Consider the following 57671-nt stretch of genomic DNA (forward strand, 5'->3'; position numbering starts at 1 on the left):
AGAGCAGCCGAAGCTTTCTCGCTCGTCGTAACGTCCAGCGCATACTCGACATTTTTGTTGTCGGAGCCGCTGTTTACATTGGCAATAGCCGTGTAGGAAGCAACGGAGCCGTTGTTCGCTTTAACCGTACCGACCGAGCCATCGCCGCTTACGCCCAGTGCGGACGAGCGCATGTCGCCTACAGTGATCGTCATGCTTTGACCGCTATTAGCGCCGATTTGGAACGTAGCTTGGAAGTCGCCAAGCGGCGAGTTTTTCGTCGACACTTCGGGCGCTTTGTCGGAAGCGAAGTCTTCCGTTTGCGTCAGCTTCAACGAACCGTCCGCTTCCACGGAAGCGGTATATTTGTCCTTCAGCTTGGCGTTGCTGTTGATGGCATCAGCCAAAGCTTTGGATTGATCGGCAATTGTTGCCGCTTCTTTGATAGCCGTCCCGTTGTCGTAGCCGACATGTTGATTTTTGTTGCTGATCGAGATTTCTTGACCGTCTACGATAAACTTCGAGCCGTTAACGAGCAGGTCTTTCTGAGCGATCGTATACTCGCCCTTCGTTCCCGTTGCACGAACATCGAGGTCGGTTGCTTTCAGATCGGTGCCGGAAGCAACTTTCTCCGTGATCGTAATTTCGTTGCCGCTGATCGAAGCGCTGTAGTTGTCTTTCAGCGAAGACAGGTTGATAGCCGCCATCAAGCTTGCCGCTTGATTGTTCAGGTTGCCGCCGCTTACCGAAAACTGACCTTTCGCGCCGGACGCTACGCCGTCAACCGCCGTGAATACGGAGCCGTTGATCTCCACTTTGTCGCCGGCTGCAAAAGCCTTGTCGACACTGAAGGAGTAGGTGCCCTGAACAGCCTCTGTACCGCCGACAAGCGTGTTGGACGCAGTAGCAATCGAGTTGCCCAGCGTCTTCGTATCCCAGTCGCCTTGAGCTTTGAACTCGTATTGGCTGAAGTCGATGGAATCCCATTCGCCGTCCTCGTTGAAGAACTTGAATTCTCCAAGCTCTTGAACCGCTTTTTGGATTTTCTCGGCCGTGTTTTCTCGTGCGTTTTCTGCGGAAAGGTGGATCGTCAAGTTGCCTTTATCGACGGTTACGTTCAGTTGATTTTCAACAACTGCAGCTTTACCGCCGGACATGGTGGCAGCTCCGACTTCGATATCGGAAGCCAGGTTTGCGGTATCCCAAGTTCCTGCTCCGGCAGATGCGGTCCACCCCGAGAAATCGATGCCGTCAATCGTTCCAAGATTTCTAATGGCCGCTTCGACATTGGCAGCGGTATTTTTGGACGCCGTTGCACTAGCCATATTCAGAGTCAGCGTGCCATCCTTATAAGTCACGTTCAATTCGTCGGTTCCGTTCGCTTTCAATTCGATCTTGACGCCGTTGGCTCTCGGCGACTGATTGTCCGCCGTTCCCGAAGAAATCGTGAGGGTCTGGCTGTTCGATTGAACCTGGGAACTTGCAGCGGATGCCGCTTGATCAAGCGCCCTAACGATGGTAACCGTATTGAGGTTTTGTCCGCCCTTATTTGTAATCAGCAGCTTGTCGTCCGAGCCCGATCCGGATACGGACAAATCTTCCAGAACTTGACCGGTCGCTTTGTTGTTCGTTTCCGTCAAAGTTATGGTTCCGTTGGAGGCAACGCTTGCGTATTCGAATCTCGAGCCCAATGCCGAATTCGCTTCGATGGCCGCCGCGAGACTTTTCGCCTGATCCTCGATAGAACGGCTGCTGGAAACCGCATCGGCTCCTTTGTCGCTGCTGAAGTTCGCAACCCCGAACGCTGTTTGCAGACGGTTAAGATCGGCTGGCTGTCCGGCATTGATTACAAACTGCACACTTGAAGTCGGTTGGCCGCCTTGTGACTGTATGACCAACTCATTGGCCGCGTTCAAGCTTACATTTGCGTAATCGGATAGCTTATAGCCGTTTTCATCGACCGCATTTTCAACCAGAGCTTCAACATTCGCTCTCGTATAGCCGGTGTCAAGAGTTTTGAGCGCGCTGTTGCTGATTTTGAAATCTTTGCCGTCAACCGTGATCGAAATGCTGGAATCCGCATGAATTGCATCTGCTCCAACTGCACCGCCGGCAGCGCCCTGCTGTGGGCCTGAACCCACGTTAGCAAAGTTTCCAGCGTAACCTGTTTTGTTGCCAGTTGCTGCCGCAGCGGTCGAGACGCCTGCATTTTTGGCAGTGATAATAAATCCGGTGCCGCCGCCGTTCTTGGCAATGTTATAATCCGCGAGTCCGCCCGCCGTCTTAATCTGATCGAATGCTTGTTTAATCACATCGATTTGTTCTGAAACCGAATCGTGAGTGCCGCCAGCAGTAGTATCGAACGTTACGGTTGCACCTGTTTTGGATGCTCCTGCAACCCCGGTAGTCGCTCCATCGGTACCTCCAATAGCGATTGTGACATCGCCAAAAGTGATATCGAACGACTGACCGCTTGTCAATGCAACACTGAGCGCGCCGGTATCCCATACTGCCGCCCGACCGTTGAGATCATCGCCCAGACCAACTACGGCGCCACCCTTGATCTCCGCTACAGTGTTCATTCCGAACGTATCATTTACTTTGGCGGCTTCGTCGCCGGTAGCCGTCCATGTAATCGGTTGGGTTTGGGGATCCTTCGCCGTAATCGTGATTTTGCCATCGGACGATACCGTTACGTTCGCTACCGTGCTGAGGGCAGTCCCGCTTCCGTCTCCGGCAGTATCCGCGGCCAATATCGCATTTTTCAGAGCATTTGTTCCACCTGCGCCATTAATGGCATTTAACGCGGTATTATTGATGATATAGTTATTTCCGTTAACGTTAATTCTAACAGTTTCGTCTGTTCCCGCGATATTCGTACCGAGGTCATAGGTTCCTTTAGCCGCTTCTCCCGCCGTCAACGTAGCTTCAATATTCCCTACATTGAATTCGCCCTTGGAGGCATCGGCGCCGGACAAAACAGCCGTAAATTTCTGGCCGCCGATCGTGACCGAATCGCCCGCTTCTTTGAACGCTTCCTTCAATTGGAACTCGTATTCGCCATTTTGCTCCGTCACGCCGCCAGCCAAAGTACCCGTATCGCCTGCGACCGGTACCGTAACCGCTTGTCCCGTAATTTGCGAAGCCGGCTCGACGACGGAGATGCGGTTCGTCGAAGTGAAGCCCGTCGACGAATCGTAGTTTTTGATCGACGAGTTCATCTCGTTGTACAACTGACCCAGGTTTTTCGCGAGCGAATCGCCGGTAGAGGTTTGTCCGATCGTGAAGATGTAGTTGCCTTGTCCGTCGATTTCCAGACGGGACCCTTCGCTCTTCGTCGTTCCTTGACGCACGGTAATCGTTTTTCCGTTCAGGTCCGTGCCGTTCTCGGACGCTTGGACGCCGATGCCGACCGTCAGGTTGATCAATGCTTTCTCGCCTTTGATGCTTTGCGTGTTCTCGGTAATTTCCGATACGCTGCCGGTTGCTTTGCTCGTGGAGCCTTGGACCGAAGTCGAGGAGGATTCCACTTTCACGCTGCTCGCTACCGTTTTCAGCGCGGTTACCGTACCTTGTGCTACGCCTTTGACACCGTCCGTTACGGTGTTGACAGCCGCGGCCGATTCCACAACCGCCGCATTTTTACCTTTCAATAACGACTGCGTGTTGAACTCGGTCGTATTGCCGATCCGGTTGATCTCGGACGTCAGCTGGTTGATTTCCTTCTGGATTTCCTCGCGGTCGACGGATACGTTCGTGTCGTTCGCCGCTTGGGCCGCCAGCTCGCGCATACGCTGCAGGATGGAGTGCGTCTCGTTGAGCGCGCCTTCCGTCGTTTGGATCATCGAGATGCCGTCTTGCGAGTTGCGTTGCGCTTGGTCCAGACCGCGGATTTGCGCGCGCATTTTCTCGGAGATCGCGAGACCTGCCGCGTCGTCGCCCGCGCGGTTGATGCGGAGACCCGAGGACAGCTTCTCGATCGATTTGCCGCTTGCCGTCGAGTTCGTGCTCATTTGACGGTACGTGTTCAGTGCTGCGATGTTGTGATTAATTCTCATTGCTGGATTCCTCCTTGGAATGTTTAGGTGAACATCCTTTTTCACCTTTGGAACGATGAAGCTATATAATAAACCGCCCCGGAAAGAGCGTTTATTACCCAAAAAACGACAAAAAGGACGAGTTTATCCCGTCTGCACTCTTGGCATCCTGCCATTCGTCAGACTTCGACAAAACTCGTCCTTGAGACCTAAATATAGTTGCTGTAAAATTAATAATCAGTGATTACCGGGAGGCATAGTCGGCTTCGTATACTTCACCGCGGAGTATCGGAATTTCTTTCGGCGCATCGATGGCGAGACGGAGATCCCCATCCTTGGTTCGAACGACTTGAACCTTGACGTCATGTCCAATCATTACATATTCTCCGGGTTTTCGGCCCAATACCAACATCTGAGATCCTCCTCTATGTGCTGCGTCCTGCCGCGCAGCCGCCGGAAACAAAATAAGGATGGCTAATAAGACCGTCTCCCTTCCGCGTCCTGCGGAGAAGAGACGAACCTTACTAAGCCATCCTTGACTTGTCGTAATTATTCGATTTACGGGACTATATGCCCAAATTTTCGTGCCTACTACCAATATCGGCGGTCCATATCCAAAAGTTTATAGTCGATTTCAAATTTTTATAAAAATAAAAATGCGTTACCCAGAACTTCTCGGAAGGACGAGAACCCATGACGGTCTTACATAGAGGAAGCAGTACAATTTTTTACAAGCTTGAACCGGGCGATGCGGAGCCGGATGCGGAGCAGCTTGTCTTTGTGCATGGAAATAGGACGACCCATACTTGTTTCGACTTGCTCGTCCCTTTCTTGAACGACCGATTTCCGCTTATCCGCTACGACCTCCGGGGATTCGGCCGGAGCGATCTGGGCGATGCGCCGCTCAGCTTGGAAGCGTATTGCGACGATCTGCTGCATCTGGTCCGGACCTTGGGGATACGTCCGTTTCATCTAATCGGATACGGCTTCGGAGCGATTGTTGCCGCCCGGTTCGCCGTGCTGTATCCCGAGTCGGTCAAAAGCATGGTGCTCATCTCTCTTCCGTTCAGTCCAGATCCTTCGGCGGTCAACAATCCCGATTGCTTGGAAACGCCATCATCCAAAGGAACTGCAGGTTCGGTCGATAGGCTCGCCGATTTGATGGCCAGTCTTCCGTCGGACCACCCGATACACGGGAAAATCGATTTCGCCGCACTCCCCTCCACTTGCCATTGGATTACCGAATTAAGCATGCGGTATCAACCTATAGACGATTTGGAGCGCTTGTCCGTCCCGACGCTGCTATTATGCGGGGAAGAGGAAAATTCGTCCCCCGTCTACTTGTCCTTGATGGCAGCCTTCTACTTATCCGAGTACAAGCTCTATACGGTGCCGGATTCCGCTTATATGGTCTTGCTGGACCAGCCCGCTCTTACGGCAACCTGGATTGCGAACTTTATTGGCAAGCTCGGTCGGAAGCCGATCGCAGAAGAAGCCAAGCCGAAGTCCCGCGATATGCAGCAATATATGAAGCAATTGATAAAGATTGGGGAAGCGGCTGTCGCTTCCGGTGACGAACTGCGAGTAGAGCTATTGGAAGGCTTTCACGTGTATGCAAACGGAATGGAGATCAAGGGCGGCTGGAACCAGCGGTTTGCCAAAAATATTTTTCTATACTTGCTCCTCCACCGATCCGTAAGCCGCGATCAGCTGTGCGAGACGTTATGGCCGAATCTTCCGCTCGGCAAAGCCCGCAGCTACTTGAGAGTATATTTATCCCATCTCAAAAAACTGCTGGAGCCGTCGAACCGCGCGCCCGCTTTTCTTATCATGGAACGCGAGGATGTCAGCTTATATGGAAGAATAGTTTGCGACGCGCTCGATTTCGTGCAGGATATAACGATAGCCTCCCAAGAGGAGGATGACCGGAAGAAGCTGGCGCAATGCCGCAAAATATTTCAAACCTTGCCGGTCACGTTCTTTCAGAGCCTGTACGACGACTGGTTCCTCATGATGCGCGAGGAATGGGAGCATAATCTGGAAAGCCTCGCGGTCTGGATGGCCGATTATTTTATCCAGCAAGGCAACCCGCAGGAGGCCTCGGTTCATCTGAAGCATATGCTCCGCATACTGCCGAAAAACGAAACGCTGGTCGACAAGCTTATTGTCTGCTACGAGCGAAGCAAGGATGTGCCCAGCAAGGAATACTGGAAAAAGCAAAAGGATTTGTTTGACGCTTCTTAACTTTTTAACGAGACAAGACGTGCGAAAGGGGAGCTCCGTCCCTTCTCCTCCAAGCAAACTCGTTAAACCGTCCCGGTTGTGCTACAATTTTGGAAAACCGTATCGCGGAGGAGCTTATGTCCGGCAAAGACGAATTGGTCCGATTCGGCGTCTCGATGCCGTCAGATCTGATCCAGCAGTTCGATCAATACATTAACGTGCAAGGCTATACGAATCGTTCCGAGGCGATTCGGGACTTGGTCCGCAAGGCGATGCTTCAGCCGGGCCGCATCCCCCCCGAACAGCTGGTGGCCGGAACGATCGTCATGGTGTACGATCACCATGTGAGCGAGCTTCCATTAGTACTGATGGAGCTGCAGCACCAATACCACAGTCACATTATTTCGAACATGCATGTGCATCTGAATCACGAGCAATGTCTGGAAATCATCGCGGTCCGCGGCCGCATGGACAAGCTGAGGGAGCTTCAGGAGCAAATTCAAGTGCATCGCGGAGTGCTTTATTGCGAGCTGTCGGTCACCTATGTGGACGAAGGTGGCCATGGCGATCATCATCACGATCACGGGCATGATCATGGACATGGTCACGGTCACGCGCACCCTCATCGTCACTCGCACGAATGACATTGCTATCGCTCCCCCGGCGTACCTATATCGCCTCTAGAAGGAGACCCACTTCGGCCGATGCCGGGCGGAGTCTCTTCTTTACGTTGCGCTGAATAAGGATACAACCCGGAATGGATTGAATTTTTTTCCCTAAAATGTCTTACCATCCGGATACAATCGTGCTACAATACAAACAAAACGTGTCACAAAGAAAAGGATGGGTTAACGTGTTGGGAAAAAGAACTCGATTACATGTGCTGCTCGTGTCGCTGCTCGTATGCTGCGTCCTCGCGAGCTGCTCCGCCAAAAGTACGGGCGGCGAACGCAAGGCGGACGAGCTCGTGCTCGCCGTCGGCGCCGAGCCCGAAGCCGGATTCGATCCGACGACAGGCTGGGGACGCTATGGCTCGCCGCTGTTCCAGAGCACGCTGCTGAAGCGCGACTCCCAGATGAAGATCGTCAATGACCTGGCCGCGTCCGGGTACGAAGTAACCGCCGATGGAACGGTATGGACCGTCAAGCTGCGCAAGGACGCGAAGTTTTCCGACGGCAAGCCGGTTACCGCCGCCGACGTCAAATTTACGTTCGAGACCGCCGCAGGCAACGGTTCGGTTATCGATCTCACGAACATGAAAAGCGTGGAAGCGGCCGACGAGTACACGGTCAAATTTACATTAAAGGAAGCCCAGTCTACGTTCGTAACCCAGCTCATCACGACCGGGATCGTCCCGAAGCACGCATATGGCAAAGACTACGCCGAACGACCTGTCGGATCGGGCCCGTATAAGCTCGTTCAATGGAATAAAGGCCAGCAGGTTATCGTCGAGGCCAACCCCGACTATTACGGCAAGAAGCCCTTCTTCAAGAAGCTTACGTTCCTGTTCCTCGGTGAAGATGCCGCCTATGCCGCCGCCAAAGCGAAAAAGGTCGATGTCTCTTACATCCCGGCGGCGTTCAGCAAACAGAAAATAGACGGAATGCGGCTGGAAGCCGTTCGCACGGTCGACAACCGGGGCATTTCGTTCCCTTTCGTGAAGTCCGGGGCGAAAACGAAGGACGGTTACCCGATCGGCAACGACGTTACCGCCGACACCGCCATTCGCAAAGCGATCAATACGGCGATCGATCGGAAAGCGCTCGTACAAGGCGTGCTGGAAGGCTACGGAACGCCCGCTTACACGGTAAATGACGGCCTGCCATGGTATAATCCGAGCTCGGCCATTGCCGACGCCAATGCCGCAGGCGCCAAAAAGCTGTTGGAGGAAGCCGGTTGGAAGGACGGCAACGGCGACGGCGTACTGGAAAAAGGGACATTAAAGGCGCAGTTTGCGCTCATCTACCCTTCCGGCGACGTAACAAGGCAGTCTCTCGCTTTGGCAACCGCCGATATGATCAAGCCGATCGGTATCCAAATCGACGTACAAGGCAAGAGCTGGGACGACATCGGGAAGCTGATGCACGCCAACGCCGTCCTCATGGGCTGGGGCAGCAACGATCCCTTGGAAATGTACAACGTCTACAGCAGCAAGTATGGCGGTGTCGAGTATTACAATACCGGGTTCTACAGCAATCCGACGGTGGACGATTGGATGAATAAGGCGCTTAAAGCGACACGCGACGAAGACGCCCTGGAGTATTGGAAAAAAGCCCAGTGGGACGGCAAAACCGGCGTAAGCGCCCAAGGAGACGCCCCGTGGGCGTGGCTCGTCAATATCGATCATCTGTATCTGGTCAAGGACAGCCTCGATATCGGCAAGCAGCGCATACATCCGCACGGCCACGGCTGGCCCGTGACCGATAATATCGAAGAATGGACATGGAAGCAATAACCGCCACCTTCGGAAAGCCCGTGCTGCGGCACGGGCTTCCGTCCGGTGCGCGAACGCTGCGGCCGCAAGCCGCCAAAGGAGTTTACTTGCCATGATTCAACGAGCCTTCGCGCTTGTCGGGCTGAAGCTGATTCGGCTCGCCGCGCTGCTGCTGGCGATAAGCGTCATTTCGTTCGCACTCGTCAACGCTTCCCCCATCGATCCGATTCAGGCTTATGTGGGGGCGGACATGATGCGGGTCGGACCAGAGCAGCGACAGCTCATTACCGAATATTGGGGACTTGATCAGTCTCCGCTGCAACGCTTCTTCCAATGGGGAACAGCTCTGCTTCAGGGCAATCTGGGAACCTCGATGATGTACCGGATTCCGGTGGCCGACGTGATCCGGGAACGATTCGCGAGCTCGTTGGCCCTGATGAGCTTGTCATGGCTGCTGTCCGGCTTGCTCGGCTTCACGGCCGGCGTCGTGGCCGCCATGAACAAAGGCAAATGGATGGACCGGCTCATCAAATGGTACTGCTACACGCTTGCCTCCACCCCGACATTTTGGATGGGGCTGCTTCTTCTTATGATTTTCGCCGTATGGCTCGGGTGGTTCCCGGTCGGATTGGGTACGCCCGCCGGCGTTCTGGACGAGCAGGTTACTTTGGCGGATAAGATCGGGCACTTGGTTTTGCCTTCCCTTACCTTAAGCATCGTCGGCATCGCACCGATCGCCCTGCATACGAGACAGAAGCTGATCGACGTGCTGTCGAGCGACTACGTTCTATATGCCAGAGCCAGAGGCGAGCGCGGCTTCCTGTTGTTCCGCAGGCATGGTCTGCGCAATATCGCGTTGCCGGCCGTTACGCTTCATTTCGCTTCGTTCAGCGAATTATTCGGGGGAGCGGTGTTGGCGGAGCAAGTATTCTCCTATCCCGGACTCGGCCAAGCGACGGTGGAAGCGGGCCTGCGGGGAGACGTCCCTCTGCTGCTCGGCATCGTGCTGTTCAGCGCATTATTCGTATTCATGGGCAATCTGATCGCGGACGTTCTGTATCGGCTCGTAGACCCGCGGCTTAGGGAAAGGCGGCTGCAATGAGGATGAGAAAAACGGAAGCCGCAGGCGTCTCGGCGGGCCTGTCGATATTTCGATTTCGTTTCAACCGGAAGCAGTTGGCTCTTATTGCCGCCTCTCTGGCGGTATTACTGGTCGTTTCCGTATGGGCGGCGGGGCTGCTGCTGAGCTCCGGACCGTTGTCGACCCGGCTGGAATTGCGCAACATGGCTCCTTCCGCAGCCCATCCGTTCGGCACCGATTGGCTCGGACGCGATATGTTCACGCGAACGGTCAAAGGGCTCGCCTTAAGCATCAGTGTCGGCATGGCCGCGGCGGCTTCCAGCGTCGTAGTCGCCTCTCTGATGGGCGTAGCCGCGGCGATGGGGCGAACGGCCGACCGGATCGTCAGCTGGCTGATCGACTTGTTTCTGAGCGTTCCCCATCTCGTTACGCTTATCCTGATTGCCTTCGTATTCGGAGGAGGCATGAAAGGAATTATCGTCGGAGTCGCTTTCACGCATTGGCCTAGCTTGGCCCGTGTAATCCGAGCCGAGGTCATGCAGCTGAAAACGGCGGAATATGTGCAAATTTCCCGTCGGCTGGGCAAGTCCCGCTGGTGGACGACTACCCGCCACATGCTGCCGCATTTGCTGCCGCATCTGCTCGTCGGCTTGCTGCTCTTATTCCCTCACGCCATCCTGCACGAAGCGTCGATTACGTTTATCGGGTTGGGCTTATCGCCGCATCAGCCCGCCATCGGCATCATATTGTCCGAATCGATGCGCTACTTGTCCACCGGTTTGTGGTGGCTGGCCTTCTTTCCGGGGCTGTGCCTGCTTCTCGTAGTGCGCGCCTTCGATGTGGCGGGAGAACAACTGCGCGTGCTGCTGGATCCCCGGCAAACGCACGAATAAGCATCCGCAAGGACGCAAGGAGGACGAACCGAATGCCTATTCTGGAAGTGGACGACTTGTCCGTTTCTTTCACCCAATATACCGGGCGGTTCCGCCAAACGACGCTGCGGGTACTGCAAGGGATGAGTCTCGACGTGAACGCGGGGGAAATCGTCGCCGTCATCGGCTCGAGCGGCTCCGGCAAAAGCCTGCTCGCCCATGCGATATTGGGCATTCTGCCCGGAAATGCAGCGGTGGAGGGCACCATCCGTTTTGACGGGGAGACGCTTACTCCTCGCAGACAGGAAGCGCTGCGGGGAAAAGAGATCGCGCTTGTGCCCCAGTCGGTCAACTATTTGGATCCGCTTATGCGGGTAGGCGCTCAAGTAAGGAGCGCGGTTCGAACCGGAGATCCGGCGACCGAGCAGCGAAAAGCGTTCGATCGATACAGGCTCGGCCCCGATGCGGCCAACCGCTATCCCCACCAGCTGTCCGGCGGCATGGCCAGACGGGTGCTCGTCTCCGCGGCAACCGTAAGCGGGGCGAAGCTGCTTATCGCGGACGAGCCTACGCCGGGACTCGATCCCGCCATCGTGCGCGAGACGGTGCTGCAAATGCGGGAGCTGGCCGACCAAGGCGCGGGGGTGCTGCTCATCTCCCACGACCTGGAATCGGCGCTGCATGTGGCCGACCGGGTCGCCGTCTTCTATGCGGGGACATCGGTAGAGCTTGCACCCGCCTGCGACTTCGTCCAGGACGGCAGCAAGCTTCGGCATCCGTACAGCCGGGCTTTGTGGAGAGCTCTGCCGCAAAACGACTTCGTACCGATCCCCGGTCGGCAGCCCCATCCGGGTGAGCTTCCCACGGGCTGCCTGTTCGCCCCGCGCTGCGAAGCGGCTACCGCACAATGCAGTGCGGAAAGACCGGCCATGCGGGAGCTGCGCGGAGGAAAGGCAAGGTGCATACATGCCACTTGAAGGCCGCAGTCTCGCATTCCGCTACGGCAAAGATCCTTGGGTGTTCCGCGGCTTCAGCATCGAAATCGGCGAGGGAGAAATCGTCGGACTGTCCGGACCGAGCGGATGCGGCAAAACGACGATCGGACGTCTGCTGTCCGGGTACGACATCCCGCACGAGGGCGCCGTTCTCTTGGACGGCCGCCCCCTCCCCCGCAGCGGCTATCATCCGGTCCAGCACGTGTTCCAGCATCCGGAGAAAGCCGTCAATCCGCGCCTGCGCATGCAGCGCATATTGAACGAGGGCTGGCAGCCCGATGCGGCGTTCCGTGCCTCGTTCGGCATTGCCGACGAATGGCTCGGCCGGTATCCCGGCGAATTGTCCGGCGGCGAACTGCAGCGATTTTGCGTAGCGCGAGCATTGGGACCTCAAACCCGCTACTTGATCGCCGATGAAATGACGACGATGCTCGATGCCGTCACGCAGGCGCAAATCTGGCATGCCGTGCTGGACGTCGTCCGCGAGCGGCGGCTCGGCATGCTCGTCGTCAGCCATGAACGCAGGCTGTTGGAACGATTGTGCGGCAGAATCATCCGACTCGAATAGGGGGCGCATCCGCGCCCCCTTATCTTTTCGTGCCGCCAACGTTATTCCTTCCCAAGTCATGAACCCGGCTGCAGCTTCTCGAACGTATGCGCCTTCTGCCAGCTTTTTCCGCCATCGGACGTCGTGTACATGACAGCAGGCTCCGTATTGTCCGTGACGATCCACCAGCCGTGCTTGGCATCGGCAATCGCCAGCAATTGCTCCCCGTATCCGGCGAATTCCGCTTCCCCGTTCACCCAAGTTTTGCCGCCGTCGGTTGTCCAGCCGATCGTGTTCGGTTTGTCGCACGCCATGCACTGACCGCCCATGAAAGCGACGTTCGGGTCGACCACGTACAAGGCTCCCGGCTTATTGCCGCTATTTTTCGGCCCGTCCGAATGGTCGATCGGAAACCCCGGGGCCGGGCCGCCGCCGGCCGTCGAATTGGCGACTACCGTCTGCCACGTTTTTCCTCCGTCCGCCGTATGGAACAGCGCATATGACGTCTGGGTCATGCCGGATTCCCCGATCCATTCCACCCAAGCGTCATCCGCCCCGGCGGAACGGATAATCGCTCCGGTCAGCTGGGCGACCGTCTTGCGCGACATAACGTTTTGCCACGCTCCGCCGCCGTCCGTCGTCCGTTTCACATGCAGCATGTCCTTGTCCTGCGTTACCGCCCAGCCGTTCTGCCGATCATGGAAGTACGCATCTCCCACCGTCTGCTCCGGAATCGGCAAAGCCGTCCACGTCTTGCCTCCATCCGTCGTCTTCGAGTTGCCGCTATAAGCTTCGTCCGACGATACGAAATGGAGGAAACCGTTGTTCGGCATCGTCCCGACCGCCGCCCACGTTTTTCCTCCGTCCTTCGTGCCGATCAGTTGGCGCGGCTTGGTCTTGTTCCCGGCATCGCCGACAACCGCCCAAGCTTCCTGTCCGTTCAGCGCGAACAGCTGCTCGACCGTGCCCGCGGCACTGTACTGCGGGCTCCACGTTTTGCCGCCGTCCTCGGTACGGGCGATCCAGCCCTTCCCGCCGAGCCAGCCGGATTTCGGGTCGGCCAGCCGGACGGCCGTTATTTTGTCCATGCGAACTTCAGCGGGCGGTTTTGCAATCGAGCCGGATCCGTTATCCGATTTGGGCGGAGTCGTCGACGGCCCGGAGGCGCCAGGGTCCGATGTCGCCGGAGCTTGCGGATCCGACGACGAACTCCCTCCCGTTGAAGCTGGCGGAGCGCTTTCTCCGGTTCCCGCCGATTGATTCGGCTGTCCCGCCTGCTGCTTGCATCCCGCCAGCAGGGTCAAAAACAAAAGCGGCACTATGAAAAATTTGAATATTCGCGATTGCGTCATACTAGTCAGTCACTCCTTCATTGTTCTAGGGTGCTCTTACTTTGTATAACCCAATAGACGTGCCATCAACCGATAGGGTTGCCGAATACGCCGCATCTTACAGAAAATGGATCGTTCGACCTAAAACGAATCCGACAAACTTCTGGCTGAAGGAAAGCGGGCCACGTTTCGCGAATATCGTGTATAACCGTCAAATAAGACCATAAAGACGACATTCTCGCCGCTCTCCCGTAAGCGTGCGGGGCAACATGCAAATCGAGGTGTAAACTAGTGGAACAGACGGCAGCCCGGCTGCGAGAACTTGCCTTATTTGTCCGCTCGCTCGGAAACGTGGAGTTTGATCCATGGCATCGTCCGATTCGGCCCGGCAAATGGTCGGTTCATGAAATACTCGGCCACATTTGGCTGTGGGATACGTATAATCTCGAATTCATGATCCCTTTCATAAAGGAGGATGCCGAGCTCCGCTTCGCCAATCATGCGTCCATCAACGGCAATGCCGAATGGTTCGCCCGCACAATCGGGAAAGCCGACATGATCCGGAACGTAACGAAAACCCGCGAAGAGCTGGTTCAGGCCTAGCTTGGCCGCTTACGACATAGAAACGCGCTTCTATGTCGGCGAAAAGCGGCTCGGCATGGACGACTTCCTGCAAAAATATATCATTGACCATGACCGGCATCATAGGAAGCAGATCGAAGCTTATATCGGCGGCAATCAGTCAATCTAACGTCTCAACCGTTGACAATGATAATCTTTATCAATTAAAATGGAGAAAACGTTGGATGGAAGGAGGGTTTCACATTGTTGGTTCAAACGAGAACGATCCTAGTGAAGAAGGGCAACGCCGATAAAGTCGTCGAGCGCTTCAGCAAGGAAGGTCCGATTGACGGCATGCCGGGACTGCTCGACATTACCGTCATGGTCAACAAAGCGAAGAAGGAAGATACCGAAGAGGTTGTCGCGATGATCCGCTGGGAATCGGTGGATGCCTGGAAAAATTGGGAGAAAAGCGATGCCCACATTCAAGGCCACCGCGAGAGCCGCGGCCAGCCGAAGCCGGAATTCGTCATCAGCTCGAACGTTACCATGTACGAGGTGAAGACGGTCAAGGGCGGAACGTCGGCGGCTTACCGCTCTTGAATTCAATCAGGCCAAAAACCCGCGCTTCTGACCGATGCACGGGTTTTTGAGCATGAATCAGTGCGAATGCGCCGGGTAGCCTTCCGCTTCTTCGGCAGCCGGGGCCGTTGCCGGATCCAGCTTTTCTTTGCTCATGGCGATGGCGGCAATTACCGCCAGTACGGCAGGGATAAGGCCGCACGCAAACGTTACGGCGATGGAGGACGAGAGTCCCTCCGTTATTTTGTCCAATACCGGCGCGGGGATTTGGGCACGGGTGGCGGGATCGAGCAGCGCATGAGGATCGCTGAAGCTGATGCTCTGCCCCCCGGCCTGCTGCCCGCTCCCGGCGAAAGCGTCCGTAAGCTTGCGCGTCAGCGCATGGCTTTGGATGATCCCGCAGACGGTTATGCCCAGCGTCATGCCGAGCGATCGCAGAAAATTGAGCGTAGAGCTCGCCGCGCCCCGCTGTCTGGCCGGGAAAGAATGAATCGCCGCATTGCTCAGCACGGAGAAGGAAGCGCCTATTCCCAAGCCTACCATAATCATGTACAGAGTAACCTGCAGACGGGACGAATCCGTCGACAAGGTGGTCAGAAGCGCGATTCCCGCTACCAGCAGCAGCAACGTCGGAATCATGATCGAACGGTACGAGAATCTGGTGATCAGGAAGCCGCCTCCCGTCGCGGTCACGACCGAGCCCAGCATCATCGGCAGCAGCACGAGACCGGAATTCGTGGCCGACCCGCCGAGAACGCCTTGAATAAAGATCGGAATGTATACCGAGGCGATAATAAAGGCCGCTCCGCTCAGCATCGCGATCGCATTGCTCGACGCATATAGCCGGCTTCGGAACATGTTGAACGAAATAATCGGCTCCTCGGCGCGCGATTCGGCGAACAGGAAGATGACGGCCAGAACGGCGAATCCCGCGAACAAGCCCACGATTTGTACGGAGCCCCACTCATATTGCTTGCCGCCGAGCTCCATCGCGAACATGAGACAGACGATCGCGCCGACCAGCGTGACGGCTCCCCACCAGTCGATCCGCTGCTTGGAATGCTCGTGCGACTCCTTGTAATTGAAGGCAATCAGGACGAACGACAGTAATCCGAGCGGCAAATTGATATAAAAGATCCATTCCCAACGAATATAATCGGTAATGTAAGCCCCCAGCAGCGGACCGAAAATGCTCGACATGCCGAACACCGCGCCGAACAATCCGCCAAGCTTGCCCCGATTTTCCGGCGAGACGGCATCGAACATAATCGTGAATGCGACCGGAATCAAGGCTCCTCCGCCGATCCCTTGAATCGCGCGGTAAATGCTCAGCTCCACGATCGAGTTCGCGGTTCCGCATAGAATCGATCCGATAATAAATACGACAATTCCGAAAACGAAAAACCGTTTTCGCCCATACATATCGGACAGCTTGCCGAATATCGGCATCCCCGCCATTTCCGCGACCATGTAGGCGGAAGTAACCCAGACGAATTTGTCGAGTCCGCCCAGCTCGCCGACGATCGTTCCCATGGCGGTCGCCACGATCGTGTTGTCCATCGAGGCCATCAGGATCGCGAGCAGCAGCCCCGCCACGATCACCCCGGTTTTGTTTTGCCCTTTGCTCATCAAATGATTTCCACTCCTTCATTCTTGTATAGCTTCATTGTATTCGCCTCCCCTGACAGCATCGGTCAGTCAATTTTGCAAAAGTTTCCCCGCGTCTTCCAGCAAGTCCGGTATCCATTTATCGGAGCCCGGAATCGCCTCCGTTCCTCCGTATACGAGCCATCGCAGCGATTTCACGAGCCAGCATAACCCGCCTATCCGGATTTGCCAGGAAAGCTCCTCCATGGACAATCCATTGCCGACCTCCTCCCGATACGCCTGCATGACATCTTCGCCGGGCAATCGGCTCCAAGAGGCCGCCTCCATTATCAAGCAGTACAAATCGCCCAAGTGGGCATTTATATAAGCGATGGACCAATCGATCGGCAAAATGCGGTTTCCTTGAATCAATAAATTTTTGGCGTGATAGTCATGGTGGACGAGAGTAGGCGGCACCTTCCGGATTGCTTTATCCAGCTGGCGGGAAAGCATTTCTTTGATTTTCCATACAACCGCTTGGTCGGCAAGCTTCGGTGCGCGCAATAGATCGTCCGCCAGCTTCAGAAAGCGATCGGAATTTAGCGTATGCGCCGCAATCGTCGGTTTTGATAGCCTATCGAGGTTCATCGACGCCGTCGCCCTGAATCTGGCCAGTTCTCTGGCCGCTTCCAGGAAATGCGCCGGCTCGGGCCGCTGCTCCAAGTTATGCATCCCGGCGTCCTCCATGAGAATGATCCCGCTTCTATCCTTTTCATAGAAGCCGTAAACGATCGGCGCCCTGATTTGCAAAGGCTGCAGCAATGTACGGTAAATATCGGCCTCGCGGGACATCTCTTCCCCGCCCCATTTCAGGATGCGGGATTCCCCCGTCTTCAGCTTGATTCTGTATACTTCGGACAACGACCATTTTCTCAAAAGCGACCATTCCGCGACTTCCTCCACAATCGGTATAAGCCCGCGATAGGACATAAAGCGTTCCGGTATCATTCGCGCCTTCACTCCCGTACGTATGAGTTGACCTGACGGGAACTATTTTACAGATAATACCGGAAATGTATAGACTGATAATTTCCGTTCTGCTATGATGTTGAATGAGGTCTCGGAAATTTTCGGGACTCTTTTTCATTTACTGCTTGCTTAGACATCTATGTTTTTTAAGTACGACTGTACAATCCGCGAACAAGAATAATGCAAAAAAGCGCTTCTGCTCGCTTTTACTTTTAATAACACGTCTACACGTCTACACGTATAACGGAACGATTTTCCGGTATTGTCCCGATTTCCGCGACATTTCCGAAAATAGCGGAACAGCGCTCCGTTATATCCGATTGTCGGGAAAAACAGTATCTGAACCAGCGGAATAGCGGAACCTTTTTCCTTTATTGTACCGTCGAAAGCGGTATTCGAAGAAATAGCGTACGTACGTTCCGCTATTTACAGGATTTGATAAAAGCACGGCCTTATCGAACGATAGTTTCCAGCGGGGAGTTCCCTTATCCGCTATTCTTAACCCCCCCGCACGAAGAACACGCCGTCAACCGGCTTCGGCATCGGGTTTTCCAGCTTCCCTTATGTTTCTTACCGTATGCGTTTTATGTTTGTCATAGTGTTAAAGAAAGGGGCCAGTTTACTGAGAGGGCTTCTTTTTGTTATGTTTCCCCGCATTTGTTTCCCCGGCATGCTCGGAGCTATAAGAGTTGAACTAAAGGATGTAACCTTCATTCCATTCCAGAAGGGATTATCTTGCAGCTTCAGACAGGTTGTTTTGAGTTTCTCCTTGATTGTATATAAGCCTACGGCAAGGTTGAACTCAGGCTTCTCTTAGTTGGTTCTTTCATTCATATACAGCCGGATGGAGCGAATTACAAAATCCCACACGCTTCCCGTTCCTTCGACGAAACTAGCGTTGTACCATGATTGGAAAATAGTACCACGGAACCATGGAAACGCTTTCTTGCAGTTGCTATAGTAGTCAAAGGACATACAGGTATACTTCTTGTATATGAAACTGCCGTGCTCCCCTCCCGGTCTGTCCGAATCCAACCATTGGAAAGGAGCGTATTAATGAATTTACGAATGCGCAACAGAATGCTCGGCCTTCTTGTCGCCCTTTGCTTGTCGGCGACCCTGCTGCCTTTGGCCGCTTTGGCCGACCCGCAAGGCGGAGTGACGCTCGAAAGCGAAACGATCGTCAACGGAGGGTTCGAGCAGGTCGCGAACGGCAAACCGACAGGCTGGACCGGATTAGGCGCGAACGCCGTCTATGAATCGGTTTACCAGCCCGTCCATGGCGGCGGGTTCAGCGTGAAGCTGACCGACAACAGCTCTCAGGCAGGAAACGGCTTGCGCAGCGGCAACGTTCCGGTCGTGCCGGGACATATGTACAAAGTATCCGTATATGGGAGAAACGAATCCGGCACTTCGCAACTGTATCTTGAATTTTGGAATGCCGCCAATACGCGCATCGACGTAAAGATCGGGACGATACCGTCCGGGCAGCAATGGCAAGCTTTGAACGTAATCGGGGAAGCGCCCGCGGGTGCGGCCTATGCCACGCTGCTATTGTATCAGCACCAGACGAATGTGGGCGTAGCCTACTTCGACGATGCCGCTCTTACGGAAATTCCGGCGACCTATCCGTATAACGGCAACCTCGAAGAGGTGACAGGCGGCAAGCCTGTCGGTTGGAGCAGCCTCGGGGCCGCAGACGTGATCGCCTCGGTTACCTCCACGGTTTACTCCGGCTCGTACAGCGTGAGGATGGAGGATCCCAGCGCCAATGGGGGACCGGGCTTGCGCAGCGGACAAGTTCCCGTCGTGCCCGACCAATTGTATGAGGCATCCGTGATGTCTTATAACGAATCCGGCACATCCCAGCTGTATATGGAGTTCTGGAACAGCTCCAATGTCAGGATCGAGACGAAAATCGGCACAAATGCCGCCATCGGCGTGTGGAACCCGATCTCCATAGAGAGCTATGCTCCGGCGGGTGCCGCATATGCCACGCTTCTGCTGTACCAGCACAAAGCGAATATCGGGATCGCGTATTTCGACGAGGCTTCATTTCGGCTAATGCCGCCGGAGCCGGTCCGGGAATTCCCGCTCCTGACGGCGAGCCATCCGCGGCTTTATTACACGGCTGCGGACTTGCCCGCTCTGCAGTCGCGCGCCACGGATACGGTCAACGCTCCATTCGGCTCGACCGGCAAGCAGCTGTGGGACCCGATTCAAAACGCCGCCAACGGCTATTTGACCGAAACCGACTTCTCGATCACCTACTATGGAGGCAAAGTCGTCACCTTCCCGCTGCCGCCCGTGCAGCCGGGACCGATCCCGAACCCTCCCGGATTTACGTCCGCCTATCCCTATTGGACCATGATGACGAGAGCGGTGCAGGACCGTTTGGAAACGCTTAGTCTGGCTTATGCCGTAACCGGGAATACCGCCTATGCGGACAAGGCGAAGCAGTATATGCTGTCCGTGTCCGGCTGGAACGCCTGGACCGATCCGACTTACCCGTGCGGCGGCTATACGTGCCTCGATACGTCCCACCTGACGTTCGGAGTCAGCATGGCGTTCGATATTTTGTACGACCGGCTGTCCGCGCAAGAACGGACGCTCGTCATGACGGCTTTGGAGAACAAAGGACTTATCCCTCTATACAAAGATTCGAAGAGCAAGGTCGATCACAATATCCAGTCGCTGCGCGCAGCCGCGCTCGGCAGCGGCGCGGCGGTTCTGCTCGGCCACAGTCCGAACGCAAACGCCTATTTGACCCGGGCGATGAATTACTACAAGTGGTATTTGGATGAACGCATGACGTCCGGCAAACAGGAAGGCTTCCTTTATACGAGCTACGCGATGGACAACATGATCAAGGCGTTCGATCACATCAATCGCGTAACCGGCGTTAGCGAGCTGGCGGACCATCCGTTCCTGAACGATTTTCTCGTCCGCTGGATCGTATACGCTCTGGCCCCGGGAGCGTCCGGACTGGCCAACTTCTCGGATTCCGGCACCGTCAACTATTTCGGTCTTACGATGAACGTCATCAACGCTTGGCTGAACAACGGACAGGCCGGCTGGTATTTGAAAGAAACGAAGTCGGCCGCCGGTGGCGTCAACGGCTTCCTGTATTTCCGACCGAATGCGACCATAACCGCCCCGGACGCTTGGCCGGCCTCCGCCGTATTGGATGAGAACGGCTGGGCCATACTCAGAAGCGGTTGGGAAAACGACGACGTCCTGTTCTCGATGGTCAGCAACTCCTCGAATCTGGGGCATAACCACTATGACCAGAACAGCTTCCAGATCGCGACCAACCGCTCTTGGATCGCTACGGACCCGGGCTACCAGGACTACGTCGCGGGGCCGGTGAACGCGTTCACCGTTCGTATGGGCCACAGCACGATCCAAGTCGACGGCCAAGGACAAAGCGTGCTGGGCCAAGGCACGCTCACCGAAGGACTGCTCGCCCCTACGTACGACTATGTGAAAGGATCGGCGGCCGGTGCCTACGGCAATCCGAAGCTGACCAAGTTCGATCGCCATGTCGTGTACTTGAAGCCGGATACGTTCATTATGCTGGACGATCTTCAGGCTGACGCGCCTCGCGTCTACGATTGGATCCTATACAGCGGAGCGCTCAAGCAATTCGAAATCGACGGACAACCGGCTCAGGCCGGCGTGACGACTGCCGGCAACGACTTGTACTTGCTCGGCGGCGGTGCGGAACTGTCAGCCAAATTCCTTGACGATTCGCAACTGCCGATAACGGTCGCCCAATATCCCGGAGCCGAATCGTACGGCTATTATTCGAAGGTCGGAAGCGGCGGAGCACAGACCGATCATCGGTTCTTGACCGTCATGAAGACGCGTCCGTACAAGCCTGCCGGACTGCTGGAGGAGTCCGAATTGATGCCTCTGACCGCCAGCTCCGGGCAGGAGGCCAGATTGATTCAAGCTGCTGGCAGCACACTCATTTTTTACCGTTCCGTTCAAGCGGGTGACTATATGACAGTAACCGTAGACGTACCGGAAACCGGTACCTACAGCCTGAAGAGCCATCTTCTGAAATCGCCTCTTTACGGTACGGTACAGGTTTATGTGGACGGCCAGCCGGCAGGCGGCGCGTATGACGGATACGCTCCCGAAGTAACGGCCTCCGCGGCCTTCGACCACGGCACGTTCCAGCTGACGGCCGGAACCCATACGATCCGCTATGAGGTGACCGGCAAAAACGCCCTGTCCGGAAATTACTTCATCGGACTTGATGCCGTACAGCTTCTCCCATCCGGAGCGGCAGGACTCGACAAGCTGTCCGTAGACGCCGAGCTGGTGTCCGGCACGAACGGGATCGGCGCGTTTGTCGAGAGAAACGACGGCAGCGATATTCGCGATTTGGCGGCTTTCCGCACCGGGACCGGAACGTCCACCGTCGGCCAGCTGGTATCCGATGCCGAGCAGTCGGTCGTGAGCTTGACCGGAACGAGCGAGGTTGCCGGCTTCAAGATGACACGGGGCGCCTCGCTCCAGTATGGCGGACTGCAGCTGCTTGCAGGCGGCACGCCGTTCAGCGCTTCCTTCGACACCCATTCCGTGACGATGGAAACGTACGGCGTCGTGGAAACGCCGGTCGCGCAAAACATCCGCATCCGCGCGCCGTTGGACGCTTTCGTGATCGTGGATGGCCAGCTGCTCGATCCGGGCAGCTATGTAACCGATCCGGTAACGGGCGCCGTCGAGCTGACTCTTGCGGCCGGACGTCATGACATTCGTCTGGTCTCCTTGGTGGATCGGCTCGAGTCGATGATCGCGTCCGAAGGCTTGGAAGGACCGATGGTTGAGCCGTTATTAAACGCCTTGCGACAAGCGCTGCACCAATGGAGCAAAGGCTCGTTGACCAAAACGATGGACCACCTGCAGCGTTTTCTCGACCATTTGAACAATCCGGCGCTGCGTCCGTTTATTCCCGAATCGGTCAGAACGAAGCTGAACGAGGCGATCGGAAGTATCATACAGCTGATGTGATTATGATGACTTTGTTTGGAGCCGGGCGGATGCCCGGCTCTTTCTTGTTTCCGGGGAGAATAAAAGCAGACTCCTGGCGAGGTTCATCATGGCTTTGCGGTAAAAATCGCGACAAATCATATCCTGCATGGTAATATGAAAATATATCCAGTAAAGGGGCTGGATTTCCACCTCGGCACATTACGGTTATCGCTTTGCAAAGTGCCGCGAAAGGGAGGGAACGCATGGACCGGATTGATACTTTCGTAAACGGTTTGGCGAAAGACATATTGGAAACCAAATCGGCGGATCCGAAAAGGCTCAAGCTTGAAATCAAATCATTAGTGGAAAAAGCGGCTTTGGAGCTTCAACGGCAAGGAATCGGCCGTGAAGGCAGCGTGAGGCTGGCGATCGAGCGATTCGGGGATAATGAGACTTTGCTGGGAGAGATCGAGAACATATATGGCGACTCGTTTGCGCCAAAGCCGGAAGAGGCCAGTACGGGAGCTCGTTTGCGCATACTGATCAAAGGCATTTCCGCGGTCCATCTCGTATGCGGGAGCGTTAGCGGCATCGCTATGCTGCAATTGGGGCTGCCTGCCCTATTCGGCCTTCGTCTTCCTACCGTGGGCACAACGATCGCCCTCTGGACGACCTTGTTGTCCGCGGTACTTCATATCGCCTCGGGGATCGGGCTATGGAAGCTTCGAAGATGGGGATGGGTTGTCGCCACTCTCACTTACATGCTGATCCTCCTATCCGAAATAAGCAACTTATGGGTCGCCTCCGGCTGGACGGACGAAATGCTGCTTTTTTATGTCCGAGGCGGCTTGCACATAAAAGCTCTCCTCGCCGCCGCCCTATCTATTGCCGGCATCTGGTTGTTTGGTTGGGCGCGCATTCGCCGGATGTTCCAGCCGGCCATCCCGTTATGGAGAACGCTTCTAGTCGTTCTGTCAGGCGCCCTAGCCTATCTCGCCTTGTCGCAATCCGTCATGCGATGGTTTGTCACATGGTACTCTTAATCTAATAAGTACGATGGCAAAAGCCCGCCGCTAACTATATTCAAAGGCGGGCTTTGCCGGCTTTTCATGCAGAACGGCAACTGCTCTATTTCCCCCGGTTGTTCCGCATCGCGGCCAGCACCTTCAACTCCCCTGGACCGCCTTCCGCAAAATCCCGGTATAGGCCGGACTCCACCGGAACGAGAGCCATCTTCCCTTCCTTGTTGAAATGAATCCCCCACCCGAATTTCTTGGGCAGCATCGAGGCTCTCAAGCAGGGCATCGGCTTCTGGAAAAATTCGTCTCTCAGCTGCGTCCCCTTCTCCGCCAACTCCTCCTGAGAAATCCCTTTGTGCCGGATATGCACCTCGTATAAAAGCTCCTCCTGGGTATACCCGTAGGGGTGCTCCGAGATCAATTCATATTCGATTCCGGCCTTCGTCTTCCCATCCTTCTTGTCGGGCGGCACCGTGCCGTTAACCGCAGGACAATCCGCCGAGACCGTAATGAACGTGTCATAATAATTCCACTCCATAGTTTAGCCTCCTCTGTTTCTTCAAGGTATGGAATACCACTTTTTTAACATATACCGCAATGTGCTGCAAGAGCAAGAATCCAAGGAGTGGCCGCACGATTCTATGTAACAACATTCATAGAATCGGAAAACGGGCTAATGTCCCTTTGGAAATGCCGCTGCAATCCGGCAGCCCCCTGCATATATTGGTACATGCTCAGTCCTTCTCTTTCTCTATCATCTATTCTATCGGGGAAGGAAAAGCAAATCTCATAGAATGGAAGGTGATTCACATGTCGTTCACCGATCACGTGGTCAATGGCGGCTTTGAGTCCGGTTTGTTGAGCCCGTGGTTATCGCTAAATGCAAGTATTTCAAGCGCGGCAAGCCACAGTGGCCTTTTCAGCGCCAACTTGCTCGGCGGGAACGTCAACGCCTATATTCTGCAATACGTAGCGGTTTCCCCAGGTTCGGACTACCGGCTATCGGTATCGCTTGCCGGCTCGGGAGGAACGCCGAATCCTCTCGTCTCGATTTCGGTATCCTATTACGATGCGGGCAACAACTTTCTCGGGTACGGTCTGACCGAGACTATATACGGAAGCCGGCTGCCCAACGTTGCAACCGCCGATTGGCTGACCTTGTATAGCTTGGTCACCGCAGCGCCGGCCACCGCCACTCAGGCTCTATTATTCATTAACAAGATGCCGATGGCCGGTTCCTCCGATGTCCTGGTAGATGACGTAGAACTTCTGGAGGCCACTGGCGCTCTGGGGCCAACGGGAGCGACTGGGGCTACCGGCGATAATGGAACTACGGGGGCTACTGGCGCTACGGGCGCTACGGGCGCTACGGGCGCTACGGGCGATACTGGGGCTACCGGTGATACAGGAGCCACTGGCGCTACTGGGGCTACTGGCGCTACGGGAGCCACTGGCGATACGGGCGCTACCGGCGCTACTGGAGCTACTGGCGCTACGGGCGACACAGGTGCTACGGGTGCTACGGGCGCTACTGGGGCTACTGGTGATACAGGAGCCACTGGTGAAACGGGAGCTACTGGCGCTACTGGCGACACAGGTGCTACGGGCGACACGGGCGATACTGGTGATACAGGAGCCACTGGTGAAACGGGACCAACAGGCGCGACTGGGGCTACCGGACCTTCTGGCGGACCACAAGGATCGACAGGCGCTACTGGAGCCACCGGCGATACGGGACCGACAGGGGCTACGGGAGCTACAGGGGCTACGGGCCCAACTGGCGATACCGGGGCCACAGGGGCAACGGGGCCTTCGGGCGGTCCTCCGGGGCCGACAGGTGCGACCGGCGATACGGGACCAACTGGCGCCACTGGTGACACAGGACCGACCGGAGCTACCGGCGCAACTGGGGCTACCGGGGCTACGGGAGCTACTGGAGCTACCGGCGCGACCGGGCCAACCGGTTCGACCGGAGCAACCGGAACGTTCGGACCTCCGTTCGATGTCTATGTTAGTGCTGGGGCCGTCGGGGGCGACGGGACCATTACGAGTCCGTTCGGAACGATTCAGCAAGGGGTTACCGCTGTAGCGCCTAACGGCACGGTTCACATTTTGGCGGGCACGTACAATATTACCGCCCAAATTGTCGTGAACAAACAGGGTGTCACACTGCAGGGCGAACCCGGAAGCCAGCTCGTTCTGCAAGCGGCCGTTATTCCTCTCATGGTCACAGGCAGCGATATTACGATCCAAGGGCTGACCATCACGAGCAGTGCGGCGTTTGCCGTGGAATTCATTCAGGTCGGCGGCAGCAACAACCGGATTCTCAACAACGTCATATTCGGTCCGAGCCAACCGCTTCCGATGACCGATTGGGTGGTGAATCGGGCTGTCGTCTCGCAAATAAACACTACCAATTTGCTGGTTCGCGGAAACATCTTCTATTCGTTGCGCTCCGGCATGTACCTGAATCCGAACACAACCGGCAACATCGTCAATAATGTCGTTTACTTTACAAAAGGCGGCTTTCTAGTCGACCGGGCCGTAGTGATCCTATCCGATAACTCATGGGGCTTGCCGATTAACGAATTCGATATCGTCCTATTGGTTGGAACGATCAATGGAGCCCCGTACAATCCGACAAGCTCGCTAACTCTCTACAACAACGGAGCAAGTATATCCGACCAACGGTAATGCGCGTAGCACTCCCAAATAGAACCTTTCTCTCCACGAAGTTCGTGGCGCGAAGGTTCTTTTTTGGGGGCGACCTCATCATCCAAAGTCTCGATTACATAACGGAATGATTTGCCGTTATAGTCCCGATTTCCGCGACATTTCCGGAAATAGCGGAACCGCGTTCCGTTATTTCCGCTTGTCGGTGAAGAAGAGGGTCTGAACCCGCGGAATAGCGGACATCTTTTCCGTTATCTTGTCATCGACAGCGGAATTCGGAGAAATAGCGTACGTACGTTCCGCTATTTCTAAAGCTCCAAAGAACATCCGGTACGAAGACGCGCCAGCACCCGCCCGAAGCAGATTTTCCGCCGACAAAGGTGCCGGCTAAGAATTGTCGAATATATATCCTTAATGAGGAAAGCGATATTAAAGCCGTCTACTCGAATGGAGGCCGATTCTGTGGCGCATGAAATAGCCGAAAGGCTCGTATGGGCAGTAAACACGCTCGCAATAGAACCATCCGACCGCTTGCTCGAAATTGGCTGCGGGCATGGCGCTGCCGTCTCCTTGATTTGCGGACAATTAACGGATGGAACCATTACTGCCCTGGATCGATCGGAAACGATGATTCGTGCGGCAGCAAGCCGCAACCTCGGACATGCTTCGGCGGGGAAAGCAAGATTTCATACCGCGGAATTGGACAAGGCCAACTGGGGGCCCGAACGGTTCAACAAAATATTTGCCGTCAACGTCAACCTGTTCTGGATGAAGCCCGCAAAGGAGCTGAGCATCATTAGAACGCTTCTGCTGCCCGGAGGCTCTGTCTATCTATTCAACCAGCCGCCCACTGCCGGGAAAATCGTGCATATTGCCGATAGGACGACCCAAAACCTTACGGCCGAAGGCTTTATCATCAATCAGATACTCAATGAAAACTTAAGCGCCGGACCGGCCGTTTGTGTTATCGCGGGAATCCCTTAAAGCCGCTCAAGTCTTATGTGCCGTTCGCCTGTCCACCGCCGTTCTACGAGTTCTTCTTCGTTCGAGCACGAATACGCTGGAACGCAATCAGCGCCAATACGATCAACCATTGTCCGGGCAGAAGCGACTCGAAGACACGGCCCGCTGCCGCTTCGGATATAACCGCACCGATCATAAGAACACCGAGCCCCCCTGCCGCATAGACGGTCGAACGGGGTAACGCCAGCAAGACTGCTCCCGCAATCTCCAGCAGTCCGACCGCGATTCTGAACCAATCCGGATATCCCAAATCATGGAACATGACGATCATTTGCTCCAATCCCGCCAGCTTGCGAATCCCGCTCTGAACGAAAAATAAACAAACAGCCCACACGAAAATCCATCCCGTCAAGCGCACCCATTTGTTCATGCATCATTCCCCTTGTCTTCTCATATAATTAGAATTCTAACCATTGGGGTTAAAGAAATTCTCGGCAAGTCAAAAAAAGAGCGCTCCTCTCACTCCTTATCAAAAATACCGACCATCTTGACCAGCAGCATCTTGAGCGACTCGAATTCCGCCTCCGTCATCCGCTCTTTAACGCGATTCTCCACGACTTGGGCAAATTGCCGCGTTTCTTCCGCCAACTTCTCTCCGGCTTCCGTAAGATAAATTCGTTTGTACCGCCCATCGTCCGGATGATCTTTGCGGACAATCAATCCTTTGTTGGCCAATCCGTTCATCAGGCTCGTCACGCTCGGCCGTTCGATCATCAGAATATGCTCCAGCTGGGATGAAGTGATGCCGGGATAATGGCGGACGACTCCTAGCGCGCTCCATTGCGTATGGGTTAGTCCCGTCGGCTTTAAAAGTTCCTCCACTTCACGACGCAGCGTAATGTAGCCTGTTTTGACCAAACGTCCGATCGGCCCTTTATCCCACTGCCAGTTTAAGCTCTCTGTCTCCATATTCGCTTAACCTCTCTATAATTAGAATTCTAACTGTATTGTACTCGATATCCGCCGGCTGTCAAGTATTGGTTGCGAAACGACTCCAATCCCGAGTCCTTGTGGCAACGTACCCAACCCGCCCCCAACCCTGATCGCAGCTCTCCTCCCATCGCCTTACCTCGCGGCCATCATTTTTTCATATTTAAAAAAGGGGATTTCCAATCGATCAACGAAGAGCGCAAGATGGAAATTATCGCAACGATGATCAGTTGATCCGTCCATGGCATTGTTTTGCAGTGGAACCGCAGCCGAACTGAATCCGCCGAGCAATTTGCCGATTATGCGCTGCCTTACGTTCTGGCCGATCTGCAAGCTATGGAATAGAAGCTCTTGGGGCCGGATTTGCAAACCGGCGTTTTCTACGAAGACGATTTCGGCGTGGCGGCGGATTGGAGCAGAGAAACGGTGCTGTCTACTCAAACAACAAATACCAGAATATCGCAATTTCATCGTTATGTTTATGAATACCCCGGTAGAGCTGCGAGTCGAAACCGCCGATGATAAAGCCGCAGCGTTCGTAAAATTTGCACGCCAGAACGTTATTGCTTTGCGTCTCCAGCATGATTCCGGGCATTCCACCGGCCTGTGCCCATAGCCGGGCCCTCTCGATCAACTGTCGGCCTATCCCGAGCCCTCTAAATGGTTTGTGTACCGCTATGTCTTCAACGTAAGCATATCGGTTCCAATTTCTTCTCAGTATGATGCGTCCCGCCACTTGCTCCTCGGCGAAGGCCAAGTACATGACTTGATTCGGGTTATCGTCGTTCCCCAAGTGGTCTTCGCCCGCCGCTTCCGCGAACTGCTCGTCCGAGTAGCTTTTCTCATAACCGGGAATCTTCTTTACCGTATATCCGATTTTCCCGTCGGTTAAGGACAGGACAAGGGTGGAATCCACGGTGAAGCTGTCGTCGATTTCAGCCCGGATATCCCGCTCCCCGGCCGTGATCTCCCTGATTACAATATCCATTCCCATACCTCCATCGTGTCCCCTGCTGACGGCCCACCGTCAAACCGTCACAAACCCAAATCCCATCTCTACCAGAAACTTGTTTCTTTGTTTCTCGGCCCTATCGTTCGTACCTCGAGAAAAACATTTGGAGCGGAGCTGGCGCGACTTCACTTGTTCACCCCATAATGAAAGGCTTATTCTGTTGGTTATGCTATTTTATAAAACTCAACAATGAGAAAGAGACATCAGGATCAGGAACATATCAAACATGCTGTACGTCCCGCTCATTGTCTGCGCGCTCCTTCTATTGTCCTTCGGGTCTCCTCCGACATGGGTCAAACCGGTGCCGTTTATGCGGCCAAGATGCTCGCGACGGGGACAGCGCCCGACTATCCGCCCTACGAAAGCGTAGACGCGAAGCAGAACGGCGAAATTGTCGGAATGGATATTGACTGGACAGTGAAAAGTTCTCGTCAACAAATCGTCACATAGTAAAATAACCCAATCATGCGGACTCGTGATATTTTGAGGTTCTCACACCAGAAAGGAGATCAGATCGCTAGAAAGGGTTACCTGGATAGTGTACCCGATTTCGTCACGATCGACCAGAGTCCATGTCCCAAAACGCCGTTTCACTGTCGGGCCGATGCGGAACAAGCCGCCAAAACCTTTCAGGATGCGCCGCCCTCCCGGTTTCATCAGGTCGCTGTTACCATTGGATCACAGGAAATCGTTCGCAAAAAACGCGGACGTCCGAAGCAAGACGAAACCCCGCAAGTCGATACCGTTTACGTGCTGCAGGCCACGATCACCCCGGATGAAGTGCGGTTTCAGGAAGCGCGTCGACGGGCATCCCGTTTTGTGCTGGCAATCACCTTGCCGTCGGAATGGCGGGGCGAAACGATGGATGGGACAGCGATTCTCGGTCTGTATAAGGAACAAATTCATATCGAAATGAACTTCTCCTTTTTGAAAGATCCGGTATACACCGACGAAATTCACCTCAAGAAGCCGGATGGTACCCGAACCCGACAATTCACCCGCCCCTTGGACAAAGAGGAGAAGCGCGTGTTGGACAGTCTTGGCTTGAATGAATCGATATACCTCGGCTAACTGAATCAACTTGTCCAGCGGTGGTTTTGCTCCTTGAACCATCGCTACATCCATTTCAGGACTGGTGTACCCTCAAAAATCCCACTCGTTACCACGTGCCGGGGGTGCGGAATGTGAGTTTTTAATATCCATCCTTCGAGCAGATTGAGTTGGGGGCTGTACGGCGGCGCAAAACACGAGCTCCAACCGCTCCCGATTCGCGTCCGGAAAGGGCTGAAATAGACGGGCATGGTGAATACGAGCGTTATCCAGAACGAGAACAACTCTGCCGGTAGGATACGTCCGAAAAAAATGTTGAAGAAACGCTAAAAAAGCCTCGGTGTTGTACTGTTCTTCCTCCGTCCAGATCAACTGTCCGGTTTCATGGTCGAAGGTGGCCGACAGCTGCACACCCCGATGTTAGCCGGTGGTGCGAATGGAAGGTCTCCCATACCGCTGGACGAACAAGCGTCGAACCGGTCTTAATGCTGTGAACATATTATGTTATGAAATGTACAAACCGTTACCAAAATCACATTCTCGCTTCCGATATTCCATGCTATTAATAGGGTACCCGATTGCGAACATATTCGACGGCTTGGGAGGAAACCAATGAAACTTACAGGCAAGGCAGCAATCGTAACCGGCGCAGGGGGCGGTACCGGCAGGCAAACCGCGCTTCGTCTGGCCAAGGAGGGAGCTTCTGTCGTCATAACCGATCTAAATATCGAGAAGGCGAATGTGACGGCCGAAGCGGTCTGGGCGCTCGGTGCAGAAGCACTCGTCATGCAAACCGATGTACGGGTCAGCCAAGACGTCAACCGGATGACTGAGCATGCAATGAAAACATTTGGTAGTATCGATATTTTGGTCAATTGCGCTGGCGGCAGCGCTAGCTTGATCGGCAAGCTGTCCCTCTTGGAAATCCCGAGGAGGTCGCTAATCTGGTCGCCTTTCTCGCTTCCGCTGAAGCCGACTATATAACCGGGCAAAACTATATTATCGACGGCGGCCGATGGTTGGGACCTAAAACGTAAAATATTTCATCGCAGAAGGAGAGCTTATGAAAAAGATCGTCTATATCCAGCCCGTTCACGAAGGCGGCATGAACAGGCTGGCCAGCAAATACGAAGTGATCGTGGCCCCGGACACCTCCCGGGAAACGATCGAACGGCTTATCGCCGACGCCGACGCGATCGTGACCCGTCTGACCCCGATCGATCAAACGTTGATTGCAAAAGGGACCAAGCTCAAGGCAATCGCCCGGCACGGCATCGGCGTCGATAATATCGATGTGGACTACGCCGCAAGCAAACAAGTTGCCGTTATTACGACAGGCAACGCCAATTCGCTCTCGGTTGCCGAGCACGTCATCTTCGCGATCGGCTCGTTGTTCAAAAAAATTCCGCTGCTGGATCGGGAGATGCGCAAAGGCAACTGGGCGTCCCGCGACAAAGCAGGCGCAACTGAAATAACGGGTAAATGCATCGGTATTGTGGGTCTTGGCAATGTAGGTTCCCATCTCGCTCGAATGGCCAAGTACGGATTTAACATGCGGGTGTTGATCTACGATCCGTTCGCTTCCGCTCAAGCTGTTGAAAGTCACGGCTACGAGAAGCTTGACGAGCTCGACGAGCTGATGAGGCTCGCCGATGTCGTATCGGTCCATGTGCCGCTGACTGCGGAGACGAAAGACCTCATCGATGAACGGCGCTTTCAAATCATGAAACCCGGCTCGTTCATCATCAATTTCGCCAGAGGCGGAATCATCAATGAACAGGCGCTTTATCAGGCTTTGACTGCTGGAAACGTGGTCGGAGCAGCACTCGACGTTTTCGAGCATGAGCCGCCAGACATCAGCAATCCTCTGTTCCAGCTAGATAACATTATCTTATCGCCGCACTGCTCCTACTTTACCGAGGAATCCCGGATTAAGATGTCGATGCATCTTGCCGAGAAAATCGAAGAAGTGCTTGGAGATGGATGATCCACGAAGTGAATATAGTGAAGCAGAAAGGATATACGGATGAAAATCGTTAGATACCGCGAAGATAAGATTGTCTCGTACGGGACGATTGAAGGAAATGAAATACTACGGATCGAGGGTTCGATCTTTGGGGAGCACGTAGTTACGGATGAACGGCGCCCACTCGCCCAAGTTCAACTGCTCGCTCCTGTTACCCCGGGCAAACTAATCGCAATCGGCTTGAATTACAAGAAGCATGCGGAAGAAGTGAACAAGCCGCTGCCCGACGAGCCGCTAATGTTCCTCGTCTCGCCTACGGCCGTCGTTGGACCGGGTGAAGCGATTCGGCTGAAAAACTCGGAAAACTGTACGGAACATGAAGGCGAGCTGGCGATCGTGATCGGAACGCGGGGGGATTGCGTATCCGTTGAAGATGCGCTGCAATATGTGCTCGGCTACACATGCTGCAATGATATTTCCGATCGCGTGCTGCAGAAGAAGGACGGGCAATTTACTCGAGCGAAGTCGTTTGCCACGTATAAGCCGTTTGGCCCCGCGATCGTTACGGATATCGATCCGGATCATGCGCCAATTCGCGTACTTGTAAACGGCGAGATCCGACAAGATTCAAATACGAGCGACATGATTTTCAATACCGCCGAAATCATTTCCTTCGTCTCCCATGTGATGACGCTGGAACCGGGCGATGTCATCATAACCGGCACGCCATCCGGCGTAGCACCGCTTCGCAGCGGCGACACCGTGGAAGTGCAGATTGAAGGCATCGGCAGCTTGACGAACAAGGTCATCTGACTTTATTCAGGCCGGTAATAAAAGCACAGGAGGAAGTCCCGTTCCGTTGCAGACCAGGTAGCAACAGGCAACTAAAACTTCCTCCTTATTTGCCGTTCCCGTTCCATGCAGCCCCTCTCCCTCCATAAAGTGCAGCTTCGAAGAAAAGGTTAACATCCCGCCCCTTCTACTTTAATCCGTGGGGTATAGCGCCTCCACTCCGTAGGGGGCTGACCGGTCTGGCTTTTGAATACTTTGCTGAAGTAGTACACATCGGAAAAACCAGCCGCCTGCGCTACTTGTTCAATCGTGCCGAAATCCCCGCTTACTAATAACGATTTCGCCTGCTCGATTCTTTCCCGATTGATATATTGAACAGGCGATAAACCGTAAACTTGCGTGAACAGCTTTCTGAAGTACGTATCACTCATCCCAAGCAACGTGTGCAAATCTCTTACCCGGAGCCCAGAGTCGTACAAATGCTGACGCAAATATTGAATAGCGGTCGAAATTTTCTCTCGCGCTTCAGGTGAAATGTAGACACTCTCCTGCTGTCTCGCTATTTCTGCCATGATCTGATATAGCAGCGACTTGGCCATAAGCACGTCCACATCGTTCTTCATCACCCACAGGTGCTGGATTTGGTGGACCAGCTTGTATACTTTTGAATGGTCTCTAAATGATATTTTAGTAGGCTCGTCTGCCGGCGCGGGAGAGTGGAGCGCAAAGTTAATTATAATATATTTGCCCCCGTTCTCCGCACGAATCGCATAATAGCTATGCTCAGGCAAATACATCAGCTCGTTTTTGTGAAGCTCCACAACTTTATTATTGAATACATATTGCGACGACCCTTCTATTTTATAAACAAACCCGTGAAATGGACGATCGAATGCATCGTAAGGTCTAGTCACACTCGTAAAAGCGCCTTGAAGCGACGCAATATCAGTGTCTCCATGAAATAGCCGCATCGTAAACACCCTTTAAACGGAAAATGAAAACAAGTTCGTAATTATACAACAGTTCTGAAATCCACATTCTCAGCTGCAGTCGCCTAATGCTATAAATAAGTTAACTCGGCCGAGTGAATACGTGAATTCAAGGCAATATTACTACAACGACTGTTACTTGTAAACGCTTTAAAATAGGTGCTTATACGTCGTTCCAATTTCCATTAATGGGGGAAAAAGCATGTTGAATAAAAAAAAACCGGTGTATATAGCGGCGCTTGCAACTCTGGTACTGGCTTCAACGGCCTGCAGCGGAGGCGACAGCGGGAAAGCGATTAACTCGGAGGGCGGCAACGATCAGGCGAAGAGGATCGATATGACGAAGCCGCTCGAATTGGTGTACTACTCCGATAACTATGTGGCTACGCCCGGTAACGACGCCGAGTTCATGATCGAATTCGGCCAATATATCCAAAAGAAGTATCCGAACGTTACGTTCAATAACAATATTTACTCTGCTCAGCAGAAAAAAACGATTGATGACAATATTGCAGCAGGCATGAGATTTGACCTTCATAAAGGCTCGATTGCGATATCGCATAAATATGTCGATTTATCAATCGTTTCGGACATTTCCGATTTAATCAAAAAGCATAATGTTGACCTAAGCGGCGTCAATCCTATCTTGCTGGAACAGTTCAAAGGCGCCGCAGGCGGCAAACTGATCGGAATCCCGTATCAGACGCTCTCCCTCATCTTATTTTACAACAAAGGAATATTCGACAAGTTCGGCGTACCTTATCCGAAGGAAGGCATGACTTGGCAAGATATGGCCGAACTGACGCGCAAAGTAACGAGGCTTGACGGGGGCGTGCAGTATTCCGGGTTTACGAGCCAACAGGTATGGTCGGTACCGCTCCGCAACAACCAGCTTTCCTTGGAACATATCGATCTGAAGACGAATAAGGTTACGTTCAGCGATCCGCGCTGGAAACAGCTGTTCGATGACTTTAAGAACATATTCCAAATTCCCGGCAATACACCCAACGCAACGAACGCTTTTTTGAAAGAGCAATCATTGGCAACAATTTTGGCGTATCCGAACTTTTACGCGAGCATCCCTGACACGATGGACTGGGATATGGTGAGCGCTCCAAGTATGAAAGATAAACCGGGGCTCGGCTTTCAGCCTACTCCGAGCGTACTGATGATTCATGCAAACAGCCCTTTCCGGGAAGAAGCGTTTCTCGTAGCAGTGGAAATGCTGTCTAAGTCGGTTCAGCTCGATCGGGCCAAAAATGTCGCAGCTTCTTCCGTTTTAACCGATCCGGAAATTCGCCAATCGATCGGCTCGGGCATTCCCGCATTAAAGGGGAAAAACACAGCGGCTATGCAGCCCGCCAACATGGCGCCGGCGGCAACCTTTACACCTTACACAGCCGATGTGACGAAAGAATTGATGGACGCCTTTAACAGCGTCATGAACGGAACGAAAGATACGAACACCGCACTTCGAGAAGCCGAAGAAAAATCGAATCAAATCATAGCGGAAAAAATGGCGGCCGAAGGTAAAAAATAAGCCGAAATCGAGGTAATAAGATGAAACTCCAACAAAAAGTAGCCATAATAACCGGAGCCGGACACGGTATTGGACGCGCAATCGCGCTCCGCTTCGCGAAGGAAGGAGCCGGCGTCGTCGTAAACGATGTAAACATCGAGCTGGCGCAGGTCGTCGCTGACGAAATCAAGGCCGCCGGAGGAGAAGCTATAGCCGTACAAGCCGATGTGCGCAGCACTGTGGAAATCGCAAGCATGGTAGCGGCTGCACTGCATACGTTCGGCAAAATCGATATTCTCGTCAACAATGCTGGCGGCGCCGCCCGCGAGCGAGGAGCTCCGTTTCACAAACAAAAGGAGGAAATATTCGATTGGATTATCGATGTGAACTTGAAAGGAGTTCTCTTTAGCTCGCGTGCCGTCATTAACCACATGTTGGAACGCGGCAGCGGCAAAATCATTAACATGGCTTCGATTGCCGGTGTTGTAGGAGCGCAAAACGGCTCCGAGTATGCTGCATCCAAGGCAGGTATTATTGCATTTACGAAATCGTTGGCAATGGAGGTAGGCACGTTCGGCGTCAATGTGAACAGTATATCTCCCGGGGCGATCGTAACGGTGCCCAGATTAGCGAACATCAAAACGTATTTGGGCCGCACCGGCGAGGCTGACGAAGTGGCCAGCTTGGCGCTCTACTTGTGCTCCGACGAAGCCAGCTTCATCACCGGACAAAACTATATTATAGATGGCGGTCGATGCTGGGGAGCGCTGCAATAGCGGCGGGCGGTATTGACAAGACCATGTCCAACACAAAGGGAGAGATACGATTGAGACCATCGTTTGCCAAACTGCCTCAGCCATTCATCGTTAACGTTATACGGGAAAAAGATCCGGAAAGCGCTATTGCGTCGATTAAAAACGCGGAATACGACGGAGCGATAGCACACGACCTGCACTTGACAAGCCTTGGTCAGCCATTTCATAATTACAAAGACCTGAGGCGAATTATCGCCTCGACGGCAAATCCGCAGCTGATCCTGAACTACAGGTACACAAACGACATGTCCGATGAGGAACGGATCAAGCGGCAGATTTTGGCGATTGAAGCGGGCGCGGCGGCAATCGATATTCCGGCCGACACATTCGATCCGAATTATACGAGCTACGGAAGTGCGCCTGAAGGCTCTGCCGAGCCGAATGCCAACAGCTATAACCCGAAAGAGTTGTCGATGGACCCGGCTGTCATCGAAAAGCAGATGAAGCTGATTGAAACGGTCCATTCCATGGGCGCTGAAGTGCTGCTGTCCTCCCATACGAGGGTCGTCATGAGTAGCGAGCAGGTTGTCTCGCATGCGTTGGAAATGCAATCCCGCGGAGCCGATATGGTAAAGATCGTCAGCGTCTGTATGAATGAGGACCAGTTAATCGAAGCGTTCAAATCGATCGTTGCGCTGAAGCGAACGTTAAAGGTTCCTTTTCAATATCAGTGTCACGGAGAGCATGGGAAGCTGACCCGGGTAGTTGGACCGATGCTCGGATCGATGCTCGTATTTTGCAATCAGCGGTTTGCCGCCCACACCTTTAATGAGCAGCCGCTCGTTCACGCCATGCGCAGCGTATTCCAAAATGTCGATTGGCGCATCGCCAAGCCGCTGGAGGAAGAAAATTTCAATCAGACTTAAGCTGCCGTTTAACAAACCAGCCCAGAAGACCGCGTCGTCATGTTGAGATGACTTTTTACGGCAGGCTCGGAATGGCCGTGCTCATCGCTCCGATCAACAGGAACGAACCGGAAATGAGTAGCCAAAGTACGGTAGTAGGATCGCAGAAAAACTTGCTTACCCCCATTGCGAGGTGAGCAAGTTTTTCCTTTTTAATATCCTCATCAACACCCAAACCCATCAAACAGGCGCATCAAAGGCGCTACCACGACCTCGGACGGCTGTCCCTCGATCGGAATCTAGTTCGGAAACACTCACATCGGCTTGCGATCCTCGGAATTTCGAAAGGGCTCCCGGTACTGTTCGTGCTCCTCCGGCGTGATCGGCCGAGGCTATTTGGGGGAGTCATCCTCTCCCTGTTCAAAATATCCGGCATCAGACCCTTGACGATTTTTCAATAAAACATAATGAATATATTTTTATATCATGATAGCATTCCGAATGTACTCATTCTATCGGAGAAAGGAAAAAAACTATGAATATTAAATTCGAAACTCTGCCAAAATATCGCATTGCATATGTGCGACAAGTGGGTCCATACGGCCCTGCCAATACTCAAGCCATGGAGAAGTTAAAAAAATGGGCTAAGGGGAACAATCTACTTACCGAATCGGCAATAATACTCGGAATTCCACAAGATAACCCTGAATTAACACTTCCTGATCATTGTAGATATGATGCATGTATGGTCATTTCAAAGGATTTTCGAGTTGATGATTCAATTTGCGAAAGCGAACTTTCTGGTGGAAAGTATGTTATTTGCAAGATCAAGCATACAGCGGAAGACATTCAAACAGCATGGCATGAAATTTTTCCATACTTACAAAGCAGCGGATATCAAATCGACAACAAACCGATTTTAGAAAGATACACGGGTGAAATGCTTAACAATGATTTCTGTGAAATATGCGTACCTATTAAACCGTTATAGCTTACTAGGATTTCTTGTTTGCAAGCTGTTTGCAAGCAGGCACAGAAAAGGCTGCGGCAGCCTGCCCACCGGCAACCTGTCACAGCCCCCAAACCCGCGTCACAAAAGGCTTCGTGGCTCTTACTCTTCCCCTGTCGCAACCGGATTCTCGTTATAACTAATCCAATCGCTCCAGCTCCCGCCATACAGCTTCACGTCGGTAAAGCCCGCCTCCGTCAAAGCCAGCACGTTCGGGCAGGCAGTCACGCCCGAGCCGCAGTAGACGACGACCTCTTCGTCCCGCTTCAGTCCGGCGAAGCGCTCCTGCTGGCCTTCCGCCCGCTTCCAGCTGCCCGATTCATCGAGCGACTGCTTCCAGAAGTAATTGACCGCACCCGGGATGTGGCCGGCCACCGGATCGATCGGCTCCTCCAGCCCGAGGTAGCGCCTCGGCTCTCGCGAATCGATGAGCGTCGTGCCGGCTTTGCCGAGTCTGGACTTTACGTCCTCCGTCGACAGAAGCATGTCCGGCTGCGGCGCCGCTTCGAACACGGTCTGATGCACCTGCGGCGCTTCCGTCGAGACCGGATGGCCGGCCGCTTGCCACGAGCCGTAGCCCCCATCCAACAGCTTTACGTTGTCATGGCCCGTATAGCGCAGCATCCACCACAGTCTAGATGCCATGGCGCCGCCTTGATCGTCATAGACGACAACCGTCTTCGACGAGTCGATGCCGGCTTGTCCGAGCGCTTTGGCAAACGAAGCGATATCGGGCAGCGGATGACGTCCTCCATGCCGGCCGATCGGCCCCGACAAATCGCGCTCGAGATCGAAATAAACGGCGCCCGGTATATGTCCCGCCTCATAAGCCGTCCTGCCGGCATCCGGCTGACCCAGAATAAACCGGCAGTCGGCAATGACGACGCTCGGGTCGTTCAAATGCTCGCGCAGCCAAGCGAAATCTACAATCGTTCCCATTCCAATCGCTCCTCGCTTTTGTCCGGAATCGTTAAAGACGCCGGGGTTCGCGCCCCGGCGTCTTCGGTTCTCGGTTTATACTTTAATGTCCAGAAAGCTGCTTAATCCGGACGGCTGTTGCATTTCCCGCAAATTTTTGGCCGGATCGTTTTTGACTTCGTTGATCGACTGCTGCACGATTTGCTGGGCCGTGGATTTCCCCGACGAAATCGCCTGAACAATAATCCCTTCCACGCGGTTTCCGGCGATGTTGAAGCTCATCCGACTATCCCTCCGTGAGAATTACGCATTTTCCTTATCATACCACGCTTTGCCGCGCAATTCTATGCTTTCGGATAGGCCAAAAGGATCAAAAGAAAGAAATGGAAGCCCCTTTTCTCCCGATCAATAGCTGATTAAAGCCGCCATCAGCAGTCCGGTCGCCACGCTCAGGCGGGAAGCGAAAATACCTACGCTCACGTTGCCCTTCGGAATTTCCGATACGACGCGGAACGGCGTAACGAGCTCGAATATATAAAAGACGGCGACTTGAAAAATGATGCCCAGAATGCCCCACATCGCCAAATCGAGCAAAGAAACCGAATGGAACACCGCCGAGGCCAATACGATGGCGAGACCGATCACCTTGCCGCCCAAATCGTGGGCGGCCGCTTTGGCGGCGTTCATTTTCCGCGGATCGTCGCTGTCCGCCCCTTCCCGGATCAGCTTGTATTCGTTATAAGGCGTCGTCATCATAAACGCCAATATGCCGAACAGCAAAATCGGCAGCGTCACGCCCAAATACGTCAAAAAATTCAATATATTAGCAAGCTGATCATTCATGCAAATCCTCCCCGATCTTGCATTCCATTGCTTGTTTTCCCGCATCAGGATCATTCCATGCCGACAGGAACGTAATAGGCCAAATTCCCGGTGATGCGCCCTCCGGCCCTCGCCACGATTGCCGAAGCGCGGCCTCCGATCAGGAATGATCCCCAGAGCAGCCTTGCGTCGGCCGTACCTCCCTCGTGGCGGACAGGAACGACCGGGAGCTCGACGCGCTGCTGGTAAATCATCGGCTGTTCCCAGTACAACGCCTCCCTGTCACACTCCAGAAACGTTCCGTCGGCTTCATACAGCGTAACCCCGCCGCCCTCGCGCCCCAAAATCGGCTTCGACACATATGCGCACCGGCCCTCGAAACGATTCTCCAAATAGGTGGGCAGCATGTAAGACCGAATCGCTTCCCGCTCCTCATCCGCGTAAAACTGCCCCGCCTCGTACAGATTCCAGATGAGCGCCTGCAGCGCCTTCGTCTGGGCGATCAGCGCCGACGGAGGGTTCAATACCGCCAGCCTGCGTTCCGCGATCATATCCAATACGCGGGCTCCGGTCGGATACCCGTCCGTATCCCGGTCTTCGGCCAGCTTCTCCAGCGCATGGAGGCGATACAGCAAATCGATCGGCTCGTGCTCCCCGTCGCGCAGCAAGCAGAGCCGGTCCCCGTATACGCGCAAATCGGCGAGAGCGGCAAACCTCGCTCCCGAAAGCCCCGACTGCCGCATTAAGTAGCGGGTCGTTCCCGCATCCTCCTCATGCCAATCCAGGGCGCTGAAAACGATACTATCGGTCCGGTAGCCGTCAAGCCGGTAAGCTTCCGCCGCTTCGCGAAAGGCTTCCCCGATCTGGGATGCCATCCCTTCATTCGGGTCGGCCATGCCGTATTCGGCGCATATGCGGCCGTTGACATGGAACGCCTCGACGATGCCCGTGGGCGTATCGGCATTGAACTCGAGCATTTTCAACCCTTCGTCCGTCCAGGCGAAATCGAATCTTCCGACAACGGTCGGATGCCGCTCGGACACCGCGATACGGACCGCCCGCCACGTCGCCTCCGGCAGTCCCAGCTCCCGGAACAGCTCCTCCCCGCTTTGCCTCGCGATCTGGACCGTCTTCCCGATGATAGCGCCGAGCCGTTCCGTCGCCTCGGCGATTTCCCGGCGCCGTGATTCGGCTATCGGCAAAATGGTGGCAAGCGCGTATTCCTCGTCATACATCCGATCCCAGGTGAACAGCCCTTCTTCTCGAAGCGGCGCGTACAACCGCTCCCTCCACGCTTCGTAACACAAGAGGCTTCCTTCCTTTCCGCGCCGGCGTCAGCTGCTGCTGGAGCCCGACGAGCTGCCGATGCCGCCCTTGGATACGCCGGTCGATACGCCCGATGAGGCTTTGTAGCTCCCGTCGGACTTCGATACGCCGCTTCTCGCATATACCCTGCTGCCGTTTACGTAATGATAGCTGCCGCCTACCGAGCTGCCGTCGTCATCGCAATACCCGTCGTTGTTTTTGTCCCAGCATTCTCCGGCGGACACCTGGCGGCTGCCGCAACCGGGCGCGGCCACCAATGCCGCTGCAACGAACAAACTGACGAGCTTGCGGGTTTTACCGCTTTCCCCGCCCAATGCCATTCCTCCTTGCCGCTTCGTGATGAATATCAAGACACCGGTTCCGCATAGTAGACATATACTTTCCGGTCCTCGTCGACCTCGGCCGACGTCTTCTCCCATTCGATGCCGTTCCAGGTCAAATAATCGCTTTGCAGGTGCAGCAGCGCGTCGTCATCGTCCTGAAACTGGAAGACGTGAACGACCGGGTAATCGGAAGTGCCCTCCCTATATTCCCTGAGCTCGATACGGATTCCTCCCCGGAAGCCCGACAGCCCCGTCCCGACGGTCGCCGCCTGTTCGTCCTCCGCCACCTTCACGTAGATGACGTACGTCCTCGGCTCGATCGCGCATGACGTCTTCTCGTACACGACCCGCTCCTTTACGAAATAATCGCAAGCGAACCGGAGCGACACTTCATCCTTATCGATAAAATCGTAGTAGTACAACAACGGGAATCCGCGCTGCTCATCGAACAGCCTATATTCGAGTCTGGCCATCCTAGCCCTCCTGTTCCTTCCCAAGCTAACGATATATACGCACGCAAATGAAAAATGGTTCCCATGTTCCGTAAACTTTTCGGTACAATGGGAATACATGAGAAGGAGGCGGTTGACGGATGGAACAATCCGAAGCACAGTGGCTGTTCGTTCCGATGGAAGAGGAGCATGGCCGGTTAATATGCTCGTGGCGGTACCCCGAACCTTATGCCGTCTTCAATTGGTCGCCTTGGGACGAACTCCAGGAGCGATCCGAGGAATTCGGCGATCCGTCCATCCGCAAGGAGCAGTTCGAGGGGGTATTGGACCGGGACGGGCAATTGTGCGGATTCGCGCAATTTTTCCCGCTGGTCGGATGGACCCGGCTCGGACTCGGGCTTCGCCCCGATTTGTGCGGACAAGGGCTCGGTCCCTCCTTCACGAGCGCTATCGTCGGCCGGGCCATGCAGCGCCGGCCGGAGGACGGGATCGATCTTGAAGTGCTGACCTCGAACTCCAGAGCGCAACGCGCCTATTTGAAAGCCGGCTTCGCGATCCGCGACACCTACGTCCGAAATACGCCTACGGGACCCGACGAGTTCCACTGCATGGTATACGAAGGCGGTACGAGTCCGACTGTGGTATAATAGAAGCTTACATTAAGCCTTTCGAAGACGCGCCGAAATGAAAGGGCGCGGTCGGCGTATCGGAACGGAACAGCGTACGACAATAAGGGAATGCCGAATCGGAGTTGATGGAAGCTTATGCTGAAAACGCAAATTACCCGCGAAGAGCTCGACCGGCTCGGCGAAGAAATCCGCCGACATTTCGAGCTGCACACCGTCGAACGGGGGCTCGAATTTCAGCAAAAAGGATACGTGTACAATACCGAGGTGCTTCCCGGCCGGGCGATCGTGTCCAAGGTTCAGGGCGGCGAGGTATACGACGTCAAGCTGGATCTCGACTTCTTCGGACTCAGCGAATGCAGCTGTCCTTATGAAGGCTGCTGCGAGCATATGGCTGCCGTGTTTTTTTACGCTTTTTCGGTATATGCGAGACCCGATGCTTTCGTAAAAGATTGGAAGATGAGGCAGGAGGAGCCGCGCATAGCCGGGAAAAGCTCGAAGCTTCATCGGCAAACCGCTCTGCTGCCTTCGGCGCAGCCCGCGTCCGTCTCCCTGAAGGAAAACGCTACGCCCGAAGAATGGCTTGCTCATATCCAGCACGAATTCACCGCCTTCTCCGAACGGCATAACCAATGGAAGTACGATATCGAGGAGTACTACAGCGCGGCTTTGCAGACGGCCATCCGTCCTTCGACCTGGTGGCTGCCGGGAACGAAAAAACTGCTGACGGTTCTGGGCCTCTTGTATGCGCTGCAGAAGCTCGAACAAGACTACGACGCCGGAGGACAGGGAGCCTCTCCCCGCCTTCTTAACTATAAAGAGACGGTCGAAACGCTGGAGCGGCGGCTGGAGGAAACGGCCGACGAGATCGATGCCGAAGAAGCGGCGCGGCGCTGGCCGGACCATCTGCGCAGCCTCGGTACATTCGTATCCAAGGCGATAACGGCCAAACCGGCTGTTCCGTACGTCCGCTGGATGGACGTATACCGGCTGTTGTGGACCCGGCTGCTCCGCCAGGAAGCGTGGATGGAGCAAGAAACGGCCCGTGTCGAGGGAATGATTGCCGGCTCCGCTTATATGACCGAATCGGAAAGGGACGACTGGCAGAAGGCCAGAGCCCATTTCGACGTGATGTCCGGCCACGACAAGGAAGCTTGGCTCAGACTCGGGCAGGCGGCTTCGTTCCATCCGGCGGAAGGACTGTTCTATGCAAACGAGTTTCGCAGAACGGAACAGTGGGAGCGGTTATGGCTGTGGCTTCAGTGGCTGCTGCCGCAGTGCAGGAAGGCCGACCGGGATTTGTTCCAGAAGCTGTGCTCGTATGCGGCGGAGGCGTCCAAACCGCTCGGGCGCGAAGAAGAATGGGCGCGCGCGCTCGTCTCGATGCTTCCCGCAAGCTATTACGTATACACGGAATTTCTGATCAAATCGGGACGGTTCCGCGACTGGGCCGACTACCATCTGGCCGAGAACGTCGCCGTATTCGAATTGTATCCTTCCGATCTGCGGGCCGCCGAGGCGCATGATCCGACGCTCGTGTTCCCGTTGTACCATCAAAGCATCGAACGGTGCATTTTGCAAAAAAACCGTACCGCCTACAAGGAAGCGATCCGGCTCATGAAAAAGCTGGCCGCGCTGTACGCCCAAGCCGGTCAGCCGGACCGTTACGAGCTGTTTTTGCGAAAGCTGTCGCAGCAGTACTCGCGGCTGCGCGCCTTCAGGGAGGAACTGACGAAAGGAAAGTTGCTTCGATGACGATGACGAAGGCTCCAATCACGGTCCATTGCAAATGGATCGCGTCCGGATCTTTTTGGCTGCGGGCCGAGCAAGGCGGCCGCACGCTGGATGCGTTCGCGCTTAAATCTTTGCTGTTCGCCTGGCACGAGCCGTCCTTTTACGGAACTTTCATCGACAGTCTGGAGCTGGACGGCCAAGAAGGCGTTCTGCTCGCGGCTCCCGAAGCTCCACACTATTTCGTCTCCCCGTCCTGGAACGGGCATGCGCCGCTTAAGTGGGGCGAGGAAGCGAGAGCGCTCCCCGGCCTCGCGCGCGTTATCGAGGAGGCGCTTCGGGATGGAACGCTCATCCCCGACTTCGCCAAATGGAAAGCCGGGAGCTGGGGATGGAGGCTGAAGCATGCGGACGAAGCATCCGCAATAACGGATGTTCCGCTGCCGCCTTACTGGGACGACTGGATCCAGCGCATCATGGAGGAGCGTTATCCCGACAAGGATATCGTGCTTCGCGGCGAGGAACGGAGGCGTCGCGCCGAATGGACCCGGGAATCGCTCTCTGACGGAGGCGGGATCTCAGACCTGTCTCCGGAGCAAGCGGAGCTGACGGCCGATCAAGACAGGCTCGACTCCGGATCCGAAGGGGAACCGGCCGCCGGGATCCCGTCATGGTCCGACGAGCTGTGGACCGATGAGGACGACTGGCTCGTCGCCATCGGCTGGAGTCCGGACGATTCCCCGTTTCGGCCGGCACTGCGCCTGTCCGAGCCCGATCAGGGCGAGACTTGGTCGCTCGCCATCGTGCTGCAGGATCGGGAGGACCCCAACCTCATCGTCGAGTGCGACTCGTCCGGCTATCCGGATGAAACCGCGCCCGCCGGATGGCTGCCGTTCGTATCCCGCATCCGGCAATCCATAGCCAGATGGGTCGCCGTTATCCCATGGCTGCGGGACGGCGGAACGGATGAGGAACCGGTCATCCGGACGGAGCTCGATTATGCGCAGGCGTGGGATTTCTTGACGGACAAAAGCATTATGCTGGCCGAATTCGGCCAAACCGTGCTGCTCCCGGCCTGGTGGGAGCAATTGCGCCGAACGAAGCCTCGCCTGAAGGCAAAAGTACGTCCCGGCTTCGGTTCGTCGGGAGAGTCGCTGTTCGGGCTGAACGGTATCGTCCAGTTCGACTGGCGGATGGCGATCGGAGACGCCGAGCTCGCCGAGACCGAATTCCGCAGCCTGGTCGAGAACAACCGCCAGTTGGTGCGCATTCGCGGCCGCTGGGTACTGCTCGACCCCGAAGTGCTGCAACAGGTGCAGCAGTGGATCAAGCAAGTGCGCAAGAAGAAGGGGCTGTCTTTCCGCGACGTTCTCGAGATGCATTTGCTCGGTCCCCGCGACGGAGAGGACGAGACTGGGGCGGATGCGGAATCCCGCGACTATACGGCAATGCTGCAGGTCGAGGTCGAGTTGAACGAGCATTTGCGCAGCTTCATCCGGCAGTTGAAAAGCGCCCAAACCGTGCCCATGCTGGAGCCTCCCGCGGGATTTCGCGGCTCGCTGCGCCATTATCAGGTGCTCGGCTCGTCCTGGCTGCTGTTTCTCCGCCGGTTCGGACTGGGCGGCTGTCTCGCCGACGACATGGGTCTCGGCAAAACGATCCAGTGGATCACCTATTTGCTCGCCGTCAAAGAGAAGGAGCCGCCGCGTACGCCTTCCTTGCTCATCTGCCCGACGTCCGTGCTCGGCAATTGGCAGAAGGAGCTGGAGCGGTTCGCGCCGGATTTGACGATCAAGCTGCATTACGGACCGAATCGGGTGAAAGGGGACGCTTTCCCGGATACGCTGAAGGGCTGCGATCTCGTGCTCACCTCCTATGCGTTGGCGCATCTGGACGAAGCCGAGCTGAGCCGGGTACGCTGGAGCTCGATCTGCTTGGACGAGGCGCAGAACATCAAGAACGCCTATACGAAGCAATCCACTTCCATCCGCAAGCTGGAGGCGGACCACCGGATCGCCATGACCGGGACGCCGATCGAGAACCGCCTTACCGAGCTTTGGTCCATCTTCGACTTTATCAATCCCGGCTATCTGGGCAATTTGCGCGCATTCAACCAGCGCTACGCCAGCCGGATCGAGAAGACGCAGGACAAGGAGCTGATCGGTCAGGTGCAGCGGCTGGCACAGCCGTTCCTGCTTCGCCGGGTCAAGAACGATCCGGCGATCGAGCTCGATCTGCCTGACAAGATGGAGTCGAAGACATATGTGTCGCTTACGGTAGAGCAGGCGACGTTGTACGAGAACGTCATTGCCGACCTGTTCGACCGGCTGGACCGGCTACCTCCGATGGAGCGGCGCGGACTCATTTTGGCCGTTCTGACGAAGCTGAAGCAAATATGCAATCACCCGGCCACCTATACGAAGGAAACCGCCGCTTCGGCCGACCGGGGCAGCCGCTCGCAGAAGCTCGAGCGGCTGCTCGATATGGTGAAGGAGCTGCGCCAGGAAGGCGACCGCTGCCTCGTCTTCACCCAATTCGTGGAAATGGGACGCCTGCTGCAGCGAGTCCTGGCGAAGGAGCTTGGCGAGGAGGTGCTCTTCCTGCACGGCGGTACGACGAAGGATCAGCGCGACCGGATGATCTCCCGGTTCCAAGGGGAGGACGACTGCGGCATATTCCTGCTGTCGCTGAAGGCCGGAGGGATCGGGCTGAACTTGACCGCGGCCAATCACGTATTCCATTTCGACCGCTGGTGGAATCCGGCCGTCGAGAATCAGGCGACCGACCGCGCCTTCCGCATCGGCCAGACGAAACGGGTGCAGGTGCACAAATTCGTCACGCTCGGTACGCTGGAGGAGAAAATCGATGAGATGATCGAGCGCAAGCAGCTGCTGAGCCGCCAAATTATCGGAAGCGGGGAGCAGTGGATTACGGAAATGTCCACCGACCAGCTGAAGGATTTGTTCGCCCTGCGGCGGGAGTGGATCGAGGTTTGATTTATGCCGTTTCTTGAGTCGGTTAGGACGTTCGCGTGTTCCCGGTACATTGTCAAAGCTAACCGTTAGGGTCAGGCATTGTACCGGAGCATGACGGACGTCTTTTTACGCTTGTCGTTGAACGTCGGTTTGCGTTATTTTACAATAAGGTTGTAAGCGGTCTCTTAATGCCCAAATCGCCGACGTGCGAGAGAGGAGCGTACCGGATGGACCCCCAGTATTCGTTGCTCGATATTTTTGCCTACCGCAAAGATTACAAAATGGCTTCGAAGTTTCACAGTCATCCCGAGTATGAAATTTATTACGTGCACGGCGGAGGCTGCACGTATTTGGTCGGAGAAACCTTCATCGAGCTGGCGCCCGGCGATCTCCTCATTATGAACGGCATGAGCCAGCACGGCCCGATCGGCATGGAATCGTGCGAGCGCACGATGATCCGGTTCGACGAGGTGAGTACGCTGCCGTTCGTCCAGTCGCCCGGGTCCATCGATTTGCTGCTGCCCTTCCGCACGATCCGCAATCGCCGCTGGCGGCTGGAGGGCGACCGCAGAGCCGAGGTGGAACACATTTTGATGAAGCTGAACCGGTTTACGACGCAGCCGGGCTCCCTCGGCTTCAACCGGCTGCGCAACGCCTTTTGCGAGCTGCTGTTGTTCATCTGGGAATGCAGCGAAGCGGATCTGTCCGAACAGACGCCGCTTCTGATCAAAGAATCCAACGTACGCAATATCCTCACCTACATCGAGCAGCATTACATGGAGGAGCTGAGCCTGGAGCGGGTAGCCGACAACGTCCACCTGAGCAAATTTTACATGGTGAAAATTTTCAAGGAACTGACCGGCATGACCGTATTCGAATATATCAACAAGCGAAGAATCAGTCAGGCGAAGCTGCTCTTTCTATTCGATAAGAAACGTACCGTGACGGAGGTAAGCTATCAGGTCGGGTTCAAGCAGCTCACCCATTTCTCCCGCAATTTCAAGCGGCTGGTCGGTATGACCCCCGAGCAATACCGCAAATTCGTCTGACCGGCTTCACGCATGCGAAAGATAGCAATTTCGGATAAACGGCACGGCGATGTCGACACGCTGGAAGCAAGACGCGTATCGGCACCCGTGCTATATTTTTTATGAAAGCGCTTTTAAAAATTATATCTCACCGGAGGGATCTTAATGGACATGGACAACAGGCATCCCGGCAAGGGGCAAACGACGGAATTTATCGGAGACGGGGACAATGGTGAAGCCGGACTAGTTCCGCAAGAGAGAACCAGCACGCTGATCGGCCGGAGAAAGCTGCTCGCTACCGTCGGAATCGCGGGAGTAGCCGCCGTAACCGGAGGGCTGTTCAATCTCACGAAGGTGAATGCCGACGAGACGACTACTTCCTCCGATGACGTAACCTACCAATACTCCACCGGCCCGATCCGTACCGCGAGCGACAAATTGGCCGAATGGGTCAGCGTCAAGGACTTCGGCGCCGTCGGGGACGGGACGACCGACGATACGGCGGCCATTCAGCTGGCCTTCAATCAGACGGGCACGGGGGGAGCCGTTTTCTTTCCGGCAGGCACTTATCTCGTATCCCCCGGCAGCAGCTCCACGTACATACTGTCCATAACCAACAAATCTTCCTTCTCCATATGCGGTCAGGGCGCTTCCTCCGTCATCAAGGTGAAGGGCGGAGTCGGGAATTACAGAGGCATCGTCGGCCTTGCCAATTCTACCGTCGAGCTGACCAGCTTTCATGCCGACTCGCTGTCGTTCGACCACAATCGTCAGAACAACGTGCTCGCCTCCGTCACGGATTATGAATCCAAGCTGAGAAGCACGATCAGCAGTTACGGATCTACGGCGAGCTACGGTCAGATCGTCATCACCGATTGCTTGATCCGCAACGCCGACGGCGTCGTAAGCTTCTATTTTCCGAAAGGGGTGAACGAAGGCAAGGTCGTGAAAATAACGAACTGCACCTGGCTTTCCGGCGGCAATGGCAACGGTAGCGACTTTGACCAATCGTTTATTAACGCGACGTGCGATTCCTTGCATATATCCGGCTGCACCTTCGAAGGCGCCAGCTGGGCTCTCGCTCCTCGAACGGCCATAGAAACCCATGCATCCAACTGTGTCTTAACGGGAAACACCATTTCCAAATTTCAGATCGGCGCGAATCTTACCGGTATCGCGCAATCCGGTACGACCGTGAATCAGGTGTGCGGCAACAATACGTTCGATGTATCCAGAGACGGGATATTGATTTGGTCCCAATCGCTTAGTCCTGCCAACGCAACGGTCGGCTTCAAAAATTTACTCGTCACGGGGAATACCGTTAACTTGAATCCTTATCAATATAACTACAGTACGATTGTCGGGGGCTGCAGAGGAATCTCGATCTATGGCGGGGCCACTTCGGTTTCTTATGAAAATCTCGCGATCACGGGCAATATTATCCGCTATGAAAGAGAGGTCGGCACCGCTTATATAAGCAAATTCACTTTAAAATCGTTCGGTGCGATCAGCAGCTACGAGAACGGCAATCAGTCGAATCTCGCCGTCAACTTCTCGATCGTCGGCAATAAAATCGTCAACTGTCCGTCTTCGGGCATCTTCTTCGATCTGGGCAAAGCGACAGGATTGACGATCTCGAACAACGAGCTGATCGACTGCGGGACTACAATCAGCAGCACGGCACAGTTCAGCAACAGGGTGCCGGTCTATCTGGCGACTTCGTTGGAAAGCGACTGCTTGATCCAGCACAATACGATTATGCAGACGGACGCCGCGCCGACCATTACCGATTTCATCTATATCCGGGACAGGGCCGGCAGCGGCTATTCCTACATATGCCTCCACAATACTTTCGCGCTGAGGGCCGGGGTCGATACGACCAGCATTACCGATTACGTAGGGGTATATAATGCCTCGCAAAAGCTGTGGTTTGAAGGATCGGTCCCGCTTGAGGCGATCCGTTTGCCCGTCATTGCGGGTAGCCTCGGCTCCAGAGTATCGTTCGCCGACAGCGGCCGGGTCGCGCTCAAGACGAATTCGTCCGGCTTCTGGAAAAAGGAGGGTTACGGCGCTGCGGCTCCCGCTTCCGGAACTTGGAATATGGGGGACGTCCTCTATAACGAAGCTCCTGCGGCTGCCGGTCATGTGGGATGGGTTTGCGTCGCTGCCGGCTCCCCCGGAACGTGGAAAGCGTTCGGCGCGATCGAGACCTGAAAGCGGCCCGCGCAAAGAACAACAATATCGGATAAACGGCGCGGCCATGTCGACACGTTGGTGGCAAGACGCCCACAGGCGCCCGATGCTATGCTTTTGTATGAAAGCCATGATTATAAGGGGGTCACTGCAATGAAACGAAGTAAAAAGACGATTCTGTCCGCCTGTACGATAGCCGCGCTTCTGCTGGCAAGCGCTTGCGGAAGCCAATCCTCCGCACCGGATGGCGCTGCGAAAGCGAAGGACGATGCCAAGACGGCCGCCCCGGCGAAGCCGATCGACCTCGTCTTCTACCAGCCGAGCGCCGACTGGGACGAAGCCCGCTTCATGAAGGAGCTCGGGGAACCGATCAAGGCAAAATATCCGCATATTACGCCGAAGTTCGTCAAGTACAACGGCAAAGCCGATCAAGTCACGGAGTTGGTGACGACCGGGACGCAAGTCGACATCATGTTCATGTCCATCGGCCAGGTGTACAACTTCCTCCTGAAGTCCAAGATGGAACGGGACATCACGCCGCTCATCCAGAAAAACGGCTTCGATCTGAACCGGTTCGAGACGACGAGCGTCGATATGCTGAAGCAGATCGGGAACGGCAAAATTTACGGAGTTCCGATGTATACGCTTCCGTCTACGATTTATTACAACAAGGACCTGTTCGACAAATTCGGAGTGCCTTATCCGAAGGACGGCATGAACTGGGACGATACGTACGAGCTCTCCCGCAAGCTGACGCGTCAGGACGGCGGCGTGCAGTATTACGGCACCGTCATGTCCCCTTCCCATCTGGCGATGCGCAACCAGCTGTCGCTCAACCTGATCGATCCGAAATCCGGCAAAGCTACCCTTAACAACGATTCGTGGAACCGGTTTCTCTCCAACGTTTCGCGCTTCTACACGCTGCCGGGATACGAATGGACCAATGCGGACATGCAGGTGGCCAAGCAGCGCGACATGTTCACGAAGGAAAAAAGGGCAGCCATGTGGATGCCGGTGAGCACGATGCATACGGAAGCGGAGCTGCAGGGCATGAACTGGGACCTCGCCTCCTTCCCTACCTTGAACGAAGCTCCCGGGATCGGGCCGCAAGCGTATCCGTTCTACTTCTTCGTTACCGCGACGAGCAAAGTGCCGGACGAAGCGTTCGAGGTGCTGTCCTACTTGTCCACCGAGCCGTTCCATCTGGAGAAATCGAAGCAGGGCCTGTTCCTCAGCCTGCTGAAAAGCGACGCCGTCCGCAAAGCGTTCGGCCAAGAGTCGGCTATGTACAAAGGCAAAAATACGAAGGCGATGCTGCCGGACAAATTCGCCGCCCCTTCGTTCGTCAGCACGTACACGAGCACCTCGGCCGCCAAAATCTTCACCGCGCTCGTCAACGTCACGACCGGCAAGCAGGATGCGAACACGACGCTCCGCGAAGCGGAAGAATCGATGAACAAGACGATCGAGGCGGATATGGCGAAGTAAGGTCGTAGTTTCGAATTAGAGCCTATCCCAAAGTCACGGCAAAGAGCCTCCCAAAACCACTTGTGAAGTGGGACGGGAGGCTCTTGCCATGCATGGAATCTTGAACGAAGCCAAGGAGCAATCAATTATACAATGACTTTCGGGACTGCTCCTGCTGCGCGTCCCTTACTTCGCCTTCTCGGCCTGCAGCATTTTGTTGATTTCCTCTTCGCCTTTGGTGAGCGCCGTATTGATGTCGATCGTACCGGCGAGGTAATCGTTGAAATACTTCTTGGCGATCGCCTCGGACTTCGACCGGTACGGGGACGAGTTCGGGTACGGGACCGGCTTGCTCTTGAAAATGCTTTGGATGTTCTTGCCCTTCAAAATATCCAGGTTTTTGCCGAACTCCGCCTGAATCTCCGGCTTCAGCAGCGGCGAGATGCGGCCCTGTCTCGAGCTTTCGAGCTGCACCTCGTCGGAAGTTGCGGCGGCGATGACTTGCAGCGCTTGTTCCTTGTGCTTGCTTTGCTGCGTGATGGTCATGATGTTGACGCTGGCGTTGCCGTAAATGTTCGGACGCTCCGGGTAGCTCGGATATTGCGCGACGTCCCAGTTGAATCCTTCCTTCGTCGGGATTTCCAGCTGGGAGAACATGTTCGTGTACATGATCATCGCCAATCGTTTTTCTTTCAGGAAGTTGTCGATGGCGTTCCCCTGCGGCTCGTTGCCCGGAATCGTGAACATCGTCTTGACCAATTCGAACACTTGCTTCCACTTGTCGTTGTTCAGCGTCGCCTTGCCCGTCTTGAAATCGTCCGCCTCGATGCCGAGCGGCTGATAAATCCACGACAGGCCGCTTCCCGGATCGACGCCCCGGTATTGGGTGCCGCCTTCGTTGCGCGTCACTTTTTTGGCCAGCTCGAGAATTTGATTCCAGTTCATCCCGTCCTGCGGATACGGCACCCCGAATTTGTCGAAAATGTCCTTGTTGTAGTAGAACGCGTGGAAATTGCGGCTGTATGGAATGCCGTACAGCTCGCCGTTCGACGAGCCGACCTTGGTGTCGGTTATCATCTGGGGCTCGAAGCGGTTCAAGTCGAATTTATGCGTCTTGAGCAGTTCGGTCATATCGTACAGGATGCCCTTTTCCTGGTACGCCGTCAGCTTGCCGCTGTAGGTAAACACGATGTCGGGAACCGTTCCGGTGGCGATCAACTCGTCCAGCGTCGAACCTTTGGTCGGTTGAATGATATTCAGCGTAATGTTCGGATGCTTCTTCTTCAGATTGTCCTTGATCAGCGTCTCCAACGCGCTGTCGATGATGACGGAGTCGATGGCGGCGGTCAGCGTGACCGGCGCGTCGCTTACTTTGACGGCGGCATCACCTTCCTTCGTCCCGGTTGCTCCTTTCTCCGCCGATTCTCCCGATTTGCCGCATCCGGCGGCCAGCAGCGCGAAGCTGAGCAGCAGCGCCATTCCGCCGACGTAACCTTTTTTCCGTTTCATGCCAATCCCCCCGATTGTCATTTGCTTGCCCGATAAACCGTAACTTCCCTTACTCGCAGCGGATTTCCATAATCCGCGCATGATCCAGCCCGTTGGTGGCGATCACCTCCAATCGCAGACAGTCGATACCGCTTAAGGCTACCCCGAATTCCAGCTGGCGCCGGTAATTGTCCCGGACGCTCGCCACCTCCTCGAAGCGGCCGGAGGAACGGGCCAGCAAGTTGAAGTCCTTCAACGTTTCCGGCTGGGGACCCCATTCCATCCTCGAATGATGGCCGTCCGAATGCGTCAATGCCAGATGACGATGCAGACCGGTATCGAGCACGACGACGATGCGCGACAGGTCGACCGGGCGGTCCCAGCGAAGCTCCAGCCAAGGCGTCTTGTCCGCCGGGTCGGACATCCAGCGATGCGTTCCCGGGGCGGTCAAATCCGGTCTTGCTCCCTTCGGACCGTGAACGGACCGGGTATGTCCGTCGACGACTTGCGACGCGCTCCCGTTCTCTTGTTCCGACGAGGCGACAATCGACGCCTCTGCGGCCCTATTGCGGCCGTTCAGCCGCTTGCCCGGCAAATAGGCACCCTGTCGGATCAGCTGCTGCTGCACGTTCTCCACAAGCTCCGCATCCCGCCAGCCGTCGTACGGCTTCCCGGCCTGCATCGCGATCGCGGCATACGTTCCCAGCCCCTCTCCCATCAACGCGCACGTAGCCATCACTCTCGTGCTCGAAAACGCTACATGCGTAGCCGATATGTTGCGTCCCGCAAAGAGCAGATTATCGATATTCGCGCTGACGAGCGAGCGCAGCGGGATACTGTACAAATAAGGCGTATAAGGATGGATGTTCGGCTTCTCGTTCGTCGCCTCGATTCCGCCGGGGTGATGAATATCCATCGACCATCCGCCGTAGGCGATGACGTCGGGGAAATCGACGGCCTGCTCCAAATCGCTCTGTCTCAACACGTGCTGTCCGATAAACCGGCGCGACTCCCGCTTCCCGGGTACGAATCCGAACCAGTCCAGCGCCCAGTTCTCCGATTCGGGATGGTGCCCGCTGTTCTTGATATGGTCCCACACCCCGAGCATAATCGCGAGCAACTCGTCGCGGATCGACTCGTTATCCTTGATCGTATCCCGCATCCCGCCGTATTCCACCCACCAATACCCATACTCCCATGTCGGGTGCGAGCGGAAGCGCAAATCCTCCTCGGAGAACCGTCTGATCCATTTCGGCGGAACGAACGGCATCGGACGTCCCATATCCTTGGACGTGAACAGCAGCGAGGAACCGAGCCGATAAGCGTCCCGATCGTCCGACGCGACCGTTTCCCCGTATTCGGCGGAAGCTTCCCGGCCTGTCGTATATTCGGCTCCCGCCTCATAGCCGAGCCGCCCGTCACCCGTGCAATCCGCGAACAGCTCGGCCTCGATTTCGAAGAAATCCTCGGTGCTCTCCCGGTTCACGAGCGCCGATGCGATCCGGTCGCCTTCCATCAAGACTCCGACGACGCAAGCATTGAGCATCAGCGTCAAATTCGGCTCCTCCCGACATTTCTCGTACAAGATCAGATCGAGCATATTGGCGCAGCGCTGCGGGTTGCGCACGGCACACTCCAGCATGATCTCCTCGACGATGCCGCTCTCCCTCGACTCCGTCTCGAGCGCCCGTCCCCGCACGGAAGAACCGCTTACGTTCATGCGGATTTCCGAGGAGGCATTGCCGCCGAGCACCGGGCGGTCCTGGCACAGTATCGTCCGCACCCCGTTTCTGGCGGCGGCCAGCGCGGCGGCTACTCCGGACATGCCTCCTCCGGCGACGAACAGCTGCGTCCGGATCGTTTGTCTGTCCCTGTTTCGGTTGGCATTCATGTCGAATCTCTCCTTCGTATCCGAAAATCGTCTCTTTTATTTCGCTTCGCATTCCGCTATCGTTAAGACAAGCCATATTCCCTACAGGCGGTGAAAAAAGCATGCAAGCCTATCGTCCCAAAGAGCTCGTTCCGAGCATTCATATGGTTACCGTATGGAACAATAAGTCGCAGTTCGAGAAAGCCGAGGATCAAAGCCCGTTGTGGGTGCTGTTCGTCGTCGGGAGCGGCAGCTTTCGCTTCGAGATCGGGAAGCGCGAAGGCATAGCCGAGAAGGGCGACCTTGTGCTCTGTCCGCCGGATGTCGTTCTCAAGCGGGAAATGCTTCGCCCCGCATCCTTTCTCGTGCTGTATTTCACCTGGACGGCCGACTCGGACGAAATTCGCGCCGAGGAACAGCTCCTTCCGAACCCTGCCGGGAAAAGCTCGATCCGGGACAAATACCGCTTCGCCTCCACCTACGGGTATATCGCCATGCTGGGAAGGCGCAACGATGCGCCTGCGGCAGCCCGCAGAAATTTCCTGCTTCGCGACCTGTGGGAGCAGCTCGATTGGGAATGGGAGACGCACCGGCGCGAGTCGCGGCCGATCCCGGATGATCCGTTGATGCAAAAAGCCGGGGCCACCCTGAAAGAAAGCGCTTTCGAAACGATCAGCTTAAACCAGCTGGCAGCCTCGATGGGACTCAGCACGGTTCAGTTCAGCCGCCGGTTCCACAAAATGTACGGCGTCAACCCGAGCGAGTACGTCAGCGAGCTCCGCCTGGACAAGGCGCGCGCCCTGCTGCTGGAAAACCGTCTTACCTTGGACGAAATCGCTGTCCAGTGCGGGTACAGCAACGGATTCTACTTCAGCCGGGTATTCTCGCAGAAAATGCGCATCAGTCCTTCCGAGTATCGCCAAGCGTACAGGATTTGATGCGGTCCGGTGCCGTCCCCTCTTGCCGGACAAACCCGCTTGGTACGGTTCCTTGTCTTCTTCTTCATCGTATCACGCAATTTTGGTTGGATACATACAGGAATCCCTCATATTCCATATACTTTTCTTCATCTTGTCCCGATCGCCTCGGAGCCGAATTATCCCATCCTGCCGTTGCCGCTCAAGGATTCCGCCTATTTTTTGTGCCCGCGATAACGATTCTGTGCAACAATTTTCCAGCGCGGCGCGTTTAGAACGTACAAACCAAAACATAAATGGGCAGGAGGAATGGAACTTGAAAAAGGCGATGCTCACCGCCATGCTTATGCTGGTCATGCTCGCAACCGTCACGTCCGGAAGGGGGACCCCTTCGCCGGTACATGCGACGGGGGCCGAAAGCGGCGAAGACATCCGGATTACGCTATTCGGAGAGCCCTTTTCCGCCGAAAGGAGCCCCCTTCTCGTGGACGGGGTTACCCTTGTTCCGCTGCGCGATATCGCCGAGGCGCTCGGAGCGGAAGTAAGCTGGGACGATGGGGCCAAATCGGTCAAGCTGCAGAAGGGCGCATCGGAGATCCGCATTACGGTCGGCTCCGCAGATGCGGCGAAGAACGGCGAGCCGCTGCGGCTGGAAGCGGTTCCGCGCCTGATCGGCGGAGTGACGATGGTGCCGCTGAGGTTTATCGGCGAATCGTTCGACGCTCTCATTACTTGGAACGGGGGCACCCGCACGGTCGCGATCGACCGTCTGCAAAGCTTGCCGGCAGTCGGCAGCTACGATAACTTGAAGACGTTGCTGGACAACGCGAGACAGCCGATGTACGGGGTTGCGGTCAGGGCGGGCGCGGTTGCCGGCGCCGAAGGAATGACGAGCGTCACGGTTCAGGACCAAGCCGGTTCGGCGGCTTTCAATGCCAAGACGGAGAGTCCGCAAGCCCCCGCTTCTTCGACGATGAAGATGAAGGGGGAAGCCGCAGCCGACTATTCCGCAACGAATACGCAGGTCGAAGGCGTAGACGAGTCGGACGTCATCAAGACGGATGGGGCTTACTTGTACCAGGTCAATAAAGACCGGGTCGTCATTACCCAAGCGGTCCCTGCGACGGAAATGAAGGTCGCAAGCGTCATCGGCTTCGAAGGCCAGTCGTTCCGGCCGAATGAACTGTACGTCGATGCCAAATATTTGGTCGTCATCGGCTCGACGAGCCGCGGAGCGGACGGCACCGGGCCGATGCCGATGTCGGAGGCAAGCGACAGCTTGACCAAGAAAATGATCGTGCCGATCCGTCCGATGCTCACCACGGTCAAAGCGATCGTTTACGACATCGCGGACAAATCGGCGCCGAAGATGCTTCGCGAGGTCGAGCTCGACGGCGATTACGTTTCCTCGCGGAAAATCGGCGCCGCTCTCTATTTGATCGCGAACAAAAACGCGGGCTACGCGTACGCGGCCAAATCGGGCGACGGGACCCCGGCGGACGAAGCGAAGTCGAACGCCCCGGCTTACCGGGATTCGGCCGTATCGGGCGAATCGCTGCCGCTGGACTACAAGGACATCCGCTATTTTCCGGATTCGCGCGAAACGAGCTATATGCTTGTAGGCGGAATCAATCTGGATCGGGTCGATCAGC

The 57671-nt window shown here is 55.3% G+C and carries 46 protein-coding genes and 4 pseudogenes (1 of these 50 running past the window's edge); 30 read left to right on the forward strand and 20 right to left on the reverse strand.

Going from position 1 to position 57671, the window contains the following annotated elements:
• Positions 1-3623: 3623 nt before the first annotated feature.
• Together FE784_RS28410 and FE784_RS28415 are read right to left on the reverse strand one after the other, a co-directional pair.
• Positions 3624-4037: pseudogene (locus FE784_RS28410) on the reverse strand (flagellin N-terminal helical domain-containing protein); the annotation flags it as partial.
• Positions 4038-4260: 223 nt separating this feature from the next.
• Positions 4261-4428 (reverse strand): carbon storage regulator, encoded by a 168-nt coding sequence (locus FE784_RS28415; protein WP_139605638.1) that lies wholly within the window; start codon positions 4426-4428, stop codon positions 4261-4263.
• Positions 4429-4709: 281 nt separating this feature from the next.
• Between FE784_RS28415 and FE784_RS28420 the strand changes: the two genes are divergently transcribed.
• The 7 genes from FE784_RS28420 to FE784_RS28450 all read left to right on the forward strand — a co-directional run bounded on the left by FE784_RS28420 (position 4710) and on the right by FE784_RS28450 (position 12189).
• A complete protein-coding gene (locus FE784_RS28420) occupies positions 4710-6260 on the forward strand; it encodes an alpha/beta hydrolase (protein ID WP_139605639.1) in 1551 nt (516 codons plus the stop codon).
• Between the two features lie 116 nt (positions 6261-6376).
• On the forward strand, positions 6377-6883 hold the full coding sequence (gene nikR, locus FE784_RS28425) for a nickel-responsive transcriptional regulator NikR (RefSeq protein ID WP_139605640.1): 507 nt from the start codon (positions 6377-6379) through the stop codon (positions 6881-6883).
• A 251-nt stretch (positions 6884-7134) separates the two neighbouring features.
• Entirely contained in the window at positions 7135-8694 is a 1560-nt protein-coding gene (locus FE784_RS28430; protein WP_425465574.1) for an ABC transporter substrate-binding protein, read from the forward strand.
• 91 nt (positions 8695-8785) lie between these two features.
• Positions 8786-9775, forward strand: coding sequence for an ABC transporter permease (locus FE784_RS28435; RefSeq protein ID WP_139605642.1), 990 nt, complete (start codon positions 8786-8788; stop codon positions 9773-9775).
• Between the two features lie 2 nt (positions 9776-9777).
• Positions 9778-10647, forward strand: coding sequence for an ABC transporter permease (locus FE784_RS28440; protein ID WP_139605643.1), 870 nt, complete (start codon positions 9778-9780; stop codon positions 10645-10647).
• A 32-nt stretch (positions 10648-10679) separates the two neighbouring features.
• Positions 10680-11603: an ABC transporter ATP-binding protein gene (locus tag FE784_RS28445; protein ID WP_139605644.1), complete on the forward strand. Its 924-nt coding sequence runs from the start codon at positions 10680-10682 to the stop codon at positions 11601-11603.
• Positions 11593-12189, forward strand: a complete 597-nt coding sequence (locus FE784_RS28450) for an ABC transporter ATP-binding protein (RefSeq protein ID WP_139605645.1) — start codon at positions 11593-11595, stop codon at positions 12187-12189. Before FE784_RS28445 ends, FE784_RS28450 begins: the two co-directional genes overlap by 11 nt.
• 56 nt (positions 12190-12245) lie before the next feature.
• Here the strand turns inward: FE784_RS28450 and FE784_RS28455 are convergent, their stop codons facing one another.
• Positions 12246-13520 carry a WD40/YVTN/BNR-like repeat-containing protein gene (locus FE784_RS28455; RefSeq protein ID WP_139605646.1) on the reverse strand — a complete coding sequence of 425 codons (1275 nt, stop codon included), beginning with the start codon at positions 13518-13520 and terminating at the stop codon, positions 12246-12248.
• Between the two features lie 270 nt (positions 13521-13790).
• Between FE784_RS28455 and FE784_RS28460 the strand changes: the two genes are divergently transcribed.
• On the forward strand, positions 13791-14102 hold the full coding sequence (locus FE784_RS28460; RefSeq protein WP_139605647.1) for a hypothetical protein: 312 nt from the start codon (positions 13791-13793) through the stop codon (positions 14100-14102).
• A 222-nt stretch (positions 14103-14324) separates the two neighbouring features.
• Positions 14325-14663 carry an antibiotic biosynthesis monooxygenase gene (locus tag FE784_RS28465; RefSeq protein ID WP_139605648.1) on the forward strand — a complete coding sequence of 113 codons (339 nt, stop codon included), beginning with the start codon at positions 14325-14327 and terminating at the stop codon, positions 14661-14663.
• A gap of 57 nt (positions 14664-14720) precedes the next feature.
• On the opposite strand, the gene FE784_RS28470 is transcribed toward FE784_RS28465, so the two are convergent.
• Together FE784_RS28470 and FE784_RS28475 are read right to left on the reverse strand one after the other, a co-directional pair.
• Complete coding sequence (locus FE784_RS28470; RefSeq protein WP_139605649.1) at positions 14721-16271, reverse strand: MDR family MFS transporter; 1551 nt, start codon at positions 16269-16271, stop codon at positions 14721-14723.
• A gap of 69 nt (positions 16272-16340) precedes the next feature.
• Positions 16341-17237 (reverse strand): phosphotransferase family protein, encoded by an 897-nt coding sequence (locus FE784_RS28475; RefSeq protein ID WP_139605650.1) that lies wholly within the window; start codon positions 17235-17237, stop codon positions 16341-16343.
• 1077 nt (positions 17238-18314) lie between these two features.
• On the opposite strand from FE784_RS28475, the gene FE784_RS28480 reads away from it, so the two are divergent.
• Together FE784_RS28480 and FE784_RS28485 are read left to right on the forward strand one after the other, a co-directional pair.
• Positions 18315-22280: an FIMAH domain-containing protein gene (locus tag FE784_RS28480; RefSeq protein ID WP_139605651.1), complete on the forward strand. Its 3966-nt coding sequence runs from the start codon at positions 18315-18317 to the stop codon at positions 22278-22280.
• 224 nt (positions 22281-22504) lie between these two features.
• A complete protein-coding gene (locus FE784_RS28485; protein ID WP_139605652.1) occupies positions 22505-23284 on the forward strand; it encodes a hypothetical protein in 780 nt (259 codons plus the stop codon).
• Between the two features lie 85 nt (positions 23285-23369).
• On the opposite strand, the gene FE784_RS28490 is transcribed toward FE784_RS28485, so the two are convergent.
• Entirely contained in the window at positions 23370-23798 is a 429-nt protein-coding gene (locus FE784_RS28490) for a DUF6157 family protein (RefSeq protein WP_139605653.1), read from the reverse strand.
• A 272-nt stretch (positions 23799-24070) separates the two neighbouring features.
• Between FE784_RS28490 and FE784_RS28495 the strand changes: the two genes are divergently transcribed.
• On the forward strand, positions 24071-25954 hold the full coding sequence (locus FE784_RS28495; RefSeq protein ID WP_176706586.1) for an NTTRR-F1 domain: 1884 nt from the start codon (positions 24071-24073) through the stop codon (positions 25952-25954).
• Between the two features lie 441 nt (positions 25955-26395).
• Positions 26396-26917, forward strand: a complete 522-nt coding sequence (locus FE784_RS28500; protein ID WP_176706587.1) for a class I SAM-dependent methyltransferase — start codon at positions 26396-26398, stop codon at positions 26915-26917.
• A gap of 43 nt (positions 26918-26960) precedes the next feature.
• Here the strand turns inward: FE784_RS28500 and FE784_RS28505 are convergent, their stop codons facing one another.
• The 4 genes from FE784_RS28505 to FE784_RS28520 form a co-directional block, all read right to left on the reverse strand.
• Positions 26961-27326 carry a DoxX family protein gene (locus tag FE784_RS28505; RefSeq protein WP_139605656.1) on the reverse strand — a complete coding sequence of 122 codons (366 nt, stop codon included), beginning with the start codon at positions 27324-27326 and terminating at the stop codon, positions 26961-26963.
• 89 nt (positions 27327-27415) lie between these two features.
• Complete coding sequence (locus FE784_RS28510; protein WP_139605657.1) at positions 27416-27865, reverse strand: MarR family winged helix-turn-helix transcriptional regulator; 450 nt, start codon at positions 27863-27865, stop codon at positions 27416-27418.
• 156 nt (positions 27866-28021) lie between these two features.
• Positions 28022-28327 (reverse strand): hypothetical protein, encoded by a 306-nt coding sequence (locus FE784_RS28515; protein WP_139605658.1) that lies wholly within the window; start codon positions 28325-28327, stop codon positions 28022-28024.
• A complete protein-coding gene (locus tag FE784_RS28520; protein ID WP_139605659.1) occupies positions 28320-28874 on the reverse strand; it encodes a GNAT family N-acetyltransferase in 555 nt (184 codons plus the stop codon). The genes FE784_RS28515 and FE784_RS28520 overlap by 8 nt, the downstream gene beginning before the upstream one ends.
• Positions 28875-29480: 606 nt before the next feature.
• Here FE784_RS28520 and FE784_RS28530 point away from each other — a divergent pair.
• Positions 29481-29969: pseudogene (locus FE784_RS28530) on the forward strand (hypothetical protein); the annotation flags it as partial.
• 72 nt (positions 29970-30041) lie between these two features.
• Here FE784_RS28530 and FE784_RS42970 read toward each other — a convergent pair.
• The gene (locus tag FE784_RS42970) at positions 30042-30359 is read right to left on the reverse strand and encodes a transposase (RefSeq protein WP_139605661.1); all 318 of its coding nucleotides are present in this window, start codon (positions 30357-30359) and stop codon (positions 30042-30044) included.
• 201 nt (positions 30360-30560) lie between these two features.
• On the opposite strand from FE784_RS42970, the pseudogene FE784_RS28540 reads away from it, so the two are divergent.
• The 4 genes and pseudogenes from FE784_RS28540 to FE784_RS28555 form a co-directional block, all read left to right on the forward strand.
• Positions 30561-30842: pseudogene (locus FE784_RS28540) on the forward strand (SDR family NAD(P)-dependent oxidoreductase); the annotation flags it as partial.
• 23 nt (positions 30843-30865) lie between these two features.
• Positions 30866-30985: pseudogene (locus FE784_RS42135) on the forward strand (SDR family oxidoreductase); the annotation flags it as partial.
• A gap of 26 nt (positions 30986-31011) precedes the next feature.
• Positions 31012-31935 (forward strand): hydroxyacid dehydrogenase, encoded by a 924-nt coding sequence (locus tag FE784_RS28550; protein ID WP_139605663.1) that lies wholly within the window; start codon positions 31012-31014, stop codon positions 31933-31935.
• Between the two features lie 39 nt (positions 31936-31974).
• Positions 31975-32727, forward strand: coding sequence for a fumarylacetoacetate hydrolase family protein (locus FE784_RS28555; protein ID WP_139605664.1), 753 nt, complete (start codon positions 31975-31977; stop codon positions 32725-32727).
• A gap of 149 nt (positions 32728-32876) precedes the next feature.
• Here FE784_RS28555 and FE784_RS28560 read toward each other — a convergent pair whose 3' ends face one another.
• Positions 32877-33677, reverse strand: a complete 801-nt coding sequence (locus FE784_RS28560) for a helix-turn-helix domain-containing protein (protein ID WP_139605665.1) — start codon at positions 33675-33677, stop codon at positions 32877-32879.
• Positions 33678-33897: 220 nt separating this feature from the next.
• Between FE784_RS28560 and FE784_RS28565 the strand changes: the two genes are divergently transcribed.
• The 4 genes from FE784_RS28565 to FE784_RS28580 all read left to right on the forward strand — a co-directional run bounded on the left by FE784_RS28565 (position 33898) and on the right by FE784_RS28580 (position 37865).
• Positions 33898-35235, forward strand: coding sequence for an ABC transporter substrate-binding protein (locus FE784_RS28565; RefSeq protein ID WP_139605666.1), 1338 nt, complete (start codon positions 33898-33900; stop codon positions 35233-35235).
• 20 nt (positions 35236-35255) lie between these two features.
• Positions 35256-35990, forward strand: a complete 735-nt coding sequence (locus FE784_RS28570; protein WP_139605667.1) for an SDR family NAD(P)-dependent oxidoreductase — start codon at positions 35256-35258, stop codon at positions 35988-35990.
• Positions 35991-36040: 50 nt separating this feature from the next.
• Complete coding sequence (locus FE784_RS28575) at positions 36041-36895, forward strand: type I 3-dehydroquinate dehydratase (RefSeq protein WP_176706588.1); 855 nt, start codon at positions 36041-36043, stop codon at positions 36893-36895.
• Between the two features lie 514 nt (positions 36896-37409).
• Complete coding sequence (locus FE784_RS28580) at positions 37410-37865, forward strand: AraC family transcriptional regulator (protein ID WP_139605669.1); 456 nt, start codon at positions 37410-37412, stop codon at positions 37863-37865.
• A gap of 120 nt (positions 37866-37985) precedes the next feature.
• Here FE784_RS28580 and FE784_RS28585 read toward each other — a convergent pair whose 3' ends face one another.
• The 6 genes from FE784_RS28585 to FE784_RS28610 all read right to left on the reverse strand — a co-directional run bounded on the left by FE784_RS28585 (position 37986) and on the right by FE784_RS28610 (position 41745).
• Complete coding sequence (locus FE784_RS28585) at positions 37986-38822, reverse strand: sulfurtransferase (RefSeq protein ID WP_139605670.1); 837 nt, start codon at positions 38820-38822, stop codon at positions 37986-37988.
• 75 nt (positions 38823-38897) lie between these two features.
• Entirely contained in the window at positions 38898-39083 is a 186-nt protein-coding gene (locus FE784_RS28590) for a hypothetical protein (protein WP_139605671.1), read from the reverse strand.
• A 123-nt stretch (positions 39084-39206) separates the two neighbouring features.
• Positions 39207-39644 carry a DUF350 domain-containing protein gene (locus tag FE784_RS28595; protein WP_139605672.1) on the reverse strand — a complete coding sequence of 146 codons (438 nt, stop codon included), beginning with the start codon at positions 39642-39644 and terminating at the stop codon, positions 39207-39209.
• A 50-nt stretch (positions 39645-39694) separates the two neighbouring features.
• Positions 39695-40930: a glutathionylspermidine synthase family protein gene (locus FE784_RS28600; RefSeq protein WP_246132231.1), complete on the reverse strand. Its 1236-nt coding sequence runs from the start codon at positions 40928-40930 to the stop codon at positions 39695-39697.
• Between the two features lie 27 nt (positions 40931-40957).
• On the reverse strand, positions 40958-41263 hold the full coding sequence (locus FE784_RS28605) for a hypothetical protein (RefSeq protein WP_425465573.1): 306 nt from the start codon (positions 41261-41263) through the stop codon (positions 40958-40960).
• A 32-nt stretch (positions 41264-41295) separates the two neighbouring features.
• On the reverse strand, positions 41296-41745 hold the full coding sequence (locus tag FE784_RS28610) for a hypothetical protein (RefSeq protein WP_139605674.1): 450 nt from the start codon (positions 41743-41745) through the stop codon (positions 41296-41298).
• Between the two features lie 119 nt (positions 41746-41864).
• Here FE784_RS28610 and FE784_RS28615 point away from each other — a divergent pair, with 119 nt between their 5' ends.
• From FE784_RS28615 to FE784_RS28640, 6 genes are all read left to right on the forward strand, one after another.
• Positions 41865-42371, forward strand: coding sequence for a GNAT family N-acetyltransferase (locus tag FE784_RS28615; protein WP_139605675.1), 507 nt, complete (start codon positions 41865-41867; stop codon positions 42369-42371).
• Positions 42372-42488: 117 nt separating this feature from the next.
• Positions 42489-44105 (forward strand): SWIM zinc finger family protein, encoded by a 1617-nt coding sequence (locus FE784_RS28620; RefSeq protein ID WP_139605676.1) that lies wholly within the window; start codon positions 42489-42491, stop codon positions 44103-44105.
• Positions 44102-47077, forward strand: coding sequence for a DEAD/DEAH box helicase (locus FE784_RS28625; protein WP_246132232.1), 2976 nt, complete (start codon positions 44102-44104; stop codon positions 47075-47077). The genes FE784_RS28620 and FE784_RS28625 overlap by 4 nt, the downstream gene beginning before the upstream one ends.
• A gap of 206 nt (positions 47078-47283) precedes the next feature.
• Positions 47284-48105, forward strand: coding sequence for a helix-turn-helix transcriptional regulator (locus FE784_RS28630; protein WP_176706589.1), 822 nt, complete (start codon positions 47284-47286; stop codon positions 48103-48105).
• A gap of 144 nt (positions 48106-48249) precedes the next feature.
• Complete coding sequence (locus FE784_RS28635; RefSeq protein ID WP_139605678.1) at positions 48250-50298, forward strand: glycosyl hydrolase family 28-related protein; 2049 nt, start codon at positions 48250-48252, stop codon at positions 50296-50298.
• Positions 50299-50430: 132 nt separating this feature from the next.
• Positions 50431-51765, forward strand: coding sequence for an ABC transporter substrate-binding protein (locus FE784_RS28640; RefSeq protein WP_176706590.1), 1335 nt, complete (start codon positions 50431-50433; stop codon positions 51763-51765).
• Positions 51766-51930: 165 nt separating this feature from the next.
• Here FE784_RS28640 and FE784_RS28645 read toward each other — a convergent pair whose 3' ends face one another.
• Both FE784_RS28645 and FE784_RS28650 read right to left on the reverse strand, forming a co-directional pair.
• Complete coding sequence (locus FE784_RS28645; RefSeq protein WP_176706591.1) at positions 51931-53253, reverse strand: ABC transporter substrate-binding protein; 1323 nt, start codon at positions 53251-53253, stop codon at positions 51931-51933.
• Between the two features lie 49 nt (positions 53254-53302).
• Positions 53303-55123, reverse strand: a complete 1821-nt coding sequence (locus FE784_RS28650; protein WP_139605681.1) for an FAD-dependent oxidoreductase — start codon at positions 55121-55123, stop codon at positions 53303-53305.
• 101 nt (positions 55124-55224) lie between these two features.
• Here FE784_RS28650 and FE784_RS28655 point away from each other — a divergent pair, with 101 nt between their 5' ends.
• Together FE784_RS28655 and FE784_RS28660 are read left to right on the forward strand one after the other, a co-directional pair.
• The gene (locus FE784_RS28655; protein WP_139605682.1) at positions 55225-56040 is read left to right on the forward strand and encodes an AraC family transcriptional regulator; all 816 of its coding nucleotides are present in this window, start codon (positions 55225-55227) and stop codon (positions 56038-56040) included.
• Positions 56041-56335: 295 nt separating this feature from the next.
• On the forward strand, positions 56336-57671 hold the 5' portion of the coding sequence (locus FE784_RS28660; RefSeq protein WP_246132233.1) for a beta-propeller domain-containing protein. 1148 nt of this gene lie beyond the right edge of the window; 1336 of the gene's 2484 nt are visible here — the first part of the coding sequence; the start codon lies at positions 56336-56338; its stop codon lies beyond the right edge, outside the window.

The sequence above is a fragment of the Paenibacillus hemerocallicola genome (genome assembly GCF_006265175.1).
In the GTDB taxonomy this organism is placed as follows: Bacteria; Bacillota; Bacilli; order Paenibacillales; family NBRC-103111; genus Paenibacillus_AB; species Paenibacillus_AB hemerocallicola.

Coding starts and splice junctions, on each gene's coding strand:
- FE784_RS28415 (WP_139605638.1), bottom strand. CDS start 4,428: ATGTTGGTATTGGGCCGAAAACCCGGAGAATATGTAATGATTGGACAT.
- FE784_RS28420 (WP_139605639.1), top strand. CDS start 4,710: ATGACGGTCTTACATAGAGGAAGCAGTACAATTTTTTACAAGCTTGAA.
- nikR (WP_139605640.1), top strand. CDS start 6,377: ATGTCCGGCAAAGACGAATTGGTCCGATTCGGCGTCTCGATGCCGTCA.
- FE784_RS28435 (WP_139605642.1), top strand. CDS start 8,786: ATGATTCAACGAGCCTTCGCGCTTGTCGGGCTGAAGCTGATTCGGCTC.
- FE784_RS28440 (WP_139605643.1), top strand. CDS start 9,778: ATGAGAAAAACGGAAGCCGCAGGCGTCTCGGCGGGCCTGTCGATATTT.
- FE784_RS28445 (WP_139605644.1), top strand. CDS start 10,680: ATGCCTATTCTGGAAGTGGACGACTTGTCCGTTTCTTTCACCCAATAT.
- FE784_RS28450 (WP_139605645.1), top strand. CDS start 11,593: ATGCCACTTGAAGGCCGCAGTCTCGCATTCCGCTACGGCAAAGATCCT.
- FE784_RS28455 (WP_139605646.1), bottom strand. CDS start 13,520: ATGACGCAATCGCGAATATTCAAATTTTTCATAGTGCCGCTTTTGTTT.
- FE784_RS28470 (WP_139605649.1), bottom strand. CDS start 16,271: ATGAGCAAAGGGCAAAACAAAACCGGGGTGATCGTGGCGGGGCTGCTG.
- FE784_RS28475 (WP_139605650.1), bottom strand. CDS start 17,237: ATGATACCGGAACGCTTTATGTCCTATCGCGGGCTTATACCGATTGTG.
- FE784_RS28480 (WP_139605651.1), top strand. CDS start 18,315: ATGAATTTACGAATGCGCAACAGAATGCTCGGCCTTCTTGTCGCCCTT.
- FE784_RS28485 (WP_139605652.1), top strand. CDS start 22,505: ATGGACCGGATTGATACTTTCGTAAACGGTTTGGCGAAAGACATATTG.
- FE784_RS28490 (WP_139605653.1), bottom strand. CDS start 23,798: ATGGAGTGGAATTATTATGACACGTTCATTACGGTCTCGGCGGATTGT.
- FE784_RS28495 (WP_176706586.1), top strand. CDS start 24,071: ATGTCGTTCACCGATCACGTGGTCAATGGCGGCTTTGAGTCCGGTTTG.
- FE784_RS28505 (WP_139605656.1), bottom strand. CDS start 27,326: ATGAACAAATGGGTGCGCTTGACGGGATGGATTTTCGTGTGGGCTGTT.
- FE784_RS28510 (WP_139605657.1), bottom strand. CDS start 27,865: ATGGAGACAGAGAGCTTAAACTGGCAGTGGGATAAAGGGCCGATCGGA.
- FE784_RS28520 (WP_139605659.1), bottom strand. CDS start 28,874: ATGGATATTGTAATCAGGGAGATCACGGCCGGGGAGCGGGATATCCGG.
- FE784_RS28550 (WP_139605663.1), top strand. CDS start 31,012: ATGAAAAAGATCGTCTATATCCAGCCCGTTCACGAAGGCGGCATGAAC.
- FE784_RS28555 (WP_139605664.1), top strand. CDS start 31,975: ATGAAAATCGTTAGATACCGCGAAGATAAGATTGTCTCGTACGGGACG.
- FE784_RS28560 (WP_139605665.1), bottom strand. CDS start 33,677: ATGCGGCTATTTCATGGAGACACTGATATTGCGTCGCTTCAAGGCGCT.
- FE784_RS28565 (WP_139605666.1), top strand. CDS start 33,898: ATGTTGAATAAAAAAAAACCGGTGTATATAGCGGCGCTTGCAACTCTG.
- FE784_RS28570 (WP_139605667.1), top strand. CDS start 35,256: ATGAAACTCCAACAAAAAGTAGCCATAATAACCGGAGCCGGACACGGT.
- FE784_RS28580 (WP_139605669.1), top strand. CDS start 37,410: ATGAATATTAAATTCGAAACTCTGCCAAAATATCGCATTGCATATGTG.
- FE784_RS28585 (WP_139605670.1), bottom strand. CDS start 38,822: ATGGGAACGATTGTAGATTTCGCTTGGCTGCGCGAGCATTTGAACGAC.
- FE784_RS28590 (WP_139605671.1), bottom strand. CDS start 39,083: ATGAGCTTCAACATCGCCGGAAACCGCGTGGAAGGGATTATTGTTCAG.
- FE784_RS28595 (WP_139605672.1), bottom strand. CDS start 39,644: ATGAATGATCAGCTTGCTAATATATTGAATTTTTTGACGTATTTGGGC.
- FE784_RS28610 (WP_139605674.1), bottom strand. CDS start 41,745: ATGGCCAGACTCGAATATAGGCTGTTCGATGAGCAGCGCGGATTCCCG.
- FE784_RS28615 (WP_139605675.1), top strand. CDS start 41,865: ATGGAACAATCCGAAGCACAGTGGCTGTTCGTTCCGATGGAAGAGGAG.
- FE784_RS28620 (WP_139605676.1), top strand. CDS start 42,489: ATGCTGAAAACGCAAATTACCCGCGAAGAGCTCGACCGGCTCGGCGAA.
- FE784_RS28625 (WP_246132232.1), top strand. CDS start 44,102: ATGACGATGACGAAGGCTCCAATCACGGTCCATTGCAAATGGATCGCG.
- FE784_RS28630 (WP_176706589.1), top strand. CDS start 47,284: ATGGACCCCCAGTATTCGTTGCTCGATATTTTTGCCTACCGCAAAGAT.
- FE784_RS28635 (WP_139605678.1), top strand. CDS start 48,250: ATGGACATGGACAACAGGCATCCCGGCAAGGGGCAAACGACGGAATTT.
- FE784_RS28640 (WP_176706590.1), top strand. CDS start 50,431: ATGAAACGAAGTAAAAAGACGATTCTGTCCGCCTGTACGATAGCCGCG.
- FE784_RS28645 (WP_176706591.1), bottom strand. CDS start 53,253: ATGAAACGGAAAAAAGGTTACGTCGGCGGAATGGCGCTGCTGCTCAGC.
- FE784_RS28650 (WP_139605681.1), bottom strand. CDS start 55,123: ATGAATGCCAACCGAAACAGGGACAGACAAACGATCCGGACGCAGCTG.
- FE784_RS28655 (WP_139605682.1), top strand. CDS start 55,225: ATGCAAGCCTATCGTCCCAAAGAGCTCGTTCCGAGCATTCATATGGTT.